Consider the following 55,337-nt stretch of genomic DNA (forward strand, 5'->3'; position numbering starts at 1 on the left):
TTGGGTGTCCTCGCTGACGGGCTTGGGCTGGTCACCTTTTGGCTTGGTCTCCTCAGTCACCGGCTTGGGCAGGTCACCTTTTGGCTTGGTCTCCTCAGTCACCGGCTTGGGCAGGTCACCTTTTGGCTTGGTCTCCTCAGTCACCGGCTTGGGCAGGTCACCTTTTGGCTTGGTCTCCTCAGTCACCGGTTTAGGCAGGTCACCTTTTGGCTTGGTCTCCTCAGTCACCGGCTTGGGCAGGTCACCTTTTGGCTTAATCTCCTCCCCCTTCGGCATAGGCAGACAATTAGCAGTCAGAACGTTGCCATCCACGCCCCCCATATTCAGGAAAAGCCTATTGCTGATTTTTGTTTCACCAGGCTGCAGCAAACCAGATGTGTTCGAATTCATATTCGATCCATATAGCCGTTGCAGGCTGGAGAGCCCACCTGCCGAGTGCGCAGAAAGACTCAGCAATCTGGACCCTTTCGAAAGCGATTGATCACTTCCTTGATGCGTGTTGTTGGAAGTACCCACTGGCTCATTATCGCCATACCCGCCCGACGGTGCCGTGGGTGACGCCTTAGGGGCCGTATCCATTGCAGGTACATAGGAGTTCAAACCAGGTAGATTTACATTAACCATACATCACACCTTCTTAGTTAGTTATACAAAACAACAACTCAACGCTCCGCAAGCGCAACACTTACGAACTATTAAATCGCCAACTATCGAGCGATCGAACGCCTTTCAGCCAGCAACTAAATCAAGACTGATTCAAATAAATCGACAATACTGCTTACACTCATTCAACTAACGAATGCACAAGAATAATAAACTGCCTATAGCCAATGGTGACCGGCACATTCCAGCGCGACATTCCAAAATGTACAGAACAGCAAACACCTGCCAGAGAGGACGCCTCATTTAGCTATATTCCGCTCTCTGTTACCCGTGAACTGACCCGCCCCATGCACGCGCTGTAAAAGCCCCTTGATCAGACGCGGACACCAATGTTCCTCGACGCTGATCAGCATCGGCCTTGAAGCCATATGCCGGCCTCATGGAAAACGTATTAGCTTGCGCCCCCAGTGCGCTGGTAGTGCCTATCAAGCATGAGGCTGGCGTCGGCGCACATGAAATAGGTTTCGGATCACACGAGACTGGGCGTGGCTCAGGCTTTGGCTTACATGAGTCTGGACGTGAATTGGGCTTTGGCTTTTCCGGTTCAGGCCGCGCATCCGGCTTCGGCTTTTCCGGCTCGGGCCGCGTATCCGGCTTCGGCTTTTCCGGTTCAGGCCGCGCATCCGGCTTCGGCTTTTCCGGCTCGGGCCGCGTATCCGGCTTCAGCTTTTCCGGTTCAGGATCTACCGAGGGGCTGACGCCGTGGTACACATCACCGGCATTCATCCGGCCAATACTCTTTATCAATACATCAGCTTTACCATTTCCGGTCAGGTCCAAAGCCAAACTACCTTCTCCACTGCCCTCGTCGTAGCTCAGCACGGCTTGGCCAGGTTGGCCGGTTAGCCGCTCACCGAATAACAGAGCCTTGATATTCGCAGTTTTCAAAAGCGCAGAGACATCCAGGCGGTCCACGCCGCTCTCGAAGTCCAAAATCACGTCAGGGTTATCCGGGGTTGAATCACTGGTGTGGTCATATACAAACGTGTCTGCCCCCCCGCCGCCTTGCAACCTGTCGGCTCCGCCTCCACCGGTCAAGCGATTGGCAACGTGGTTGCCTATCAAGGCATCGTTCCCAGCGCCCCCCACGGCGTTCTCCAGGGTAACGCCCCTGGCAATGGAGACATTGCCTTTCAATGCCCCCACATCAGAAAACGACTCGGCATTGAGGTTGATCTTCTGGTTCTGCGAATATCCGGAGAAATCCAGCGTGTCGTTACCGCCACCGTCCCACACACAAAAGACAGGATTGTCATTGGCCGTTTTCAAGCTCAGGGCGTCACGGTTCGTATTGGAGTTAAACCCATAGGTGGTGTCGGTACTACGGGTGTTGGTATTGGCTCCATAAAGCCGCTGGGCGGCAGCAATGTCATCCATCATCGGTGCAGAGGGATGCAACGAATTGAAATCATGACCAGGCTGATTCCTTTCCGAGAAATAGCTCATCACACTGCGGGCCCGGGTGTCCCCGGCGTATTCTGCGTGCGTTGCATAGGTGCCAGAACCATCGTATTTACCCGGATGCTCCAACCCGATTGCATGACCTGTTTCATGAATCAGTACTTGGCGAAAATAACCACCCTGCTTAGGGTGTGTGCCCCCATCTGCCGTGCCGATGTTAGCGAATGTATTTCTCAAGTACTTGTTAGGCAGTGATGCCACGCCGTTATTGGTTCCTGGCATATCACCAATATCAACGTGACCGTCGAGATTCTTGGCATTTTCGGTGAACGTTACGTTGGCGACATCCTGCCAGGATTTCAATGCTTGCCTGGCCAGTTCTGCCTGCTGCGTTGTAAACCCCTTGGAAATCCGGAATGACAGGTCAATTTTCTGGTCGCCATTACGGTCATGAAATCGGAAGTCACGGCGAGTGATATGTTTGCCTGCCTGCTCAGTCGTGAATACCGTTTTCTTATTATTAAGGGTGTAGGGCGGCCTCAACTGCTCAGAACTCATGCCCCCCCGAGCAGAAAACTCCTTTTCTTGCGAAATATTAGTAGTGGGTGGTCCTGATAATTTCATACAACCTAAGTCCTCATGCAATAAACCTGAGACATCGAACTCCCGCTCCACACGAGCAACAGCACTTGTCGGCACCTCCTTAAGTTCGCACAGAGACACGCTGCCCGCCAGACACTAATTAATGCACTCCGACACACTCTAAAATCTCAAAATACTTTGGTGACAAAGGCGCAACTTTCCGAAACAACACTTGCAGTCAATACGCCACCGCAATCACTCCAACTGACTGATTTATATGTGAAAAATAAGAACTCATACACTAGCAATCAAATTCGATTACAACCCATTACTCACAAACGGATAACACTCCAAAATGCAGCTTCGAGTCGGCACTCCAGCTCAAGCTCCCCTACCTACACCCCACTGCAACTAAACAAGAGAATACAGAGTAAGATCCGAACGAAAACAGCTACCTCCTCCAACTAATTAAATCCACGCCTTCGCAATACCGTAAATTAATACACTGCCACAACCGATCATTCTGACAAGGCCGACTCCGAGCATATAAACAACTGGCATAAAGACCTCATCACCAGGCTTGCACGGTTTTGATTCAGGAAATACAGACTTATATGAAACAGGCGTGCAACCGCCTGCCGTAACGCAGCAGGGCGGACAGGACAGTACTGGGTTTGGGTTGGAGTCACGCGGGAGATATGATCAAGCCATGGGGGCTCGATCAAGGTCGACGATAGAAGCGCATGCGCGATGCCGCCAAAGCAGCAGCGCACATCAGGTTGACAGGCTTGTACGCGGTACCAAGCGAGTAACCAGCCTGTCATCAAGGTGACGAGATAGCGATTTTATCGGCTTAGCAAGATATGTCGTGGCATTGCCTGAACCGAGCGTTTACTGGCATGAAGTTGACGCAAAGCGTCAACTCACGCTTTTCATCCAGCGGGCGCCCTATTCAACCCAGGCCCAGGACATCATCAGGGCTGATCGGTCGCGTACTTTTTATAAGAAAGTCACTTCTGCCGTTGCCCGACAGGTCGATCGCCAAAAAATAACGTCCGCTGTGCATGTTGTGTTTAATGACCGTATCACCGGGTTTTCCCGTAAAGTCGGGAACGAAGTTCAGACTGACCCCCGCAGCGTTAGCCATGGTACATAAATCAATCTTGTCCCAGCCGGTCTTGAAGTCAGTGAGCAGATCAGCTGTTGCGTAGGCAGAGTCCGCTACCGAATTGTATTTGAAGACGTTGCGCCCCCCTGCGCCTCTCAGCGTATCTGCACCTTCGCCCCCAACCAGTATGTTATCGGCCTCGTTGCCAGTCATACGGTCATTGCCGGAACCGCCGATAGCGTTTTCGATAATCGACGTTGGGCTGACGTAAACATTATTGTATTTTCCGCCGACACTTGAGTAAGTACCCGCCCCCAGGTTGATGACTTGGTTGTGCCTGAACCCGGAAAAATCGAATGTGTCATTACCTTGCCTGTCGTGAACTTCGAATTGCGGTATGTCATGGGAGGCTACAAAGGACGTACGGACATTTCCGGTGTTTGAATTAAAGCCGTAAACGGTGTCCATCGGTAAACATTGCGTTGGCTCGGGTTCGGGACATGGCTCAGGTATCGGACACGGTTCCGGACACGGCACTGGCCTTGGCTGCGGCTGAGGGCAGGGCTCAGGTATCGGGCACGGTTCCGGACACGGCGCTGGCCTTGGCTGCGGCTGCGGGCAGGGCGCAGGTATCGGGCACGGTTCCGGACACGGCGCTGGCCTTGGCTGTGGCTCTGGACGCGGCTGCGGCCTTGGCTGGGGCTGCGATTCTGGACGCGAATCGGGCCTTGGCCGGGGTTGCGGCTCTGGATGCGGCTCGGGCCTTGGCTCAGGATGCGGCTCAGGCCTCGGTTGCGGCGCCGGACGCGGCTCGGGCCTTGGCTCAGGATGCGGCTCAGGCCTCGGTTGCGGCGCCGGACGCGGCTCGGGCCTTGGCTCAGGATACGGCTCAGGCCTCGGTTGCGGCGCCGGACGCGGCTCGGGCCTTGGCTCAGGATGCGGCTCAGGCCTCGGTTGCGGCACCGGACGCGGCTCGGGCCTTGGCTCAGGATGCGGCTCGGGCCTCGGTTGCGGCGCCGGACGCGGCTCGGGTCTTGGCTCAGGATACGGCTCAGGCCTCGGTTGCGGCGCCGGACGCGGCGCCGGACGCGGCCCGGGCCTCGGCTCAGGATGCGGCTCAGGCCTCGGTTGCGGCGCCGGACGCGGCCCGGGCCTTGGCTCAGGATACGGCTCAGGCCTCGGTTGCGGCGCCGGACGCGGCTCGGGCCTTGGCTCAGGATACGGCTCGGGCCTCGGTTGCGGCGCCGGACGCGGCTCGGGCCTTGGCTCAGGATACGGCTCGGGCCTCGGTTGCGGCGCCGGACGCGGCTCGGGCCTTGGCTCAGGATACGGCTCAGGCCTTGGCCACGGCGCCGGACGCGGCTCGGGTCTTGGCTGTGGATACGGCTCAGGCCTTGGCTCAGGATACGGCTCAGGCCTCGGCCACGGCGGTGGACATGGAACGGGGCGCGGCTGCGGACAAGGTTCAGGCCTGGGCGGTGGGCACGGGTGAGGTCTGGGCTGTGGTTCCGGACACGGTTCAGGCCTCGGCCTCGGGGGTGGACACGGATTGGGGGTGATCCATCCCCCATAACGACTCATTACCTGCCTGGATCCGTTGAAACTTTCCGCCTGCCTGTTGAAGACGCTACTTCGCAATTGAAAGCCGTTGAAAACATTCTTATTCGTACTCCTAAAGGGCTGCCTACCTACACGATAGTCCTCACTCTCCAAAGGGCTGTAGTACGGATTGAATACAGGGGTATTACGAAGGACTGGAATATAGGCACTGTCACGGCCACTGTACATATTAGATTCATTCGTTTCACCCGGCCTGATCAGAGCAGTGAATTGTTTTGGAACACTGGAAAAGCCATCACTTCGAAACCCCACACTGGAAACGTTTACCTGCATCTTTTAACCCGCCTATTCAAGTTGAAATAATTAAAATCAATGTAGTCTGCCGAGGGCGAAATCGGCTGTGGAAATATACGAGCACGCGATCAAAGCGGCGTTAAACTCCCACAACCAAAAACACCAGACAACATCTCATCTATTTCAACTTAAAACGTCACTTCATGTACGTTAGGCCGTTTTCACAACACCACCAAAACACATTTACCCACAACTAATAAACCGCATAAAACGTGCACAACCCTTAAACTTTGCAACATATAACCCTGAAATTTCAGAATGACGCACACGGGTAAACACTCACACGACTCATTGCCCAACAAAAGTAAAATCGAACACGACTGACTTTTTACCGCACTCGGCGATTACCATTGAATACGGCGAGATCCGAGGTCACGACCCAGTACCGCAAGCACCTCATAGTGAGTGCCCGTGATCCAGGCAGCACAGCAGGCGGGCGACGGTATGTTCCAATGGGCCGGAGTTATCCAGTACAAACAAGCCCGCGCCATTACCAGCGATCAGCTCGGCAGTGAACCGCGCATTGCGCGCCAGGCGTTCTTCGATGTCCTCCAGGGATTCTCGCCCCCGTGCGATCAAGCGCTGGCGCAACACGGCCTGATCAACCGTCAGCAGCAGCACCAGCAACGTCGGATAACGCTCGCGGGTCTGCGCCAGATGGGCGCGGGAACCATTGACCAACACATCGCCGCCGGCTGTCAACCAGTCGTCGATCTCACGAGGAATTCCATAGGACAAGCCATTGGCCTGCCAGCTCAAGGCAAACGCGCCCTGGGCATCCATCGCTGCAAACTGCTCCGGACTTACCCCTTGCGCCGCTTCGCCCACTGCCTCCGCCGAGCGCGTGATCACCCGGCGTACCAGGCGGCAGCCGCGCTCGACCAAGCGCGGGCGCGCGGCATCCAGCAGGCTGTCCTTGCCCGAACCCGATGGCCCGATGAGATAGATCAACCTGCCTGCCATCAGCACACCCTCTTCGTTTGTCTCCAGATTTGTTGTACCACCGGCAAGCCTTCGCGGCTCCGCCCTGTTGATCAGCCAGTACAAATGCCGCCTGCAACAGGCTGGCCGGGTAGTCACCGGAAAGTATATCCAGCAATCGTGCAACGGCCAGGCTGGCGGCGGCCACCTTACCCGAGTGCGACTCACCGCGCACCACGTATGCGCCAGGTGCAATAAAGGACTTTACCTACGGCCAACCGTCAGGAATGCCGCCATTATGCCGAGCGAGCTGTACGCAGGAGGCCGTGCCCCAACCAGGTTTCCATCCCTGGTCGACCGCCTGCGCACAGTTCGCCCTGTTTGACTCACCCCATCAGTGAATGAACCCTGCAATCGGGGCTGGCAGACCGCTTTTTCAGCCCACGACGATGAAATCCCCTGCGCTTTCAGGATGGCCCCACCCAATCCCGACTTCGCCGCCCGGCTGCTTGATGGCGCACAGATCTACTGTGGGAGGGGGCTTGCTCCCGATCGCGGTAAAATATTCAGCTAAGCATTGACTGACCTAACGCTATCGGGAGCAAGCCCCCTCCCGCATTTGCCCGCGGTGTTTGGCAGAATGCATTTCAAGGCCATGAAAAAAGGCGACCCGAGGGTCGCCTTTTGTCATTGCGCGTACTGCTTGCTCAACCCCGGCGGCACGCCTTGTACGTTGGTTTCTTCCCAGGGCCCGTTGGGGCTGATGGAGCGGCTCCAGCCGTTGCTCCAGCGATAGTAGGTGCGCTGACGGTAGAAGGTGTCGGGCTGGTCGTCGAGCACGTAGACCTGCATCTTGCCGTCCCAGTGGCTGGCGGCGCCTGGGGGTGGGGCGAAGGTCGGCGATTTGGTTGGCAATGGCTTCGGCGGCGGGGTCACCGGGCCAGACGGCTTGGTGCTCGGCTGGGTCGACGGGCCCGACGGTGGGATGGTCGGGCCGGTGGGGGCCGGCGGCGGGCGGTGGACCGCACAAGCGCTCAAGCCGAGTACCAGGCTGAGCAAGGTGATGCGTGCAAATGCGGTCATGGCGTTTCCCTCGAGTTATTTATCCGGACTGTCGATGGTCAGCTGCTGCGGTGCAGTGCTGCTGCTGGCCAGGGGTTGGCTGCGGCCGATCCATTCGCCAGTGGTCGGAACACCTGCCCGGGATATGCGCGCAACCAGTTGGACTTCAGGGAAGTTGGACAGTTTCAACTGCGGCATCATGGCGTCGGCATCACCGAGTTCGACGGTAATGGGAAGGTCGGCGACGGTCACGCGTTTGGCCGCCAAGGGTGCCGGCGGGCCTGTTACGGCGCGGGCGAAGATGAACACGCTGTCGGTTGGCAGGGCTTTGGACTTGACCTCGGCGGACAGGTCCACACGCACTGTCATGACCGCCTTGTGCGCGACCGTACCACCGCTTTCCTTGAGCTTCTCGGCTGCGCGATCAATACCGCCTTGCAGCGCCACACGGGAATTGTCTTGCGGTGGCAATTGGGCCAGCAGGCGGTTCCAGTAGTCGATCGCCTCCTGGTAACGCTGGCCTTCAAAGGCGGCGATACCCAACAGGCCAAGGCTGGTGACTTCCTTGGGGTCGAGCTTCAACGCCTCGTCCGTCAGCGCCTGCACCTTGGGCGACCACTGTTTGTTGTCGGCAAAGTACTGCGCCTGGGCCCACTGGCCGAGCAGTTCCGGCTGGCGCCCGGCCAATGCCACGGTGCGCTCGAAGACTTTGGCGGCATCGGCGGAACGGTCCTGGGCCATGTAGGCGCGGCCCAGGAAGTACAGGCCCTCGGCCGAGTCCGGCTGGGCTGCCGCGGCACGCTCCAGGCGCTGGGTCATGTCGGCCATGGACACCGGCGGCTGGGAGAACTCCCGGGTCAGTTCGACCTTGTCGCTCGCCCCATAATGCAGGTACAGCACAACGCCGAGGACGGGCACCAGAAACGCCGCCAAAAACGGCAAGGGTTTACCCAAGCGCGATTCACGGGGCTTTTCCACGCCTTCGGTATCGGCCAGCAGCTCACGGGCGGCTTCGGCGCGGCCAGTGTCCAGTTGCGCGGCGTTCAATACACCTTCGTCCTGCTGCACTTGCAGCTCGGCGACGCGCTCCTGATACAGCGCCACGTTCAGCGCGGTACGATCCTCCTCACGCTGGGCGCGGCGGCCGCGCAGTACCGGGATGAGCAGGAAACTCAGGGCAATCAGAAGCAGCAAGCCGGCTGCGAGCCAGAAATCAATCATCAGTCTTGGTGTCCAGCAATTGGTCGAGACGTTTGCGCTCTTCAGGGGACAGCGCATCGGAACCATCGGTCGGCGCGGCGCGACGGCGACGCACGATCACCGCCATCACCACGACGCCGGTCAGCAGCAGGCCGGCAGGGCCGAACCAGAGCAGCGCGGTCTTGCCGGTGAGGGCCGGTTTGTAGCGCACGAAATCACCGTAGCGGTCGACCATGAAGTCGATGATCTGCTGGTCGTCCTTGCCCTCCCCCAGCATGCGGAAGATCTCTCTGCGCAGGTCGGTGGCAATGGGTGCGTTGGAGTCGGCGATGTCCTGGTTCTGGCACTTGGGGCAGCGCAGTTCCTTGGTCAGGTCGCGGAAACGCTCGCGCTCGGCGTCGTTGGCGAATTCGTAGGTGTCGATGGCAGCGTGGGCCACACCGGCCAGGCCCAAGGCCAAAACAGCGGCGGCTAACAGACGCTTCATGGCTTGGCCTCATCGACGAGGGCCTGGTACTTGGCGGCCAGTTGCTCGCGCCACACCACCTCGTCGATCACGCCGACGTACTTGTCGCGGATCACGCCCTTGGCGTCGATGAAGAAGGTTTCCGGCGCGCCGTACACGCCAAGATTCAAACCGAGGTTGCCGTCTTCATCGCGGATATCCAGCTGGTAGGGATTGTGAAATTCGGCCAACCATTTCAACGCAGCTGCGTTGTCGTCCTTGTAGTTGATGCCGTAGATCACCACGCCCTTCTCGGCCAGCTTGTTCAGCACCGGATGCTCGACGCGGCAGGAAATGCACCAGGTCGCCCACACGTTGACCAGCGCTGGTTTGCCCTGCAAGTCGGCCTGGGTCAGGGTCTTGTCGCCCTGCACCGTCGGCAGGTTGAATGCCGGGAACGGCTTGCCGATCATCGCCGAAGGCAGTTCGGCCGGGTCCAGGTACAAGCCGCGATACAGGAACACCGCCACCAGCAGGAACAACGCCAGTGGCACCACCATCAACCAACGCTTCATACCGCAGCTCCCATACCCAGTGCTTCACGCACCCGGCTCTTGACCTTGACCCGATAACGCCGGTCCAGCGCCGCGAGCAAACCGCCAAAACCGGTGAGCAAGCCGCCGAACCAGATCCAGCGCACGAAGGGTTTGACATGCACCCGCACCGCCCAGGCGCCGTCGCCCAAGGGCTCTCCGAGGGCCACATACAGGTCACGGGTGAAACCGGCGTCGATGCCCGCTTCGGTCATCATCGAACTCTGCACGGTGTACAAGCGTTTCTCCGGGTGCAGCACGGCGATTTCCTTGCCATTGCGCACGACACGCACCGTACCTTTGTCTGAGGTGAAGTTCGGTCCTTCGAAGTGCTTGGCGCCTTCGAAGACGAAGTGGTAACCGGCCAGGTCCATGGATTCGCCCGGCGCCAGGCGCAAGTCACGCTCGGCGCTGTTCTGGCTGGACAGCACCACACCGAGGGCACATACCGCGATGCCGATGTGGGCGATCTGCATGCCCCAGTAGCTGCGGGTCAGGGTCGGCAGACCTTTGAGCAAACCTTTGTGACGGGTCTTGTCGACGATGTCACGCACACCGGCCAGTAATACCCAGGCGGCGAGCAGGAAGGTGGCGAGCACTGCCCAGTTGAAGTCGCCGTAGGCAATACCGGCGACCACGGCCAGCGCAACGCTGCCGAGTAGCACCGGAGCGAGCATGCCCACCAGCCATTTCACCGGAGTGTCTTTCCAGCGCACCAGCACGCCGACCGCCATCACCACCATCAACAAGCCCATCAGCGGAATGAACAAGGCATTGAAGTACGGCGGGCCGACGGACAGCTTGGCGCCGCTGAGGGCATCCAGCACCAGCGGGTACAGGGTGCCGAGCAAGATCATCGACGCGGCCACCACCAGCACCAGGTTATTGCCCAGCAGCAGGGTTTCCCGCGACCACAGGTTGAAGCCGACCTGGCTCTTGACCACCGGTGCGCGCAGGGCGAACAGGGTCAGCGAACCGCCGACCACAAACAGCAGGAAGATCAGGATGAACACGCCCCGCTCGGGGTCCGAGGCAAACGCATGCACCGAGGTCAGCACGCCCGAGCGCACCAGGAAAGTGCCGAGCAGGCTGAGGGAGAACGCGGCGATGGCGAGCAGCACGGTCCAGCTCTTGAACACGCCGCGTTTTTCGGTGACCGCCAGGGAATGAATCAGCGCAGTGCCCACCAGCCAGGGCATGAACGAGGCGTTTTCCACCGGATCCCAGAACCACCAGCCGCCCCAGCCGAGTTCGTAATAGGCCCACCATGAGCCCAGGGTGATCCCGATACCGAGGAAGGCCCAGGCAACGATGGTCCATGGTCGCGACCAACGTGCCCACGCCGCATCCAGGCGCCCGCCGAGCAAGGCGGCGATGGCGAAGGCAAAGGCCACGGAGAAGCCGACGTAGCCCATGTAGAGCATGGGCGGATGCACGATCAGGCCGATGTCCTGCAACAGCGGGTTGAGGTCATGCCCGTCCGCCGGGATCTGCGGCAGCATGCGGCTGAACGGGTTGGAGGTCATGATCAGGAACAGCAAAAAGCCAATGCTGATCATGCCCATCACTGCCAGCACCCGCGCCAGCATGACTTGCGGCAGTTGGCGCGAAAACACCGATACGGCGAAGGTCCAGCCACCGAGGATCAACGCCCACAGCAGCAACGAACCTTCGTGGGCACCCCACACGGCGCTGAACTTGTAATACCAGGGCAAGGCGCTGTTGGAGTTGTTTGCGACATAAGCGACGGAAAAGTCGTCGGTCATGAAGGCGTAGGTCAGGCAACCGAAGGCGAACAACAGGAAGGCAAACTGGCCCCAGGCGGCCGGCTGCGCCAGGCTCATCCACAGGCGGTCACCGCGCCAGGCGCCGAGCAATGGCACCACGGCCTGGACCACGGCAAAGCACAGGGCGAGGATCATCGCCAACTGGCCCAACTCCGGAATAAACAGTGCGGACGTCATCACTTAGCCCTCCTTGGCAGGCTGCGGATTCGCGCCAGGCGCGGATTGGCCGCTGTCTTTCAAGGCCTTTGTGACCTCCGGCGGCATGTACTTTTCATCGTGCTTGGCCAGCACTTCGTCAGCCACTACCACGCCATCGGCATTGAGCTTGCCCAGGGCAACGATGCCCTGGCCTTCGCGGAACAAGTCGGGGAGGATGCCGCGGTAAGTGATGGTCACGGCCTTGTTGAAATCGGTGACCACGAAGGTCACGTCCAGGGAATCGCCGGAACGCTTCAACGAGCCCTGCTCCACCATGCCGCCGGCGCGGATGCGCGTGTCCAGCGGGGCTTCGCCATTGGCGATCTGGGTCGGGGTGTAGAACAGGTTGATGTTCTCCCGCAGGGCGCTCATCGCCAGGCCCACGGCAATACCCACACCGGCCAGGATGGCAAGGATGATCAACAGACGCTTTCTACGCAGCGGATTCACTTTTCGGTCTCCCGGCGCAAACGTCGCGCCTCTTGTTGCAGGTAACGCTTGCGGGCCAGGATCGGCGCGGCGACGTTGAGGGCCAGCACCGCCAGGCAAATGCCATAGGCGGCCCAGACATACAGGCCGTGGTGGCCCATGGCGAGAAAATCACTGAAAGAAGCAAAGCTCATCCACGCGCTCCCAGGCTGGTTTGCACTTCGGCTTTTACCCAACTGGTGCGGGCTTCACGCTTGAGCACTTCAAGGCGCATGCGCAGCAGCAGCACGGCGCCGAAGAAGCAATAGAACCCCAGCACCATCAATAGCAGCGGCGCCCACATTTCCACGGGCATCGCCGGTTTTTCGGTGAGGGTGAAGGTGGCGCCCTGGTGCAGGGTGTTCCACCACTCCACCGAGTATTTGATGATCGGGATATTGATCACGCCGACAATCGCCAGCACCGCGCAGGCCTTGGCGGCGCTGTCGCGGTTGCTGATGGCATTGCCCAGGGCAATCAGGCCGAAGTACAGGAACAGCAGGATCAGCATCGAGGTCAGGCGTGCGTCCCACACCCACCACGACCCCCAGGTCGGCTTGCCCCAGATTGCACCGGTGACCAGCGCCACGGCGGTCATCCACGCGCCAATCGGCGCGGCGCATTGCAGGGCCACGTCGGCCAGCTTCATCTTCCAGACCAGGCCGACGATGCCGCACACCGCCAGCAGCACGTAGCAGGACTGGGCCAGCATCGCGGCAGGAACATGGATATAGATGATGCGAAAGCTGTTGCCTTGCTGGTAGTCGGGCGGCGCGAAGGCCAGGCCCCAGACCAGGCCGATGCCGATCAGCAACACGGCGGCGACGCTCAACCACGGCAGCAGCTTGCCACTGATGCCATAAAACCATTTGGGCGAGCCGAGCTTGTGAAACCAGGTCCAGTTCATTGCAGTTTCCATCACGGGTGCTTTTCGTCGTGGCGAGAAGCTCAGGGTCTTTACTGACTCAACGTCATCAACGCCGGGTCAGACCTCATTATTCGCCGACGCTGATTTTCAGGCCGGCAGCTATAGCAAAAGGTGTCAGGGTTACCGCCAGGGCGGTCAGGCTACCGAGCCATAAGAGGTAACCGGTCGCCGGCATGCCCATCAACGCGGCCTGCAAAGCGCCGCTGCCGAGGATCAATACCGGGATGTACAAAGGCAGAATCAGCAGGGCCAGCAACAGACCACCGCGCTTCAAGCCAACGGTCAGCGCCGCCCCTACGGCTCCCAACAGGCTCAGGGCCGGCGTGCCAAGCAACAAGGATAGAAGCAACACCGGCAGGCACTCGCTGGGCAACCCTAGCATCATCGCCAGCAAGGGTGAGAGCAGCACCAGCGCCAGGCCGGAAAAAGCCCAGTGTGCCAGTACCTTGGCCAGTACCAGAAGTGGCAGGGGGTGCGACGAAAGGACCCACTGCTCCAGGGAACCATCTTCGAAATCACTGCGAAACAGCCCGTCCAGCGAGAGCAGGACCGATAAAAGCGCCGCTACCCACACCAGGCCAGGGGACAAGGTTTGCAACAGTTTAGTCTCCGGGCCGACCGCCAGCGGGAACAGCGCGATCACAATCGCAAAGAACACCAGCGGGTTGGCCAGCTCGGCCGGGCGACGGCACAACAGCCGCGCTTCACGCGCGACCAACAGGGCAAACACACTCATGCCGACCACCGTCCGAGGTCCAGCTCGCGAAAACCCGCGGGCAGGCGCGTCAGGGTGTGGTGGGTGGTCAGTACCACCAGGCCGCCTTTCTCGCAGTGCTGGGCCAGGTGCTCTTCGAGTTGGGCCACGCCCTGTTTGTCGAGGGCGGTGAAAGGTTCGTCGAGGATCCACAGCGGCGGACCGGGCAGGTACAAACGCGCCAGGGCCACGCGGCGCTGCTGGCCGGCGGAGAGAGTGTGGCAGGGCACGTCTTCGAAACCCTTGAGGCCCACTGAGGCCAGGGCCTGCCAGATGGCATCGCGGGAAGCGGGGTGATGCAGGGCGCTGAGCCAACTGAGGTTTTCTTCAGCGGTGAGCACGTCCTTGATACCGGCGGCGTGGCCGATCCAGATCAGGTTGCGCGCCAGTTCGGTACGTTGTTCGTGCAAGGGCTTGCCGTTGAGTCGGATATCACCTGCCGTGGGCTGCATCAAACCGGCCAGCAGGCGCAGCAGGCTGGTCTTGCCGCTGCCATTAGGCCCGCTGATTTGCACCATGTCGCCCCCCGCCAGCCGCAGCTCGAGTTGCTCGAACAACAGGCGCAGGTCGCGTTCACAGGCAAGCGCTACGGCTTCAAGAAGAGGGCTGGTCAAGAGATCGCGGGCCTTTACGGTTCAAGTCGGCGGTGCAGCGGCCGTTATAGAGAAATGCACAATAACGGCTTTGGCGACCGATTTTAGAGAGCTGGATCAAATAGTTGTGAGGTTTTACCGCTCTCTATTGCAGACGGGCGGCATTATACATGCGATGCCCTACTCTAAAGAGGGCAATTTCCCCAGAGACGACGTGCACGATGACCGGCGAGATCAACCTACCTCCACTGCCTCCAGCCCCAGCACCCAAGCCTGCCCCCCTGCCGGCGGCCGGCGAGCTGCTCAAGCTGCTGGAGCCACAGTCCGGCTTGATCGGCCCAGGGAAAACCGTGAACGCCGAGGTCATCGCGCTGAAGCAAGGCAGCGAAGCCTTTCAGTTGTTGCTCAAGTTGACCCTTGAAGGCGGCCGCCAGACTCTGGTCCAGGCCAGCAGCGCCCAGCCCCTGCCATTGGGCAGCAATGTCGCGGTGAGCCAGACGCCTGCGGGCAACCTGGCCATCACCTTGCAGCAAGCCATGAGCGCCAACGTCGCCGCCCTGACCCGCCTCGATACCTCGCAAATGCCGGTGGGCACGTTGCTGCAAGCCAAAGTGCTGACCACGCAGATGCTGCCTCAGGGCACGGCCCAGCCGGCGATCTATCGCTCGCTGGTGAGCGTGCTCAATAATGCCTTGGCCGGTGTCACCCTGACGCTGGAAAGCCCTCAACCCCTGCGGGTTGGCAGCTTGCTCAGCGCCGTGGTGCAGAACGCGCAAACCCTGAGCTTCGTGCCATTGAGCGGCTTGAAGGACCAACTGGCCGTGGCGCAACAGCTTGCCACCCAGCAGAGTCGCCAAGGCTCGCTGGATGCCGTGTTCAGCGCCTTGCAAAACCTGCCCCGAGGCGACAGCACCTCCGCCGACCTGCGGGCCGCTGCCGAGCGTTTATTGGCGGCGTTGCCCGACCTGGCGCAAGTCAGCAACCCCAAGGTACTGGCGCAGGTGATCCAGAACAGCGGTGCTTTCTTGGAAGCCAAGCTGCTCGCCGGGCAAAACCCGCAAATCCCCCCGCTGGATATGAAAGGCGCGCTGTTGCGCCTGGTCGCGGACCTGCTGCCCACCCTGCCCGCCAGCACCAACTTGAATGCCATCCTCGCCGCCAACACCCTGGCCCAGGTGCTGCCAAATTTTGTCCGCAGCCCGATGAACACCCTCGGCCAGGTCGGTGCCCGGCAGATACCTGCCAGTTTTCCGCTGCCCGAGCGGCTCATGGCCAAACTCGAAGGTGAAGGCGACCTGGAGAATCTGCTGCGCCTGGCCGCCGGCGCGATCTCCCGCTTGCAGAGCCATCAGCTGTCGAGCCTGGAACAGACCGGCACCACCGCCGACGGCCGCCTGCAAACCACCTGGCAGCTGGAAATTCCCATGCGTACCTTGCAAGACATCGTGCCGTTGCAGGTCAAGTTTCAGCGCGAGGAACCGGCGCCGGACAAGGACCAACCCGAGCGCAAGGACAAGAAGGACCCGAAACAGATGCTCTGGCGCGTCGAGCTGGCCTTCGACATGGAGCCGCTGGGGCCGCTGCAAGTCCAGGCGCAATTGACCCAGGGCAAACTGTCCAGCCAGTTGTGGGCCAGCCGCCCATTCACGGCCAGCCTGATCGAAAGCCACTTGGGCAGCCTGCGCGAACGCCTGGTGTCCTCGGGGCTTGACGTCGGCGACCTGGATTGCCACCTGGGCACCCCGCCACGCGGGCCCAAAACCGGACTGGAACAACGCTGGGTGGATGAAACCGCATGAAGAACGCCGCCCCGCCCCGCCAGGCCATTGCCCTCAAGTACGACGGCCAACAGGCGCCCACCCTGTCCGCCAAGGGCGATGACGCCCTGGCCGAAGCCATCCTCAAGCTGGCCCGGGAAAACGAAGTACCCATCTATGAAAACGCCGAGCTGGTGAAGCTGCTGGCGCGCATGGAACTGGGGGACAGCATTCCAGAAGAGCTCTATCGCACGATTGCCGAAATCATTGCGTTTGCGTGGACATTGAAGGGCAAGTTCCCGGCTGGTTACGACCCGGATGCGGGGCCGGTGGAGCGGGATGTCACTGAGCGTGGGGACGATTACTAAGATCCTTTGGGTGTCCGCAGACCAAATGTGGGAGGGCGCTTGCCCCCGATAGCAGTGAGTCAGTCACATTAGTTTTAACTGATACACCGCGATCGGGGGCAAGCCCCCTCCCACATTGGAGCCAGCTACATTTTAGGTCTGTGTTCAGTTCAAGACTTCGCTCAGGGGTATGAAATTGACCCGGTCGCCAACGGCTAATGTGGTCCCTTCCATCACCTCCACAAACCCCTGCGCCCACGCCGCGCTGCGCAGCACGCCGGAACTCTGGTTGTGGTAGATGACCGCCTTGCCCTGCTCGATACGCCCACGCAGGTATTCACGACGGTTACCCGGCTTGGGCCAGGCGAACCCTGCCGGCACTTCGAAACGCAGCGGTTCTACCTGCGCCACACCTTGCAGGCGTAGCAAATAGGGGCGCGCCAACAGCGCAAAGGTCACCAGGGTCGAGGCCGGATTGCCGGGCAGGCCGATTACCGGCACGCCACGGAAATGCCCGAAGGTCAGCGGCTTGCCTGGCTTGATCGCCAGCTTCCACAGTGCCAGCTCGCCATCTTCACGCAGGGCAATACCGAGGAAGTCCGCTTCGCCTACCGACACACCGCCGGTGGACAGGATCAGGTCGACGCCGCCCAGGCCCGCCAGGCGCGTGCGGGTCTGTTCCAAATCATCCGGCAGGATCCCCGCATCGATCACTTCACAGCCCATGCGTGTCAGCCAACTGCACAGGACGCGGCGGTTGCTGTTGTAGATCTGCCCCGGGCCCAGCGGCAACCCCGGCTCGATCAGCTCATCGCCTGTCGACAATACGGCCACGCGCACGCGGCGCACCACGTCGAGACGATCACGTCCAAGGGACGCGGCCAGGCCCAGCTCGATGGGGCCCAATCGGGTACCGGCGGTGAGCACGCATTCACCGACCGTGGTTTCCTGGCCCTGGGGGCGAATGTTGTCGCCCACTTGCAGCGGCTCGGTAAAACTGACGCGCTGGTCGGCATGCACCACGGCGTTTTCCTGCATTTGCACGCAGTCCGCGCCCTGGGGTACCGGCGCGCCGGTAAAGATGCGGGCGCAGGTGCCGGGCGCCAACGGCTCGGGCGCATTGCCGGCGAAAATGCGTTGGCTCACCACCAGCGGTTCGCCGGTCCAATCCGCCAGGCGCACGGCGTAGCCGTCCATGGCACTGTTGGGCCAGGGCGGCAGGTCAAGTGTTGAGATCAGGTCCTGGGCCAAGACCCGGCCGTCGCACTCAGCCAGGGGCAGCGCTTGCTGCTCGCGAATCGATGCGGCTTCGGCCATGGCCAGCAGACGCTGCACGGCGTCTTCCACCGGCATCAGTGCGCCGACCTTGCCCGGCTTACCCACGGGATTCACAGGGTTCAGCCTGTTTCAGATGCGGGACGAAGTTGCACGGGCGGTGACGGCTATCCAGTTGCTCGGCGAGGATGCCGTCCCAACCGGTGCGCACGGCGTTGGTGGAACCCGGCAGGCAGCACACCAGGGTGCCATTGGCCAGGCCGGCCAGCGCGCGCGATTGCACGGTGGAAGTGCCGATATCGGCCACGGATATCTGGCGGAACAGCTCGCCAAAGCCGTCGACCTGTTTGTCGAGCAGGCAGCTCACGGCTTCGGGGGTGCTGTCGCGGCCTGTGAAGCCGGTACCGCCGGTAATCAGCACCACTTGCACAACGTCTTCGGCGATCCAGTGGGCAACCTGGGCGCGGATCTTGTAGAGGTCGTCCTTGAGCAGTACGCGCTCGGCCAGGTGGTGGCCAGCAGCAGTCAGGCGGTCGACGAACACCTGGCCGGAGGTGTCGGTGTCCAGGGTGCGGGTGTCGCTGACGGTCAATACAGCAATATTCAGGGGTACGAAGGGCGCATCGGCCTTGGCTTTCATGGCACGGTCCGGTTGTCGAAGGAACAGCCCGATGTTATATCACAGGCCCCCATTTACGTGCCGCTGCGGAACCACCATGTCTCTTGAATCTTCACCCCTGCCCTGTTCGATCCTGCTGTTGGCCGGTGGTCGCGGCCAACGCATGGGCGGCCAGGACAAAGGGCTGCTGCAATGGCGGGGCGAACCCTTGATTGCCCACCTGCAACGGCTGGCCCGGCCGCTCACCGATGACCTGATCATCTCGTGCAATCGCAACCATGAACGCTATGCGCCTTATGCCGATCAATTGGTGAGCGATGACAACCTGGACTTTCCCGGACCGCTTGCCGGTATCCGTGCCGGACTGCTCGCGGCACGCCATGAGCATCTGCTGATCCTGCCGTGCGATGTACCGCAGATCGATGAGCGACTACTCGCCGACTTGCGTGAGACCGCCCAACGCAACCGGCAGCTGCCGGTGATGGTGCGCCAGGGCGAGTTCTGGGAACCCTTGCTGTGCATCATCCCGACCAGCCTGAAAAACCAAGTGGAACAGGCCTGGCAAGCGGGTGAGCGCAGCCCGCGCAAGATCTTGCTGGAACTGGGTGGCGTGGCCCTGCAATGCCCGGCCGATGACCCGCGCCTGGCCAACCTTAATACGCCCGAGCTGTTGCACCCACGGGCTGGCGTGTCAGAATGAGCCTTGCACAAGGAACTTTGCCGACGTCCCATACGTCACAAGGTCAGCAATTTAAAAGTATTCTCTCGGAGACAAACTCATGACTCAACGGACCATCGCCGCTCTCATGCTTGCACTGGGCCTCGCCACCCTCGCCGGTTGCGCTTCGCCAACAGTGATCACCCTGAATGACGGTCGCGAAATCCAGGCCGTCGACACCCCGAAATTTGACGAAGATTCGGGCTTCTACGAATTCCAACAGCTTGACGGCAAGCGCACCCGCATCAACAAAGATCAGGTTCGCACCGTTAAAGACCTGTAAGTCACAACGCTTGCACACAAGGCCCGCCTCGCGCGGGCCTTGTTGTTCCTGGGGTTTACCAGTCGAGGATGATCCGGCTGCGGAAACTGCGTTCTTCACCGCTCACCGGGTCGATAAAACGCACGCCCTGGGCCAGCAGCTTGAGGGGGTTGGCATAGTCATCCTCGGCATCCTTGATCACCTCGGGGTAGAACGGGTCATTGCAGATACTCGCACCGAGCGCGGTCATGTGCACGCGCAACTGGTGCTTCTTGCCGGTCACCGGGAACAGGCCGTAGCGCCATAAGTCGCCGTTTTTCTCTCGCACTTGCACAGCTGTTTCGGTGTTACTGGCGCCCTGCCCTTCCTGCATTCGAAAGAACGGCTCGCCATCCACCAGGCGGCTTTTGTGCACCAGGGGAAAGCTCAGGTCCGGCAGGGCCGGCGCTATAGCTTCGTAGAATTTATCGATGCGCCGCGTGGGAAACAGTTGCTGATAAGCCGAGCGGCTTTGCGGGTTGGCAGAGAACAGCACCAGCCCCGCCGTATGCCGGTCGATACGGTGCAGGGGCACCAGCGCGGGGTTGTCCAGGCGCCGGATCAGGCGACGCAGCAGCGTCTGCTCAACGTACTCGCCAGCAGGCGTAACCGGCAGGAAATGCGGCTTGTCCGCCACCACCAGGTGTTCATCGGCGTACAGGATGCTTTCCTGTACCGGGATCACTTTCTCGTTGGGCACTTCGCGAAAGTAATAGATGCACAGGCCTTCCTTGTAGGCCAGGTCCAGCCTGATCGGGCTGCCATTGATATCCAGTACCCTGCCCCGGGCAATCCGGTCCAGCCACTGTTCGCGGCCGATGGCCGGGAAGTGCTCGCACAGGCAATCGAGCACCGTCCCCCAGGGGCCTGGGGGCAGGTACAAGGTACTGGCTTGGTGCTGGGAGGGGGAGAAACCTGAAGTGGACATGCAGATGCTCAGAGCCTGGAAACAGGCGGGCATTATCGCGCATGGTGCAAGATTGCCTAGGGCCTATCTCAGGCCTTGGCCAATTGCGCCCGCAGGACCGGCGACGCGCTCGCGGCCTCGGTGAACTCCTTGAGCCAGCGCAATACGTCTACTGCTTCCCAACGGCCCGGATCATACAGCGCGTAAAGCAAGCCCTGGTAACCCACCACATCCAGCTGCTTGTGATAACCGGCCCGCTGGAACAGGGCCTCGATTTCCGCAAAACAGGTGTTGAAATGCACTTTGTTAAACGGCGTCTTGCCTTCCGTGACCAAGCCATCGAGGCGCAGCTCCTTTACCGCGTCACGCACGACATCGGCAGACATGCGATTGACGCTGCTTTTCAGTTGTTCAACATTCACCACGGGCGTTCCCTCTATTCAATCGCTGTACGAATATACAGTAACGTAATATTGGGAAACCCGCCATCGCATAAATTTCAGCGCAGGAAGGCGACGACCTGATCACTGTCGAATGGCCAGTCCAGTTCCGCCCCGGTGTCGACCCGCCGCAGTACCGGGATCCTTAGGCCGTAGGCTTCGGTCAAGTCTACTGGATCGGCGATATCCACCAACTCCACCAGCAGTCCGCGTTCGACGAGCGGCATGATCTCGGCTTCGGCAATCTCACAAAGATGGCAACCCAGGGTGCCGAACAGCTGGCATTCAGGAAGCATGACGAAAGCACTCGGTCAACAAACGGACCACCATTCTAAGTCATCCACAGCGCGTTCCCATAAAACACCTGACGCAGATCACGATGGCCTATAACTGATTCAGCGATTCTCGCGGCTTTTTTGCCCGTCCACCTGCAACGGAGATGCCCGTGTTTGCCAACCTGCTGATCATCCTGGCCTCATCTTTGGTGGTGATTGCGCTGTTTCGCCGGCTGCAACTGCCGCCGGTGCTGGGCTACCTGTGCGTGGGCCTGGCGGTGGGTCCGACTGCTTTGGACTGGGTGAACGATAACGAGGACCTGCCGGACCTGGCCGAGATGGGCGTGGTGTTCCTGCTGTTTTCCCTGGGCCTGGAGTTTTCCCTGTCGAAAATGTTTGCCCTGCGCCGCGTGGTGTTTGGCCTGGGCAGTTTACAGGTACTGGGCTGCGGGGCGCTGCTGGGTGGCCTATTGATGGGCTTTGGCCTGGCGCCGGGCATTGCGCTGTTGCTGGGTGCAGGGTTGGCGTTGTCGTCCACGGCCATCGTCAGCAAGGAATTGACCAGCCTCGGTGAGATCTTCAGCAGCCATGGCCAGAATGCGATTGGCGTGCTGCTGTTCCAGGACGTGGTGGCGGTACTGCTGCTGACGCTGGTGCCAGTGTTTGCCGGCAGCAGTGACCAAGCCTGGTACTGGGCGCTGCCGCTGACCCTGGGCAAGACTGTGGTGTTGTTCGCGGGCCTGTTATTCGCCAGCCGCTGGTTGCTGCCGCGGTTGTTTCGTGAAGTCGCGGCGTCCCATTCGGCGGAGTTGTTTGTATTGCTGGCGCTGGTGATTGTGCTGCTCACGGCCTGGCTCACCCATCTGCTCGGCCTGTCCCCTGCCCTTGGGGCGTTCCTGGCCGGCATGTTGCTGGGTGAAAGTCATTATCGTCACCAGATCGAAGCGGATATCCGACCGTTCCGAGACATTCTGCTGGGGCTGTTTTTTGTCAGCATCGGCATGTTGATCGACTTGCAGTTGTTCATCGGCCATAGCCTGTTGATCCTTGGCCTGACCCTCACGCTGATGCTGGTCAAAGGTTGCGTAGTCGCCACACTGGTCAAGCTGCGTGGCAGCGACACCGAAACCGCCTGGCGCAGCGGCCTGGCCCTGGCCCAGGGTGGCGAGTTCTGTTTTGCGTTGATGGCGCAGATGCAACAGAGCCGGCTGATTCCGGATCAATTCAACGGCCTGCTACTGGCCGCCACGTTCTGTTCGATGCTGTTGACGCCGTTGCTGTTGCGCGCAGCGCCGGCCATTGCCCTGCGCCTGCACCGCAAGCCCAACCAGCAGGTGCAACTGGAGCAGATCACCGCGCTCAATGCGCAACTGCATGGGCACGTGGTGATTTGTGGTTATGGGCGGGTGGGCCAATCCATCGGGCGTTTTTTGCGCCGCGAACACCAGGCGTTTATCGCCCTGGATGACGACCCCGAACGCGTACACGAAGCCGCCACCGAGGACAGCAGCGTGCATTATGGCGACTGCCGCCGTGGCGCCTTGCTCAGTGCCGTCGGCCTGGAGCGGGCGCGGTTGGTGGTGATCGCCGTGGACAACAGCGATGTCGCCCTGCTGGTGCTCAAGGAAGCGCGGCGGATCAACCCTGAGGTGCCGATCCTGGTGCGCACTCGCGATGACAGCCAGTTGGCTGAGCTCAAGGCCGCCGGTGCCAGTGAGGTGGTGCCTGAGCTGCTGGAGTCAAGCCTGATGCTCGCCTCCCACGCGCTGATCCTGCTGGGCCTGCCGGACCAACAGGTACAGGCGCGGGTCGATGAAGTGCGGCATAACCACTATCGCCTGTTGCACGGATTCGATCCGCAGCCCCGCGCTGATGAAGAGGCGCCGATCAATCCTGACTGACCGCGCCAATCTTGTGGATCGACAGGTCGGCACCGTAATACTCTTCTTCCTGGCTCAGGCGCAGGCCGTGCATGCGCTTGATCGCGCCGTACACCAGCAAGCCGCCGCCAAAGGCCACCACCACGCCAAGGCCGGTGCCGATCAACTGGCTGATCAGGCTCACGCCGCCCAGCCCACCCAGGGCGGTCTGCCCGAAGATGCCGCAGGCGATACCGCCCCACACCCCACACAAGCCATGCAAGGGCCATACACCCAGCACGTCATCGATCTTCCAACGATCCTGGGCGGCGATAAAACACCACACAAACAGCCCTCCGGCAATGGCCCCCGTGACCAGCGCGCCCACCGGGTGCATCAGGTCGGAACCGGCGCAGATCGCCACCAGCCCGGCCAATGGGCCGTTGTGCAGGAAGCCCGGGTCGTTACGCCCAATCACCAGCGCGGCAACCGTGCCGCCGACCATGGCCATCAACGAATTGACCGCCACCAGGCCACTGACCCCATCCAGGGTTTGCGCACTCATCACGTTAAAGCCAAACCAACCCACGATCAGGATCCACGACCCCAGCGCCAGGAAGGGAATGCTCGACGGCGCAAACGCCACCAGACGTCCTTCGCGATAACGCCCGTTGCGAGGGCCCAGCAGCAACACGGCTGCCAGCGCCAGCCAACCGCCCATGGCGTGTACCACCACGGAACCGGCAAAGTCGTGGAAGCCGGCACCAAAGGTTACGAGCAGCCAAGCTTGCAGGCCGAAGTTGCCGTTCCACACCATGCCTTCGAAAAAGGGGTAGATAAACGCCACGATCAGCGCGGTGGCGCACAGCTGCGGAGCAAACTTTGCTCGCTCGGCAATGCCGCCGGAAATGATGGCCGGGATGGCCGCAGCGAAGGTCAGCAGGAAGAAAAACTTCACCAGGCCGTAGCCCTGATCGGCACTGATCACGGCTGCTGGTTGCATGAAGTTCACGCCATAGGAGATCCAATAGCCTATAAAGAAATAGGCCAGAGTGGAGATCGCGAAGTCGCTGAGAATTTTCGACAAGGCGTTGACTTGGTTCTTCTGGCGCACCGTGCCGACTTCCAGGAAGGCAAAACCGGCGTGCATGGCCAGGACCATGACCGCACCAATCAGGATGAACAGGGTGTTGGAGCTATGGACAAGAGTGTCCACCGCACTTTGCAAATTTTCCATGGAGGTTGGCAGGCCTGCATCAAGGCAAAAAGCACCAAAGCGGTTCAAGCCAGGGTTTTGCGCACTAAATTGGCACCGACGACCCCGCCCTTGTTAAGAGGGCGTGAACCGCTTTAGCGCAGCGATCAACACACAGGCCGTTGCCGACAGGGTTTTTCCGCGGGTTTGAGTGATTTAGGGTAAGGTTTTTCAAGGCTTGCGCCACGACCGCCCGGATTCAGCGCAAGCCCCAGGGCCTGCGCACCAAGGCAAAGCAAAAGCTGTACCACACAATTGCACTGAACCTTCGGCGAACCCCGCGACTCGAAACCACACGTACAGATCAGCCACACACGGAGACAACTATGGCCGGTAAAACAGCAAAGACTGCTCAAGAGATACTGATGGCGGATTTTCAAACCCTGGTCAGTGATACCGAAAGGTTGCTGGACGACACTGCTGTGCTGGCCGGTGACCAGGCCGATGAGCTGCGCACCAAGATCCATGAGAGCCTGCTCAAGGCCCGCGAGACCCTGCAGTTGACCGAAGATTCGCTGCGTGAGCGCGGTCAGGCGGCGATCACTGCCACCGAAGACTACGTACAAGCCAACCCATGGCAGTCCGTCGGTATCGCTGCCGGCGTGGGCTTTTTGATCGGTCTGCTGGCTACAAGGCGCTAAATATCATGTCTATCGGCGAATCCAGCTCGTCAACGAGCGCACATTCTTCAGGAACCAGTTCCACCTCCCGACGCCTGGGCGCTGCTGTGCTGGGCTTGCTGCACAGCCATGTGGAGTTGTTCGGCATCGAACTGCAGGAGCAAAAGGCCCGCACCGTCAGCCTGTTGCTGTTTGCCGGGCTGGCGTTGGTGTTTGCCCTGCTCTTGCTGGTGGGGTTGTCGACGCTGGTGATGATCCTGGTATGGGACACCGGCTACCGACTGACCGGGATCATTTGTCTTTGCGTGTTCTACAGCCTGGCCGCCGCATTCTGCGGGGTGCGCTTGAAAGCGGCGGTGTTCGATGAGTCCACGCCGTTCCACGCCACGCTTGAAGAGCTGGCCAATGACCGGGAGCGCCTGCTGCCATGAGCACGACTGAGATCCCGCAAAACACCTCCCGCCGGGAAATGCGCAAGGCGCTGATCCGCCTGCGCATGGAAATGCACCGCCAGGAAATCCGCCATGAGTCCCAGCAACTGATGGCGCCCCTGCAAAAAATGCGCAATATGCGCCACAACTGGCAGGACAGCCTGGGCATCAAGCACGCACCACTGTGGGGCGTAGCGGCGGTGACGCTGATGGGCTTCTTTACCGGCAAGGGCGCCAAAGGTGGCAGTATCAGCAGCGTGACGCGCCTGATACGGCTAGGTGCCGGATTGATCCCGCTGATCAAACTGGCCATGCAAGGCGCTTCGCGCAAAAGCTGACCTGGCGTGAGTCAAAAACCGTAATGACCCGATATGTTCTGGTCATTGCGGTATTTTGCGCTGCCTGTTAATTGATATCGACACTGGCGACCGTTGGATTCGCTTGCCCCACCGAGGCCGAACCGGGAAGCTGGACCTGTCATTCACCGTACGGAGAGTACCCGCCTTGGATTGGCCCACCCTGCTGACCCGCGAACGCCTTGGAAAACCCCTGCACAGCCCGGAAGAACTGGGACGCAGCCCCTTTCACAAAGACCACGATCGCATTATCTTCTCCGGTGCATTCCGGCGCCTGGGGCGCAAGACACAGGTGCACCCGGTGTCGAGCAACGACCATATCCACACACGCCTGACTCACTCGCTGGAAGTCAGTTGCGTCGGGCGCTCCCTCGGCATGCGCGTGGGCGAAACCCTGCGCAGCGCCCTGCCCGACTGGTGCGACCCGAGCGACCTGGGCATGGTGGTGCAATCGGCCTGCCTGGCCCATGACATCGGCAACCCGCCGTTCGGACACTCCGGCGAAGACGCCATTCGCCACTGGTTCCAACAGGCCGCCGGGCGCGGCTGGCTGGATGACATGACCAGCGCCGAACGCAATGACTTCCTCAACTTCGAAGGCAATGCCCAGGGCTTTCGGGTGCTGACCCAGCTTGAATACCATCAGTTCGACGGCGGCACGCGGCTGACCTATGCCACCTTGGGGACGTATCTCAAATACCCCTGGACTGCCCGCCACGCCGACTCACTGGGCTACAAGAAACACAAGTTCGGCTGTTACCAGAGCGAGCTGCCGATTCTTGAACAGATCGCCCACAAGCTCGGCCTGCCCCAACTGGAGGAGCAACGCTGGGCCCGTCACCCCCTCGTTTACCTGATGGAGGCCGCCGACGACATCTGCTACGCGCTGATCGACCTGGAAGACGGCCTGGAAATGGAGCTGCTGCAGTACGCCGAGGTCGAGTCGCTATTGCTGGACCTGGTCGGCGATGACCTGCCACAAACCTATCGGCAGTTGGGCCCGCTTGACTCGCGGCGCCGCAAACTGGCGATCCTGCGTGGCAAGGCCATCGAACACCTGACCAACGCGGCAGCAAGGGCGTTTGTCGAACAGCAGGACGCCCTGCTCGCTGGCACACTGCCTGGCGACCTGGTCGAGCACATGCACGGCCCGGCAAAACGCTGCGTACTGGATGCCAAGGACATGGCGCGCAAGAAAATCTTCCAGGATAAACGCAAGACGCTGCATGAAATCGGCGCCTACACTACCCTGGAAATCCTGCTGAACGCATTCTGCGGTGCGGCCCTGGAACAACATGGCGGGCGTACCCCATCGTTCAAGAACAGGCGCATTCTCGACTTACTGGGCAATAGCGCGCCGGACCCGGCCTGGCCATTACATGCCTCGTTCCTGCGGATGATCGATTTCATCGCCGGCATGACCGACAGCTACGCCACAGAAATGGCGCGGGAAATGACCGGGCGTTCCAGCCCTCAGTAACAATTCGACCACGCATCCTGTTCCCTGAAGAGAATCGCCCTACGACGGGAACAGAGTGGCCTGATCGAATTCGTACATACACCCGAAGAATAATCACGCACGCTCTTAACGGACCAGCCGAGCAATTCCTCCCCCCATCGACGCTTGACTCACTGTGTGTTCTCTATGCCCAGATACCCTCTTCGTATTCTTTTGGTGGAGGATCACCCCTTTCAGCTCCTGGCCACCCAATGCCTGCTCAGAAGCTTCGGTTTCGAGCAACTGACGCCCGTGGAAAATGCCGAACAGGCCATACGTTTGATGAGCCAGTCCGAACACCCTTTCGATCTGATGCTATGTGACCAGTGCCTGCCTGACTTGCCCGGGCTTGAACTGGTAGAAATCGCCAGCCGCCAGCGCTTTATAACCAGTGCGATTCTGTTGAGCGGGTTACCCCCGGCGGAACTGATTAATCTGAAGAAGCAAGCCTTGCAACGAAATCTCCCGCTCCTTGGCTACTTATCAAAACCATTGAACAAAGATCAACTTGAACAGTTGATTGCCTCGACTTTCACTTAACGAATGTAGGAAATTAAACATTTCCGCTAGAGAAAACCGACGTGAGGCTCGTCGCAAATACCAAGGCGCCATTACATGACGCAGTCATGTCCAAAATACTTACATACACCTCCATCACACCTAGCAACTTGTAGGTGCCTGCCTTTTCTAGTGTAGGAACTTTCCTGTTTTGCTTCTACCGCCCTAAGGCTTCATGCTGCACCCTCACCTTCTGAGCTAATGTGCCCGCTTTATTTGCACCTGCATGGAATGTGATTATGAACTCTGTCTTTATTATCGATGACCACCCGGTTATACGACTCGCCATTCGAATGTTGCTGGAACACGAGGGCTACAAAGTCGTTGGTGAAACAGATAACGGGTGCGATGCCATACAGATGGTGCGTGAATGCCTTCCGGACCTGGTGATTCTCGACATCAGCATTCCCAAGCTTGATGGCCTTGAAGTCCTCTGCCGCTTCAACGCGATGAACACATCGATGAAGACGCTGGTGCTGACGGCCCAGTGCCCTACGCTCTTTGCGACGCGATGCATGCGTTCGGGCGCCGAGGGGTATGTGTGCAAGGAGGGGGACCTGAGCGAGTTGCTCAGCGCCATTCGTGCAGTGCTGTCGGGCTATAACTACTTCCCCAGCCAGGCGCTGAATAGTCCCGGCGCCGAAGGCGTGGACGCCCAGGAGCTGGAACTGTTCAAAACAGTCAACGACCGCGAACTGATGGTGCTGCAACTGTTTGCACAAGGCCGTACCAACAAGGAAATAGCCAAGGGTATGTTTCTGAGCAATAAAACTGTCAGCACTTATAAAAAGAGGCTAATGCAGAAACTCAAGGCCAAATCCTTGGTAGAACTCATCGAGATGGCAAAACGAAACGCGCTAGTGTGAGAAAGCGGATGCCCAGGCGTATAAAGGACTATCTGATTATATTGAGTGCCGGTTTGTGCTTCAGCACCACTGTGCTTGCGGAGCACCAAACCAGCCCGGAACACTTCACCCTCCTGAGTCGTGCCGGAGCCATTCAACTAGACACTCATTTTGACAAGGCTCAGCGCCAGTGGCTGCAGAACAAACGTGAACTGGTGCTGGGTACCTCCGCACCTGACTACCCGCCCTTCGACCTCACGTCCAGCGGTCATGATTATGAAGGCCTCACCGCTGATTACGCTGGATTGCTGGCCAAGGCGCTCTCCTTGCCCATCAAGGTCATGCGGTATCCGTCCCGCAAGGATGCCATTCGAGCCCTGGAGGCCGGGGAAATAGATTTGTTGGGCTCCTCCAACGGCTTTGAGGCCGCGACCCCCAATCTCATCCTGTCTGAACCCTACGCCGTGGACCAGCCTGTACTGGTCACCCGTGAGGGAGAAACCCGCAGTCTGAACGAAGGCCTGGAAGGGCTACGCTTGAGCCTTGTCTACCACTACCTGCCCCTCAACGAAGTAGAGAAGCTGTACCCCAATGCGATCATCCGCGCCTATCCGTCTTATCAGAATGCCTTGAATGCGGTGGCGTTCGACCAGGCGGATGTGTTTCTCGGCGACACCATTTCCACCCATTACATGATCAACAAGGGCTATCTCAAAAATATCCGCATGGCCAACTTCGGCAAGCATGAAGCGTATGGTTTCAGCTTTGCTACGCGCCAAGACAATCGGATCCTCCTGAGCATTGTCGACTCAGTCCTGGCAGCCGTGCCCGTCAACGAACGGGATAGCATCGCCAAACGCTGGAGCGCCGGCAGCGATATCCTGCTGACCGATAAGAAACTGCAACTGACCCAGCGTGAAGAGCGCTGGCTCAAAGAGCATCCTGTGGTGAAGGTGATCGTGAACGAAACCTTCGCGCCACTCACCTTCTTTGACGCAGACGGCAATTTTCGCGGGATTACCGCCGACCTCCTGGAGCTGATACGCCTGCGAACCGGCCTGCGTTTCTCGATCGAGCGCGGACGTGACGTCAATGCGATGATCGAGCAAGTCACCAGCCAGAAAGTCGATATGATCGGCGCTATCGTCCCGAGTAACGAAAGAGACTCGCAGCTCAATTTCAGCCGCCCTTACCTGGAAAACTCCTACGTATTGCTGACGCGCAAAGAGCCCGGGGCGCCCTCGAATATGGAGCAAATGGCCGGCAAGCGCCTGGCGATAACCCAAGGCAATCCCTTGGCCGCGAGCTTGAGCACAGACTTCCCGCAGATCCACCTGGTGGAAACCAGCGATACGTTCCGTGCGTCGGAATTGCTCGCCCAGGGGCAAGTGGACGGTGCTGTGAACACTCTGGTCATCGCCAACTACTTCCTGTCTTCCCAGGTTTTCCAGGACAGGCTGCAAATCAGCGCCAGCATCGGCACGACCCCCGCCACATTCACCCTGGCCACATCGCGCCAAGCCACGGAATTGAGTTCAATCCTCGACAAGGCGCTGCTCAGCATCGCCCCGGATGAAATGGGCGTGATCAACAGCCGCTGGCGTGGCTACACCGCCGCGTCCGACAGCTACTGGCGCAATTACCACCAACTGATCGCGCGGATCATCATCGGCACCGGGCTTCTGCTATTGATTTCCTTGACCTGGAACGCCTACATGCGCCGCCAGATCAAGCACCGCAAAATGGCCGAGCGCGCCCTCAATGATCAGTTCGAATTCATGCGCGCACTGGTCAATGAGACGCCACACCCGATCTACGTACGCGACCGCAATGGCCTGCTGCAGACCTGCAACGACAGCTACCTGCAGGTGTTCGATGTCAAGCGCGAAGACGTGATCGGCAAAAGCGTGACCCAGATGAGCATGGCCCTGGAGTCGGAGGCGGCGCAATACCATGCGGACTATCAGCGCGTGGTGGCCGAGGGGAACCCGCTGATCCTGGACCGCAGCCTGCATATCCATCAGAAGAAACTGACCATCTACCACTGGATCCTGCCCTACCGGGACTCCACCGGCGAGGTCCAGGGCATCATCGGCGGCTGGATCGATATCAGTGACCGTCGCCAGTTATTCGATGAGCTACGCGCCGCCAAGGAACGCGCCGACGAGGCCAATCGCGCCAAAAGTACGTTCCTTGCCACCATGAGCCACGAGATCCGCACGCCGATGAATGCGGTGATCGGCATGCTCGAACTGACACTCAAGCGTGCCGACCAAGGGCATCTTGATCGCCCGGCGATTGAAGTGGCCTACAACTCGGCCAAGGACCTGCTGGAATTGATCGGCGATATCCTCGATATCGCGCGTATTGAGTCCGGCCGTCTCAGCCTGGCCCCGGAACGCGTCAACCTGCGGGAGGTGATCGAGTCGGTCGTGCGCGTCTTCGACGGCCTTGCACGTCAGAAAACCCTGAGCCTGTTGCTGGAGTTCAAGCCCGACCTCAATGACATCGAGGTGCTGATAGACCCCCTGCGCTTCAAGCAAGTGCTCTCGAACCTCGTCAGCAACGCGATCAAGTTCACCGAACACGGGCAGGTGAAAATCAAAGTAGAGATACAGCCTACCCAGGCGCCGGAGCAGATCGAGTTGAAACTCGTCGTGGAAGACACCGGCATCGGCATCAACAGGGAAGACCAGTTGCGCCTGTTCGAACCCTTTGCCCAAGCCGACAACTCTGGGCACCTGGCCAGGAGCGGTGCGGGGTTGGGATTGGTCATCTGCCGCAGCCTGTGCGAAATGATGGGCGGTCAATTAAGCCTCAGTAGCGTGCCCCTGGTAGGCACCCAGGTGCACGTCAACCTCAGGATGCCGCGCCTGAGCCCGGTCCAGGCGCTGGGAGAGCACACGTCTGAAACGCCGGCCCGCACACCCGTGCTGAACGTGCTGGTGGTCGACGACCATCCGGCGAACCGCCTGCTGATGTGCCAGCAACTGGGCTACCTGGGCCATCAATTCACCGCCGCCGAGCACGGCGCAGCCGGGTTCCAGGCCTGGCGCCAGGAACGTTTCGACCTGGTGATCGCCGACTGCAACATGCCCATCATGAATGGCTACGAGCTGAGCCGTTCAATCCGCGAATACGAGCAACGGGAACAATTACCTGCCTGTGTGGTGCTGGGCTTTACTGCCAATGCCCAGCCGGAGGAAAGGCTACGGTGCGTGCAGGCCGGCATGGATGACTGCCTGTTCAAACCCATCAGCCTGACCGTGCTGGAGCGGCAGTTGGCGCAGATCGCCCCTCAACCGGCAAGCACACGACTGGACCTGGGGTGCCTGGAGGCCCTGACCGGCGGCGACCCGCAATTGAGTCGACGCTTGCTGGAAGAGCTGTTGAGCAGTAGCCGTCAAGACCGCCAGGCACTCATGGACCTGCTGAGCGGTAAAGCCTCGCTCGCGGACATCATTGAGCAGGCCCACAAAATCAAGGGAGCTGCTCGTATCGTTCAAGCCACTTCGCTGGCCGGGCAATGCGAAGCACTGGAACAAGCCTGCTCGCGCAATGAGCATTGGGCCGCGATCGAAACCGGTATCAAGGCCCTGGAAAAACTCATGCTGGAACTGGAGAGGGTCCTGCAAATTCAACTGGATGACCTGGACAGTCTGTAAGCGCCTGAACGCTGTAGGAGCGAGCAAACTCTCGCTCCTACAGCAGACGACATCAGCCCGCTTGTCTCAGCAATCGGTCAACCGCAGGAAGATGGCTGCAAGCTGTTCAATCCCCACCTGGTCCTGAGGTGTAAAACGGCCCAGCGACGGGCTGTCGAGGTCGAGGACGCCGACCAGTTGACCATCCTTGACCAACGGCACCACCAATTCGCTGTTGGAAGCGCTGTCACAGGCGATATGCCCCGGGAAAGCATGCACATCCTCGACTCGTTGGGTTTGCCGTGACGCCGCCGCCGCGCCACACACACCGCGGCCGAAGGGAATGCGCACACAGGCGATCTGCCCCTGGAATGGTCCAAGCACCAGTTCGTCATTGCGATTGAGGTAGAAGCCTGCCCAATTCAAGTCATCCAACTGATTGAACAGAAACGCGGAAAACTGCGCACTGTTGGCAATAAAGTCGCGCTCATCGGCGAGCAACGACTCAAGTTGCGCGCACAGCATGGCATAACCATCAAGGCCGGTACCGGCCTGTTGTAAATCGATCATGGTTGACGTTCCAGCAATTTAAGACCCACCCAGTAACGGGCGAACTGATAGGCACAGCGGCCATTGCGGTTGCCGCGGCCGGTAGCCCAGCGCACCGCCAGCACATCGAGTTGTTCGTCGCGCTGCCACTGCAAGCCAGCCTTGGCGGCCAACTCGCCAATCCAATGTTCCACCACATCCAGGAAGTGCTCCTGGGTGAAGGGGTAGAACGATAGCCACAAACCAAAACGGTCCGACAAGGCAATTTTGTCTTCTACCGCCTCACTCGGGTGCAGCTCGCCATCCACGCGTTTCCAATTGTCATTGTCGCTCTGGTTTTCCGGCACCAGGTGGCGACGGTTGGACGTAGCGTACAGCAGCACGTTTTCCGGCGCCTGCTCGAGGGAACCGTCCAACACGCTCTTGAGCACACGATAGTCGCCTTCACCGGCTTCGAACGACAGGTCATCGCAAAACAGAATGAAGCGCTGTGGTAGTTTGACCAGTTGCTCGACCACCCGTGGCAGGTCGGCCAGGTGGTCGCGCTCGATTTCGATCAAACGCAAGCCCGCCTTGGCATGCTGGGCGAGCAAGGCGCGTACCATGGAGGATTTTCCGGTGCCGCGCGACCCCCACAGCAGCGCATGATTGGCAGGCAATCCATCGAGAAACTGCTGGGTATTACGCGCCAGTTGTTCACGTTGCTTATCGACGCCGATCAGGTCCGACAGGCGCATGTCCAGGCTCACTTGCAGCGGCAACAGAAAGCCACTGCGCCCTTCGCGCTGCCAACGGGCGGCCAGGCACTGGTCCCAGTCGATGGCCTCGCGCAGGGCGGGCAACAAGGGTTCCAGGCGTGCGAGTACCGCATCGGCCCGCTCAAGGAAGGCATTCAATCGAGAATCCATGACTATTCCTCTGGCAAGTTCTTGTAAAAGATGGCGTATTAGCAACCCTGCGACACACCGCATGAGGCTGCATCAAAACAACGATTCATGCCGGGCGAGCCAGAGCTTGTGGATGTTCAGCTATGCTTGCCGGGCGAAGGGAAACGTGAAGTGGTTCAACACTCGATGGATATCAAGTTCGCCCACCGCTTGTCTTATAAACAAGCCAGATTGACTGTGCTGGTCGGTTTCGTCTTGGGAACCTTGCTCAGCCTGATCCAAATCGGCATTGATTATGCCAGTGAAGACGCATCCATCAACCGTGAAATACGCTCACTGATCGAAATCAGTCATAACCCCGCCTCCCGCATCGCCTATAACATCGATGCCGAACTCGCCCAGGAACTGGCCCTGGGTCTGCTGCACTCGCCTGCCATCACCCGGGCGCAGTTGATCGACAATAATGGCGTGGTCCTGGCCGACGTCGATCGTCCGCGCAAGGAAAGCAACTACCGGCCCATCAGTGATTTTTTGTTCAGCGCCAACCGTCAATTCGAGGACCGACTGTACCTCGGCCATATGCCGGACGAATCACTTGGCGTGCTGCGCCTTGACGTCGACACCTACGCCTTCGGCAGCCGTTTCCTGCACCGTGCCGAGATTACCCTGCTTAACGGATTTGTCCGCAGCCTGCTCCTGACCGGGATTCTGCTGGGCTTGTTCTACGTGATGCTGACCCAGCCGCTGGTGCGCATCATCCGAGAGCTGAGTACACGCAAACAGGCGCGCCTGGATTGCCCACCGGGGCACGAGCATGACGAGATCGGTGTGCTGGTCAATGTCGCCAACCTGCAATTCGAAAACATGGAGACCGAAATCCAGCAACGGCGCCACGCCGAGGACCGCCTGACGGAATACCTGAGCCAGCTGGAAAATATTGTTTCTGCGCGCACCCTTGAACTCAAGGCCAGCAACCAACGCTTGAGCCGATCCAACGATGAACTGGAAGCGGCGAAGACAACTGCACTGGCCATGGCCCAGGCAAGGGCGGCCTTCCTGGCCAATATGAGCCATGAAATCCGCACACCGCTCAATGGACTGCTGGGGATGATTGCGTTGTCACTGGACAGCCCGCTGAACGCCGAACAACGCCAGCAACTGTCCATCGCCCATGATTCAGGCAAAGTACTGGTCGAATTACTCAACGATATCCTCGACCTGTCCAAATTCGACGCCGGCCAGCTGGAACTGGAACATATCCCGTTCGACCTGGGCTCGCTGGTGGAAGACACCGCCAACCTGCTGTCGCAAAACGCGGCGCCGAGCGTGGAACTGACTTGCCTGATCGATCCACAGTTTCCCGCCCAGGTCATCGGCGACCCGACTCGTGTGCGGCAAATCGTCAGTAACCTGCTGTCCAATGCCCTGAAGTTCACCCGCTTCGGACGCGTCGATGTACGCCTGCGCGCCGCGCAGGGCCGGGTCAACATAGAAGTGTGTGACACCGGCATCGGCATCGCCCAGGATGCCCAGGCGAAGATCTTCCAGCCATTCACCCAGGCCGGTGCCGGCATCACCCGCCAGTTTGGCGGTACAGGGTTGGGGCTGGCGCTGACCCGTAACCTGTGCGAAGCCATGCAAGGACGTTTGAGCATCAGCTCGGAGGTGGGCTTTGGCAGCCAGTTCTGCGCCGATCTGCCGCTGCCCACGCATTTGCCTGCTACCCGCTACACCCCACTCACAGGTGACGTGATTGCCATCACCCACGCCGGCGGCGGCTTGACGGAGTTGCTCACCACCCTGCTGCCTTCCTGGGGGCTGACGCCACGCTGTTATTCCCAGGACGATGACTTGAGCGCACTGGCCCCCGACCTGTTGATCACTGATTGTCCGGAGTGCCTGTTTCGCTTGCGCCCAGGGATCCGCGCCCCGATTTTGCTGGTCACTGCCTACGGCAACTTCATGCCTGGCGAAGAGGTAGCGGCCCTGGCACCGCTGCAGCAACAAGCACGCCCATTGAGCCGCAACGCGCTTTACCAGATCCTGCAACGCAACCTGCGCAGCGACGTAGAACTGATCCTCGACCCGATCCAGATGGAGTCCGCACCGCTCGCTCACCGGGCACGTATCCTGTTGGTGGAGGACAACCCGGTCAATCAACTGGTGGCCAAGGGTATGCTCAGCAAGCTGGGATGTGAGGTCATCGTGGCCGCCCATGGGGGCGAAGCCCTGACGATGCTTGAGGACCAGCGCTTCGACATGGTGCTGATGGACTGCAACATGCCGGTGATGGATGGCTACGAGGCCAGCCGGCAGATTCGCCGCAGCGGGCGCTGGCCAGACCTGCCCATCGTCGCCTTGACCGCCAACGCCCTGTCCGAAGAGCGCGAGCGCTGCCGGGCGGCGGGCATGAACGACTACTTGGCCAAGCCGTTTCGCCGCGAAGAACTCCATGCCCTGCTGGAACTATGGGTACCGACGATCACAAGTCTCTAATCTGCCCCGCACTGCATCTCACTTGAGCAGGGCTTCGATCGCCTGGCTCAAGTCCTGGGGCTTGGTCGTCGGCGCAAAACGCTTGACCAGCTTGCCATCACGGCCGATAAGGAACTTGGTGAAGTTCCACTTGATGTTCTTGGAACCCAGCAGCCCCGGGGCCTGTTTTTTCAACTGCACGAACAGAGGGTGGGCATCGCTGCCATTGACATCGATCTTCTTGAACAGCGGAAAACTGACGCCGAAGTTCAGCTCACAGAACTCGGATATTGCGTCTTCGTTGCCCGGTTCCTGCTTGCCAAACTGATTGCAAGGAAAGCCGAGCACCACCAAGCCCTGATCCTTATAGCGCTGCCAGAGTTGCTCCAGGCCCTTGTACTGTGGCGTGAAACCGCACTTGCTGGCGGTGTTGACCACCAGAATGGCCTTGCCGGCGAAGTCGGCCAAGGTCTTTTGCTCGCCCTTGATGGTGGTGCAAGGGATGCTCAGCAGGGATTCGCTCATGGCAGAGCCTCAAGTCAGGGGAAGAAGTTTTAGGAGCGATCCGTGTAGGCCTGTTTACAGCTTCAAGCCTGGCGCGGCACCAGGTCCAGGCACACCGAGTTGATGCAATAGCGCAGCCCGGTCGGCGGCGGGCCGTCCGGGAACACATGCCCCAGGTGCGCGTCGCACTTGGCGCAGGTGACCTCGGTACGGATCATGCCGTGGCTGACGTCGCGAATCTCGATCATCGCGCTGTCGGCAATCGGCTCGTAGAAGCTGGGCCAGCCGCAGCCGGAGTCAAACTTGGCCCTGGAATCGAACAGCGGCTCGTTGCAGCAGATGCAGTGATAAACGCCATCGGTCTTGGTGGCGTTGTACTTGCCGCTGAACGGTCGTTCGGTGCCCTTGAGGCGGCACACGTTGTACTGTTCGGGATCAAGCATGGCTTTCCATTCATCAACGGTTTTCTGCAACTTTTCCATTGGTACACCTCGGCAACTGAAAAACCCTGATCTGTGTCTTTTCCATGGATCAGGCGGCACGTATGATTGCGCCTCTTCAAAACGCCAGTCTGGCACCCGCGCCTCCGGCATTCAAACGTATTTATGGGTGCGAACCGCGCAGAATTCACCCCAGGGTAGTGCCTGCGCCGGCTGGATCGTTCATTTTCAGGATCACATCGCCATGCAGGTCAGCAAATCGAACAAGCTCGCCAACGTCTGCTACGACATTCGCGGCCCGGTGCTCAAGCACGCCAAGCGCCTGGAAGAGGAAGGTCATCGCATCCTCAAGCTGAACATTGGCAACCCGGCGCCGTTTGGTTTCGAAGCGCCGGACGAAATCCTCCAGGATGTGATTCGCAACCTGCCGACCGCCCAGGGCTACAGTGATTCCAAGGGCTTGTTCAGTGCGCGCAAGGCAGTGATGCAGTACTACCAGCAAAAGCAGGTTGAAGGTGTCGGTATCGAGGACATCTACCTGGGCAATGGCGTGTCCGAGCTGATCGTGATGTCGATGCAGGCGCTGCTCAACAATGGCGACGAAGTCCTGGTGCCGGCACCGGATTACCCACTGTGGACCGCCGCCGTGACCCTGGCTGGCGGCCACCCGGTGCACTATCTGTGTGACGAGGGTGCCGACTGGTTTCCGGACCTGGCCGACATCAAGGCCAAGATCACCCCGAACACCAAGGCCCTGGTGATCATCAACCCGAACAACCCAACCGGCGCGGTGTACTCCAGGGAAGTGCTGCTGGGCATGCTCGAACTCGCACGCCAGCACAACCTGGTGGTGTTCTCCGATGAGATCTACGACAAGATCCTCTACGATGACGCGGTGCATATATGCACCGCGTCCCTGGCCCCGGACCTGTTGTGCCTGACCTTCAATGGCCTGTCCAAGTCCTACCGCGTGGCGGGTTTCCGCTCCGGCTGGATCGCCATATCCGGCCCCAAGCACAACGCCCAGAGCTATATCGAAGGCATCGACATGCTGGCCAACATGCGCCTGTGCGCCAACGTACCGAGCCAGCACGCGATCCAGACCGCCCTCGGTGGCTACCAGAGCATCAACGACCTGATCCTGCCCCAGGGGCGCCTGCTGGAGCAGCGCAATCGCACCTGGGAGCTGCTCAACGCAATCCCGGGCGTCAGCTGCGTGAAGCCCATGGGCGCGTTGTATGCGTTTCCACGGATCGACCCGAAAGTGTGCCCAATCCTCAACGACGAAAAGTTCGTGCTCGACCTGCTGCTGTCGGAAAAGCTGCTGGTGGTCCAGGGCACCGCGTTCAACTGGCCGTGGCCGGATCACTTCCGCGTGGTGACGTTGCCTCGGGTGGATGACCTGGAGATGGCGATTGGTCGCATCGGCAACTTCCTTAAGTCCTATCGCCAGTAAGGGAATTGACGCTGTGCGGCCCGCTTCGGGTCGTACAGCGATTATCTGCAACACTTCTTTGTCGCTTACGTGTTGTGGTATTTCACTTGCCCCCCGCCCAAGGCGTACCCCCTATAATCACGGGGCGGTAAGGCAAACCAGTGTCGGCCATGGCTGACAATACAGGTCGGAAAATCCCTTCAAGCCTCTACATTCAAGCTGTAGGACACAGTTTGAAATAGTCGCTCGGTTGAATCACCCCATGCCGCACCTTATATACCCCGCAGTACGCGACATATTAAGCATGAGGAGAACCCTACAACCATGATGCGCATCCTGCTGTTCTTGGCCACTAACCTGGCGGTCGTGCTGATTGCCAGCATCACCCTGAGCCTTTTCGGCTTCAACGGGTTCATGGCGGCCAATGGGGTTGACCTGAACCTCAATCAGCTGCTGGTCTTCTGTGCGGTCTTTGGTTTCGCCGGCTCACTGTTTTCGCTGTTCATCTCCAAATGGATGGCGAAAATGAGTACCAGCACCCAGGTCATCACCCAGCCACGCACCCGGCATGAGCAATGGTTGCTGCAGACCGTCGAGCAACTGTCCCGCGAAGCGGGTATCAAGATGCCCGAGGTCGGGATCTTCCCGGCCTATGAAGCCAATGCCTTTGCCACTGGCTGGAACAAGAACGACGCGCTCGTTGCCGTCAGCCAGGGCATGCTCGAACGCTTCTCGTATGACGAGGTGAAAGCCGTACTGGCCCACGAGATCGGCCACGTGGCCAACGGCGACATGGTGACACTGGCGCTGGTTCAAGGCGTGGTGAACACCTTCGTGATGTTCTTCGCGCGCATCATCGGCAACTTTGTCGACAAGGTAATTTTCAAGAACGAAGAAGGCCGTGGCATCGCCTACTTCGTGGCGACTATCTTCGCTGAACTGGTACTGGGCTTCCTGGCCAGCGCAATCACCATGTGGTTCTCGCGCAAACGCGAGTTCCGCGCAGACGAAGCCGGTGCCCGCCTGGCCGGCACCGGGGCGATGATCGCAGCGCTGCAACACTTGCGCTCCGAACAGGGGCTACCGGTGCACATGCCGGACAGCCTGACCGCCTTTGGCATCAACGGTGGCATCAAGCAGGGCATGGCTCGCCTGTTCATGAGCCACCCGCCGCTGGAAGAGCGGATCGACGCACTGCGTCGTCGGGGCTGATAACCCGGTAATACGAAAGGGGCGATTGATCGCCCCTTTTTCGTGCCCGCGATTTACCTCTTGGTCAGCCGATAAACGCGCTCCTCAAGACGGGTGACGCCGTCCGCCATGAATTTGCGACTCTCACCCAATATGTCCCGCTCTTGCAACGTGACCACGCTCCAGTGCGAGCCCAGCAGCGAGCGCACTTCCTCATCGGGGACAGAAAAAGGCGGACCAGCCCTTTGTGCCTGGTCGTAGTCGACAGCGATCAGCAGGCCCTCACAGCCACGGGCCAGCAGGGTGTTGAGATGCTCGGTGTATTGCGGCCGCATCTGCTGTGGCAAGGCAATCAGTGCCGCACGATCATACAGCGCCTTGCAGTCGGCCACGGCCCCTGCGTCGAGGGCAAAGTAATCACCGCACCACACTTCGATCAGGCCCGCCTGATACACCTTGAACGCGCCTCTTTGATCGATCTGCGGCGTGAGTGCCTGTTCGCTGAAAAACGCCTCAACCGCCTGCTCCGACACCTCTACACCCATCACACGATGCCCACGCCCCGCCAGCCACATCATGTCCAGGCTTTTGCCGCACAATGGCACGAAGACCTTCGACCCCCCGGCCAAGGCCAACGTTGACCAATGCTGCTGCAAGTAGAGATTAACCTCGACCTGGTGAAAACCGATTTGATTGGTGGCCCAGCGTTCCTGCCAAAATTTTGCGTCCATGCACCCTCCTGATAAATCGATCAAAAGACACTAAAACTTATATTAGATCTAGATAAACATTCTGATTAAAGATAGCTCGATATTAACCTTCAGGACGCTTCCTATGCTCCCCAGCCTGTTCATCTCCCACGGCTCACCCATGCTGGCACTGCAACCCGGTGCCAGCGGCCCGGCATTGCAGCGCCTGGCGGCCGAACTGCCACGACCGCAGGCGATCGTGGTGGTATCGGCGCACTGGGAAAGCCAGGAACTGCTGGTCAGTGGCGGCGCCGCGCCCGAAACCTGGCATGACTTTGGCGGCTTTCCTCGCGAACTGTTTGCCGTGCAATACCCTGCGCCAGGTGACCCACGATTGGCGAGCGAGATTGTCGAGCTGCTGCAAGCAGACGGCCTGGACGCACACATCGATAACCAACGGCCCTTCGACCATGGCACCTGGGTGCCTCTGTCGCTGATGTATCCAGCGGCAGACATTCCCGTAGTGCAAGTCTCCCTGCCCAGCCGCATGGGCCCTGCCCTGCAAACCCGGGTCGGGCATGCCCTTCGCAGCCTGCGCGAGCAAGGGGTGCTGTTGATCGGTTCCGGCAGCATCACCCATAACCTCGGTGAGCTGGACTGGCGTGCCGGGCCGGAGACGATCACACCGTGGGCGCGAGAGTTTCGTGACTGGGTGGTGGACAAACTCGCGGCCGAAGACGAAGCCGCCCTGCATGACTATCGCCGCCAGGCGCCCCATGCCGTGCGCAGCCATCCCAGCGATGAGCATTTATTGCCGCTGTACTTTGCCCGCGCGGCAGGCGGGCAGTTTGGTTTGGCGCATCAGGGGTTTACGATGGGGGCATTGGGCATGGACATCTATCGCTTCGGCTGACTGAGACCAGTAATTCAAGGCAAAAAAAATCCCCGAACCAGTCGGGGATTTTTTATTTGCGATCAATCAGCCAAAGGGCGGATCAATCTTCGCGGTAGCGACGCAGCTTGAGCTGCTTACCGGCAACGCGAGTGTCTTTCAACTTGGTCAGCAGTTTTTCCAGGCCGTCTTCCGGCAGCTCCACCAGGGAGAAGCTGTCACGCACCTGGATGCGACCGATGGCTTCACGCGCCAGGCCACCCTCATTGAGGATAGCGCCCAGCAGGTTCTTGGCAGCGATACCATCACGCGCACCCAGCGCGGTACGGCAACGTGCACGGCCTTCAGCCAATGGCACCGGAGCACGACGCTCACGATCACCACGGTCCGGACGGTCGCCGGAACGCTCTGGACGATCACCGCGTGGCGCGCTGTTCGGCACCAGGGGGCGCTCTTTCTCGATGGCGGCCAGGGTCAGGGCCTGACCGTTGGTGGCTTTGCGCAGCAGGGCTGCAGCCAGGGCACGTGGGGTGCAACCGATATCGGCGGTCAGGCGGTCCAGCAGTTCGCCGTGGGTCGATTCAGCGTCAGCCACCAGGGGTGCCAGGCTGTTGGTCAGTTTCTTGATGCGGGCATCGAGAACGGCCTGGGCATCCGGCAGGCGGACCTCGGCAACTTTCTGACCGGTTACGCGCTCGATCACTTGCAGCATGCGGCGCTCACGTGGAGTCACCAGCAACAGAGCACGACCTTCGCGACCCGCACGGCCGGTACGGCCGATACGGTGAACGTAGGACTCTGGATCGTACGGCATGTCAACGTTGAACACGTGGGTGATACGTGGAACGTCAAGGCCACGGGCAGCAACGTCGGTCGCCACAACGATGTCCAGGCGGCCATCCTTGAGGGAGTCGATCACACGCTCACGCTGGTTCTGGGCAATGTCACCGTTCAGCGCAGCGGCCTTGTAGCCTTTGGCTTCCAGGGCACTGGCCAGGTCCAGGGTCGCTTGCTTGGTGCGCACGAACATGATCAGGGCGTCGAAGTCTTCGACTTCCAGCAGGCTCAATACAGCCGAGGTCTTCTGGTCAGCGTGAACCAACAGGTGAGCCTGTTCGATCGCGGTAACGGTCTGGGTCTTGGTCTGGATTTTCACGTGTTGCGGATCGCGCAGATGGCGCTCGGCAATGGCACGGATCGACTGCGGCAGGGTGGCCGAGAACAGTACGGTCTGACGGGTTGGAGGCAGCGCCTTGAAGATGACTTCCAGGTCATCCATAAAGCCCAGCTTCAACATTTCGTCGGCTTCGTCCAGAACCAGGTGATTCACGGTCGACAGCACTTTCTCGTCACGACGCAGGTGGTCGCACAGGCGGCCAGGGGTGGCGACAACGATCTGTGCGCCATTGCGGATGGCTTTCAGTTGTGGGCCCATAGGCGCGCCGCCGTAAACGGCCACAACGGTAACGCCCGGCATTTGCTTGGCGTAGGTTTCGAAAGCGGTTGCTACTTGCAGCGCCAACTCACGGGTTGGCGCCAGGATCAGGGCTTGCGGCTCGCGCTTGGCAGGATCGATGCAGTGCAGGATAGGCAGGGCGAACGCGGCGGTTTTACCGGTACCGGTTTGCGCCTGGCCAATCATGTCTTGGCCGGCCATGATGATCGGGATCGATTGCTGCTGAATAGCCGAAGGTTCTTCGTAGCCAGTCGCGATGACGGCAGCAAGAATGTTCGGGTTAAGATTAAAAGCGGCGAAGCCGCCGGTTTCCTGGGTCATGGGTCTGCCTCTAAGTGCATCCGCAAAGACCCATGCTCCAAAGCTGCGCATGCCGTGTTGAGACTCAAGAGTCGCCCTGGCTGCTTTGTCGGCGGGGATTTGCGAAAACGAATGAATGAAAAAGATTCGTCAAGGAAGAGTCCGCTGTGCGGACGTGCAGCCGAAGCTGACTTCGGGGAATTGCGCTACCTAAACGCGGCCCGGTTAAAGGCCGGCGCGCACTATACCGGAAATACCTGAAAAAGGGAGCTTTTTTTATCGCCAGGCACCGATAAACCGCGCTGCGTCACGTTTTTTGCAGATATCGGCGCCAGGGTCTATTTTTCAAAAGCCCGGCCCTGTTGGTGATGACGCTTAAACGGTTCACCTTCCATTGGTCTGAAACCTTTCCCCGCCCGAGGGCAAACCCGATGAATCAAGCCAGCAGCAGCCGTGTCAGCCGTGAACTGCAGGGCCACGTCCTGCTTTTAGGCCTGGATCGAGTCGCCAAGCGCAACGCCTTTGACCTGGACTTGCTCAATGAACTGAGCCTGGCTTATGGCGAATTTGATCGACATAACGAAGCACGGGTCGCCGTAGTATTTGCCCACGGCGACCATTTCACCGCCGGCCTGGATCTGGCCAACGTCAGCGGGGTGATGGCTGGAGGCTGGCAACCGCCGCTGGGAGGTTGCGATCCGTGGGGCGTTTTTGCAGGCCCCAGGGTCAGTAAACCAGTGATCGTCGCCGCCCAGGGCTACTGCCTGACCATCGGTATCGAGTTGATGCTCGCTGCGGATATCAATCTGTGCGCGAGTAATACCCGCTTTGGGCAGATGGAAGTGCAACGTGGGATTTTTCCATTTGGCGGCGCGACATTGCGCTTTCATCAGATCGCCGGCTGGGGCAATGCAATGCGCTGGCTGCTCACTGGCGACGAGTTCGACGCCCATGAAGCCTTGCGCCTGGGTTTGGTGCAGGAAGTGATGGCCAGCGAAGACCTGCTGCCTCGCGCCATCGAGCTGGCCAACCGAATCGCCCGCCAGGCGCCGCTCGGCGTGCAAGCGACGTTGATGTCGGCCCGCCAGGCACGCATGGAAGGCGAAGCCATCGCCGCCGCCGCGTTGCCGCCCATGGTGAATAAACTGCTTAACAGCGAAGACGCCAGGGAAGGTGTGCGGGCGATGGTGGAGAAGCGGCCGGGGGTGTTCAAGGGTATTTGAGTTGGCAGCACCGACGCCATCGGGGGCAAGTCGAATCGTCGCACCGCCCCTCCCACACTTGGAATGCGGTCAAATGTGGGAGGGGGCTTGCCCCCGATGGCGCCAGAGCAGACAACTAGGTTGCCGGTCGAATGGCCTTGATCAATGGCTGCAACGAATAACCCAACCGCGGCGCCAAGGCTTCGGCGCGAGCCGAAAGTGAGTTGAGGTCCAACCCCTGATCCAACTCCGAAGGCACCAGCAGGATCACATTGCCCTCCTTCACCGGCAGCTCCCAGTAATGTCGGTGGTACAACCCGCGCAGCAACGCCGCGCCCAACGGCTTGCCATCATCGGTGGCCCACTGGTTGATCACCAGCCAGCCGCCGGGGTTGAGTTTCTTCTGGCAGTTTTCCAGGAAGGTCCAGGCCAAGTGGCCCACACCCGGACCGACATCGGTATACAAGTCGACGAAAATCAGGTCGGCCGGCTCGGCGGTGTCGAGCAACTGCAGCGCGTCACCAATGCGAATATACAGGCGCGGGTCGTCGTCCAGCCCCAGATATTCAATTGCCAGGCGCGGTACGTCAGGACGCAGCTCAATGGCCTCGACGTCCTCCAACGGCAGGAACTTGAGGCACGCCTGGGTCAGCGTGCCGGCCCCCAGGCCAAGGAACAACGCGCTCTCAGGTTGCTCATGGCACAACGCACCGATCAACATGGCGCGGGTGTAGTCGTACTCCAGCCAGCTCGGGTCGGCAGTAAACACGCAGCTTTGCTCGATGGCGTCGCCAAATTCGAGAAAGCGGTAATCGGCCACTTCAAGCACACGAATCATGCCGAAATCATCATGGACTTCGGCCAGCAGGCGCTCGACACGCTCCTCGGTCATCACTACTCCTAAAGGGTTTACCGCACGACAAAGGCGCGATTGTCGGCCAGCGGCCGCAGCAGGTCACGCACTAATTGCTGCTAACATTGGCGCCCGAACATCCACCCACCACACGAGTTCACGATGAGCCAACCCTGGAGCCCCGACAGCTGGCGTGCCTTGCCGATCCAGCAACAACCCCAGTACCCGGACGCTGCGCACTTGCTGCAAGTGGAGCAGAGCCTGGCCAGCTATCCGCCGCTGGTATTCGCCGGGGAGGCCCGTGAGCTGCGGCGTCAGTTTGCCGAGGTGACCCAGGGGCGCGCATTCCTGCTGCAAGGCGGCGATTGCGCCGAGAGCTTTGCCGAGTTTTCCGCCGCGAAAATCCGCGACACCTTCAAGGTGCTGCTGCAGATGGCCATTGTCATGACCTTCGCCGCCGGCTGCCCGGTGGTGAAAGTCGGACGCATGGCCGGCCAATTCGCCAAGCCACGCTCGGCCAATGATGAAACCATTGACGGCATCACCCTGCCCGCCTACCGCGGTGACATCGTCAACGGCATCGGTTTCGACGAAAAAAGCCGCGTGCCGGATCCGGACCGCCTGCTGCAGTCCTACCACCAGTCCACCGCCACCCTCAATCTGCTGCGCGCGTTTGCCCAGGGCGGTTTCGCCGACCTGCACCAAGTGCACAAGTGGAACCTGGACTTTATCGCCAACTCCGCCCTGGCCGAGAAGTACAGCCAACTGGCCGACCGCATCGACGAGACCCTGGCCTTCATGCGCGCCTGCGGCATGGACAGCTCGCCGCAATTGCGCGAAACCAGCTTCTTCACTGCCCACGAAGCATTGCTGCTCAACTTTGAACAAGCCTTCGTGCGCCGCGACAGCCTGACCAACGACTACTACGATTGCTCGGCCCATATGCTCTGGATCGGCGACCGCACTCGCCAACTGGACGGCGCCCATGTCGAGTTCCTGCGTGGCGTGAACAACCCGATCGGCGTGAAGGTCGGGCCGAGCATGAACCCGGATGACCTGATCCGCCTGATCGACATCCTGAACCCGGACAACGACCCTGGCCGCCTCAACCTGATCGCCCGCATGGGCGCAGGCAAGGTCGGCGACCACTTGCCAAACCTGATCCGCGCCGTGCAGCGCGAGGGCAAGCAGGTGCTGTGGAGCTGCGACCCGATGCATGGCAACACCATCAAGGCCAGCAGCGGCTACAAGACTCGCGACTTTGCGCAGATCCTCGGCGAGGTGAAAGAGTTCTTCCAGGTGCACCAGGCCGAAGGCAGCTATGCCGGCGGGATTCATATCGAGATGACCGGACAGAACGTCACCGAATGCATCGGCGGCGCACGGCCGATCACCGAAGACGGCCTGTCGGACCGTTATCACACCCATTGCGACCCACGGATGAACGCCGATCAGTCGCTGGAGCTGGCGTTCCTGATTGCCGAGACCTTGAAGCAGGTAAAGCGCTGACATTTTTATCGACCGGGATGACGCCATCGCGGGCAAGCCCGGCTCCCACATTTGAACGCGTTTCTCTGTGGGAGCCGGGCTTGCCCGCGATGGGCATGGGTATCTACACAACTGCGATACGAAGCTGAACCCGTGGCGAGGGAGCTTGCTCCCGTGACGGCCTGACAGTCGGCGCCTATCTCCCTAACGTGCCGCGATCCAAATGTGGGAGCTGGCTTGCCTGCGAAGGCGGCCTGGCAGCGAACTGGGATGTTGGATCAGACCGCGTACATATCCGTTATTTAAGTAACGGCCACTTAGGGTTCCGCCCTGACGGCGGGTCACTTTGGAAAAGAGCCCCAAAGTAACCAAAGGGCTCTTGCCCCACCACTCGGCACCTCGCCTTGGCTCGGTGTGCCCGAACGCAGGCTTGAATCCGTGGGCCGCCGCCACGCGCCATCCATGGCGCGGGGCGGCTAACCCGGCGTCCTGCCGGGTTACCCACGAATTCAAGCCTGCGTTCGGCCAGCGTGGTTTAACGGGGCGCCTGAGATCAAAAGCAGATCAAGATCAAGAGCGACTTGCTTCGCATCGTGGTTACCGTCGGCTGATACAACCTACAAAGTTATGTAGATACCTATGCCGCGATGGGGCCTTAAAGGTTGGCATCCTGGTTCAGCATCGCCGCCCTTAACCGGGCGGCACTGGGCCGCTGGCAATTGAGCTGGATCTGCTCCAGCCCCAGCCAGTTGGCCATCTGGCGCAGGTTCAAGGCCAGCGCCGACATGCCGTCGTCATCCAGGCCCGGCTCTTCCTCGTGCACCGCATGCACCGCCAGGCGCCCATGGGCACGCTCGGCCCGCAGATCGACGCGGGCGGCGATCCGCTCATTGTGCAAAAACGGCAGTACGTAGTAACCGTACACCCGCTTGTCTTGCGGGGTGTAGATCTCCAGTCGATAGCGAAACTCAAACAAACGCTCCGTACGACTGCGCTCCCAGATCAACGAATCGAACGGCGACAGCAAGGCGCTGGCCACGACTTTGCGTGGCACCTTCGGCAGCGGCAGGCAGTACGCCGGTTGTTTCCAGCCCTGCACCTGGCACGCCAGCAGCCGCCCATCCTCGACCAACTCGGCGACGCGCTTGCGGCTGTCGGTGGGGTCGAGGCGGAAGTAATCGCGCAGGTCCTTCTCGGTGGCGACGCCCAACGCCGTTGCGCTATGCAACAGTAAGCCACGCTGAGCGTCGGCCTCGGTGATGACGGTTTGAAGAATCTCGCCAGGGATAACACGCTCCGGCAAATCATACAGTCGCTCAAACCCCCGCCGCCCTGCGACGGTGACCAAACCGGCGGCAAACAACCATTCCAGCGCGTGCTTTTCATCACTCCAATCCCACCAGGGCCCGGCACGCTCCTCGCGGGTCGATAAACTGCCCGCGCCCAGGGCGCCCTGCTGCTCGACAGTGTGCAGCACGCGCTGGATAGTCGCCTGCTGTTCACGGCCGAAACGCGCCATCTGCGCATAGATCCCCTGCCCCTGCCTGGCCCGCTCCATGCGCCAACGCATCAGCGGGTACAACGTCATGGGCAGCAGCGAGGCCTCATGCCCCCAATACTCGAACAGCGAACGCCGCCTGCCCTGACTCCAGGCCGCTTGCTCAAGGATCAACGGGGAATAATGACCCAGGCGGGAAAACAACGGCAGGTAATGGGAACGTACCAGTGCGTTGACTGAGTCGATCTGCACAACACCCAGGCGGTCGATGAGCCGATTAAGGTGCGCGGCTTTTATCTGGGCAGGCGCCTGGCGTCCGGAAAAACCCTGGGCGGCCAGCGCCATGCGTCGAGCTTGCTTGAGTGAAAAAGACAGGTCGGCAGGCATGGGGCTCTCCATGGAAACTCGCCCTCTACCCTACTGCATCCTGGCTTATTTGCGCAGCGGGTCTTCCCAGAAATGCCGATGGGTTTCCTGCGCTACGTCGGCACGGTTGAGCCCAATGTCCTTGAGCGCGTCATCGCTCAAGGTCGCCAGCAACTGGCGCTCCTGATGCAACAGCTGCCAACGTGCGACCGCATGAAACAGGCCGGCAAACGGCCATTTTTGCAACAACACAAAACCTCTTTGACCTTTCATCTTCTTGCCCTCCAGTGGGGATGACGAAAGTGTGGACCTGGCGCTATGATCAATCCAACGAATGTTTCTTATGCAATACATCTCGGAGATTGATCAATTGGCTGGCTACCCGAGCATCGACACAGACGTGCTGCGCACCTTCGTGGCCATCGCCGACCAAGGTGGTTTTACCCGCGCCGGCGAGCTGGTCAACCGCACCCAATCGGCGGTGAGCATGCAGATGAAGCGCCTGGAGGAAGATGTACTGCAGCGCAAGCTGTTCGAGCGCGATGGAAGGCAGGTACGGCTAACGCCCGAGGGCCAGGTGCTGCTGGGGTATGCGCGGCGCATCCTGAAACTGCACAGCGAAGTGTTCAATACCCTGCGCGAGCCCCATATGGTGGGGCTCGTACGCATCGGTACGCCAGATGACTATGTGATGCGTTTCCTGCCGGGGATCCTGAAGCAGTTTTCCAAGGCCTACCCACTGATTCAGATTGAAATGCACTGTGAAGCGTCATCCGTGCTGATGCAGCGGCGAGACCTGGCGCTGACCGTGATCAGCCGCGAGCCTGGCAATGATATTGGCGAGTTACTGCGCACTGAACGCATGGTCTGGGCATCATCACCCTGCTTCTGCGTGGATGAGCATGACGCGCTGCCCCTGGCGATTTCCGGCGATGACTGCCTGTACACCCATTGGGCGCGTGCCGCGCTGGACGCAGCTGGACGCGATTACCGCCTGGCCTACCACAGCTCCAACGGAGCGGCGATCCAGGCGGTGGTCAGTGCAGGCCTGGCGGCGATGGTCAGCATGGAAAGCCTGGTCACCGACGACCTGCGGGTGCTCGGCAGCGACGAAGGCTTTCCACCGTTGCCGTCAATGAACCTGCGCTTGCTGCGCAATCCACAGATGACGTCACCGATCACCGAATGCCTGGCCGAGTACATCGTCGAAGGCTTCAAACTTTAAACGTCAGCATCACTGCACACACCACCAGGAAGCCACAAAACAGCCCGCGCAACAGCCGCTCCGGCAATGCATGGGCCACTTTCACACCCCAACTGATACTGAGCAGGCCCCCCACCGCCAGCGGCAGGCCGATCATCCAGTCCACCTCGTGGTGCCAGGCGTAGGTGACCAGGGTCACGCCGGTGCTGGGCAGTGCCAAGGCCAGCGACAAACCCTGGGCCACCACTTGAGTGGTGCCGAACACGCTGGTGAGCACTGGCGTGGCGACTACCGCGCCCCCTACCCCAAATAATCCACCCATGGAGCCGGACGCTGCGCCCAACACACCCAGCCAGGGCCAGGAGTACCGCATCTGCGCCGTTGGCGGCGCGTTGCGGGTAAACATGCGCAGCAGGTTGTAGGCCGACAACGCCACCAAAAAAACGATAAAGCCGATGCGCATTGCCCCGGCATCCAGCCCCACCGCCCAGATCGACCCCAGCCACGCAAAGCAAAAGCCCATCACACCCAGCGGCAAGGCGTGGCGCAGCTCGATGCGATTACGCTGGTGATAACGCCACAGGGCGAGCATCACATTGGGTACCACCATGACCAACGCGGTGCCCTGGGCTATTTGCTGGTCCAGGCCAAACAACACGCCGAGCACCGGAATGGCTATCAGCCCGCCACCAATGCCAAACAGCCCACCCACAGTGCCCAACGCCGCGCCCAATACCAGGTACATCATTAAATCCAACACCGCTCGCCACTCCGCAATCCCAAGGCTGACATGCTACGCAGTCGGCTCTGGCGCGGAAATGCACAGCAACGCACAATGGCTATGCCGATCCCGCACAAGCGCTCGTCTATGAACCCTAATACGCTGACCGATCAACTGAGCCTGTTTCTCGATGTGATGGAAACCGGTAGCTTTTCCGCTGCCGCACGGCGTCATCCACTGACGCCCTCCGCAGTCGCCCGTCGAATCGACAGCCTGGAAAGCTCGGTGGGTAGCCGCCTGTTCCAGCGCAGCACCCACGCGGTGGTGCCTACACCTGCCGGCCTGGCCTTTGCCGAACGCGCGCGGCGGATTGTCAGTGAACTGCAATTGGCACGGGCCGAAGCGGTGTCCCTGAGCCATGCGCCGGAAGGGTTGATCCGGCTGGATGCACCGGCGGCGTTTGGTCGCCGCCACCTGGCGCCGGTGATCGCGGACTTTTTGAACGTGTATCCAGGGCTGGATGTGCACCTGCACTTGATCGACAGCTTTGTCGATATGCAGGGCGCACACCTGGGCAAGGTCGACCTGGTGCTGCGCGCCGGGCATATCGTCGACACTCGCCGGATCGCTACACCCCTGGCGAGCATCGTGCGCATTGCCTGCGCCAGCCCGGCCTACCTGAAAAACCACGGCACACCCACCCATCCTCGGGAACTGAGCGAGCATGACGGCCTCGATTGGGATGGCCTGGCGCCGATGTTCGCCTGGCGTTTTGAACTGGACGGACGCCGCACCACCTATCGCCCCCGGCGCATCCGCATGAGCGCCAATAACGCCGAGGCGCTGCTTTCGGGCGCACTGGCCGGGCTGGGCATCGCGCACCTGCCGACCTGGTTGGCCAGTGAATACCTGGTGCGGGGCGAACTGTTGCCGCTGTTTTGTGAAAACGGCTTGCCCAGCCCGGAAACCGCCGGCATTTACGCGCTGCGCCTCGAACAACAGCCCAACGCCCGTAGCCGGTTATTGCTCGAATACCTCAAATCCCGTTTCAGCCCGGTGCCGCCCTGGGATCTCGCATTGCAAAGCGGGCTAGTCTGACCATCCCGGCAGAATTATCTGGCGCATTAAAGATTCGCCCGCTAGATTCAAGTGCAGACATGCTTTTTCGAGGCACCACCATGAGCAAAAACCCAGCCCCCTGCGAATCCCTGCTGCTGGATAACCAGCTGTGCTTCGCCCTGCACTCCACTTCGCTATTGATGACCAAGGTCTACAAGCCACTGCTCCAAGCCCTCGGGCTGACCTACCCGCAATACCTGGCCATGATGGTGCTGTGGGAAGAGGACGGATTGACTGTCGGCGAAATCAGCAGCCGCCTGCTGACGGATCCTGGCTCACTGACGCCGCTGCTCAAGCGCCTGGAAGCCGAAGGCCTGCTCAGCCGCACCCGCAGCCGCGAAGATGAGCGGGTGGTAGTGGTAGAGCTGACTGACGCCGGCCGCGCCTTGCAGGGCAAGGCCAAGGATGTGCCCCAATGCATCCTGGGCGCGAGCGGCTCTACGCTGGAGCAATTGCGCAAGTTGCAGGCCGACTTGATCGCGCTGCGCGGCAACCTGCAGAGCGCTATCTAGAAAACAGCAAATCACTTAAATGTGGGAGGGGGCTTGCTCCCGATAGCAGTGTGCCAGCCATCAGATCCATAGGCTGATTCACCGCTATCGGGAACAGCCCTCACATTAAATTTCAGAAAGTCAAAAAAATTATCTTGCGCGCAAAATATTAGCGATATACATTGACTTCGCCAACTACTTAGCGTGCAAACATTTAGCGCTATAAACCAAGAGGAACGCCCCATGCAAACGCTCTATACCGCAGTAGCCACCGCCACTGGCGGCCGTGATGGTCGCGCTGTTTCCAGCGACAACATCCTCGACGTCAAACTCTCTACCCCCAAGGAATTGGGTGGTGCCGGTGGCCAGGCCACCAACCCGGAGCAACTGTTCGCGGCCGGCTACTCCGCCTGCTTTATCGGCGCATTGAAATTTGTTGCCAGCCAGACAAAACGTAAGATCCCCGACGATGCCTCGATCACCGCTCATGTCGGCATCGGCCAGATCCCCGGCGGTTTTGGCCTGGATATCGACCTGCACGTCAGCCTGCCGGGCCTGGCCCAGGATGACGCACAGAGCCTGGTCGATGCCGCCCACCAAGTCTGCCCGTATTCCAACGCCACCCGTGGCAATGTGGATGTGCGCCTGCATGTAACAGTCTGATAAACCGGCGGCCACAAAAAAGCCCGACTCAAAGTCGGGCTTTTTTTCGTATCGGTGGGGCCAGGATTACTTCTTGGCGCGACCTTTGTACGAACCACCTTCGCGGGTGTCGATCTCGATCAGGTCGTCGATTTCGATGAAATCGGCTACTTGCAGTTCGGTACCGTTGCTCAGCTTGGCAGGCTTCATCACCTTGCCCGAAGTGTCACCGCGAGCGGAACCTTCAGTGTAGGCAACCTTACGCACGATAGTGGTCGGCAGCTCTACGGAAACCAGGCGCTCTTCGAAGAAAATAGCTTCGCAGACGTCTTCCATGCCTTCTTCGATGAACGGCAGAACGGCTTCGATATCTTCAGCGTTCAGCTCGTACATGGTGTAGTCAGTGGTGTCCATGAACGTGTAGGTGTCGCCGCTGATGAAGGACAGGGTCGCTTCCTTGCGGTCGAGGATCACGTCGTCCAGTTTGTCATCGGCGCTGTAGACGATCTCGGTCTTGTAACCGGTCAGCAGGTTCTTCAGCTTGGTCTTCATGATTGCGCTGTTACGACCAGACTTGGTGAACTCAGCTTTCTGAACCAGCCAAGGGTCGTTTTCGAGACGGATCACTGTACCGGGTTTCAGTTCTTTACCAGTTTTCATTGCATATATCCGAAATTTGGATGGGATTTACAAAAATCAAGGTGGCGTATCATATCCAACTTTCATAAAACTGTACCAGCGCCGTCGCAAGATCGGCCTGCAAGCCTTGTTCCAGACACCAGTTCTCGGCGTGCTCATTCACCTCGGGCCAATGTTCCAGGAGCATTTTCCAGGCCTGCGCCATATCGCCCTCGGTGTTCCAGGCTTGCCAAAGCGCGATGACAGCCGCTTTGGCGGCCGGCGACAGTGCGGCGGTGTACAGCTCCAGGAAGGCATCGAGCTTGTCGAGGTGGATGTCTTCGTCCTGGCGATAGATATGCCATAGCAACGGCCTCCCCGCCCACTGAGCGCGCACGAAGGAGTCCTCGCCGCGCACCGCGTTGAACGCGCAACACCAGAGCAACCGGTCGTATTGCTCCTGGCGTACGAAGGCAATGACCTGCACCGTCAGCGCGCCACGCACCTGGATGTCGCCTGCGGCCAAGCTGCTGACTCCCAGCCAGCGTTGCACATCCCCCAGGATGCGCCCTTCCGGCACCAGCAAGTGAGTCGCGCACCTGTCTGCCGCCAGCACGTCCAACCAGCTGGCCAACCCGGGGTTCTCGTAAGCGAACAGCGACATCAGGCGTGCATCGGCCGCCGGAGCTATCCCTAGGGTTTGCAGGAATTGTCGCTGCGCGACGTCATCTAGCTGAAAAGCCTGGCGCCGCTCCAATAACCCGGCTTCACGCAACAGGCCACCGGTGCCCGGGCGAAAGCCGGGAAAGAAAAAGTACTTCTGCACACCCTTGAACTTCACCGACGGTAGACGGTGACAGCCCACTACCCAGTCTTCAGCGCTGAGATAGTCCAGGTTCATCCACAACGGCGATTGCTCACGCTCGGCCATGCGCTCCATGTACTCCGGCGGCAGCTGGCAGGCGAACGCGGCAATCACCACATCGGCTGATTGCGCACCTGGCCATTGCGCCGGCCAGTGGCGCACTTCGACACCTTCCTGCCACTGCTGGCTCACCTGCGCATCAATCTGCGGACACATGCGCTCGAAAGCCCGCAGATCATCGACCCACAAGCGCACTTCACAGCCATGTTCCACTACCAACTGCCGGGCCAGGCGCCAGGTCACGCCGATGTCGCCGTAGTTGTCGACGACGCTGCAAAAAATATCCCAGCGGGCTTTCATTCCGGGCTCCATCGATCAAAGACTCGATTGTCCGCATAAATGCACCGATGCAGAAGGCTTGTTTCGCGATTTTCTGCATGGCGGCTGTGCGACAATCGCCGTCACGCCGTTCCCCCCGCCAGGAGGCCATCATGTCTGCCCGTCCGTTTTCGCTGCTCAAGCTCTGCCTCGCCATTGCAGCAGGCCTGTGGCTGGGGTTTATCGCCATTGCGCTGACCACTTGGCTGGCGTCTCGCTACCTGTTCCCCCAAAGCCTGGCACCCGTGGCCCAGGCGGTCGAGCAGCTGGGCAAGCCGGCCGCTGCTGTGCCGGAGCCGCCGAACCGCATGTTCGAGCAATACCAGCAGAACCTGCAAAAGCAGGAACAGCAGCAAGCCCTGGACCAGGCCCGGAATAATGCGCGCAACCTGTCCAACCCCAAATGCCAGTTCTGGCTGCAACAGGACCAGAACGCCCCCAATGAAAAGTCTCGGGCCAATGTCCTGCAATTCTGCGATTGAAGACCATGAATAAACACGCCGTCCTCCAGTTGATCCTGGAAAAACTCGCCGTCGACCTCGATATCGCCCAACGTGCCGCGCAGACTGCCTACGAAACCGCGACTCACGAAGAAAACATCGCCGAAAACAAATACGACACCCTGGGCCTGGAGGCGTCTTACCTGGCGGCCGGGCAGGCCAAGCGGGTCGAGGAAATCAAGCAGTCGCTGGCGCTGTGCCAGAACCTGCAGCTACGTGCTTTCGATGATCAGCGAGGTATAGAGATTGGCA

At 60.0% G+C, this 55,337-nt stretch carries 56 protein-coding genes and 2 pseudogenes (1 of these 58 running past the window's edge); 25 read left to right on the forward strand and 33 right to left on the reverse strand.

Annotation, left to right across the window (positions count from 1 at the left end; genetic code table 11):
- The 3 genes and pseudogenes from TU73_RS25860 to TU73_RS29065 all read right to left on the reverse strand — a co-directional run.
- A pseudogene (locus TU73_RS25860) lies at positions 1–390 on the reverse strand (hypothetical protein); the annotation flags it as partial.
- 537 nt (positions 391–927) lie between these two features.
- Positions 928–2,688, reverse strand: coding sequence for a M10 family metallopeptidase C-terminal domain-containing protein (locus tag TU73_RS25865; protein WP_082642670.1), 1,761 nt, complete (start codon positions 2,686–2,688; stop codon positions 928–930).
- Between the two features lie 910 nt (positions 2,689–3,598).
- The gene (locus TU73_RS29065; RefSeq protein ID WP_057014546.1) at positions 3,599–4,222 is read right to left on the reverse strand and encodes a M10 family metallopeptidase C-terminal domain-containing protein; all 624 of its coding nucleotides are present in this window, start codon (positions 4,220–4,222) and stop codon (positions 3,599–3,601) included.
- A gap of 32 nt (positions 4,223–4,254) precedes the next feature.
- Between TU73_RS29065 and TU73_RS29070 the strand changes: the two genes are divergently transcribed.
- Complete coding sequence (locus tag TU73_RS29070; protein WP_057014547.1) at positions 4,255–5,313, forward strand: hypothetical protein; 1,059 nt, start codon at positions 4,255–4,257, stop codon at positions 5,311–5,313.
- Between the two features lie 751 nt (positions 5,314–6,064).
- Here TU73_RS29070 and phnN read toward each other — a convergent pair.
- The 12 genes and pseudogenes from phnN to ccmA form a co-directional block, all read right to left on the reverse strand.
- A complete protein-coding gene (phnN, locus tag TU73_RS25880; RefSeq protein WP_057014548.1) occupies positions 6,065–6,631 on the reverse strand; it encodes a phosphonate metabolism protein/1,5-bisphosphokinase (PRPP-forming) PhnN in 567 nt (188 codons plus the stop codon).
- A pseudogene (locus tag TU73_RS29440) lies at positions 6,631–6,827 on the reverse strand (alpha-D-ribose 1-methylphosphonate 5-triphosphate diphosphatase); the annotation flags it as partial. The gene phnN and the pseudogene TU73_RS29440, both read right to left, overlap by 1 nt.
- Positions 6,828–7,276: 449 nt before the next feature.
- Positions 7,277–7,672, reverse strand: coding sequence for a hypothetical protein (locus tag TU73_RS25885; RefSeq protein WP_057014549.1), 396 nt, complete (start codon positions 7,670–7,672; stop codon positions 7,277–7,279).
- A gap of 15 nt (positions 7,673–7,687) precedes the next feature.
- Positions 7,688–8,872, reverse strand: coding sequence for a c-type cytochrome biogenesis protein CcmI (ccmI, locus tag TU73_RS25890; RefSeq protein WP_057014550.1), 1,185 nt, complete (start codon positions 8,870–8,872; stop codon positions 7,688–7,690).
- Positions 8,865–9,338 (reverse strand): cytochrome c-type biogenesis protein, encoded by a 474-nt coding sequence (locus tag TU73_RS25895; RefSeq protein ID WP_057014551.1) that lies wholly within the window; start codon positions 9,336–9,338, stop codon positions 8,865–8,867. Before TU73_RS25895 ends, ccmI begins: the two co-directional genes overlap by 8 nt.
- Positions 9,335–9,871, reverse strand: a complete 537-nt coding sequence (locus TU73_RS25900) for a DsbE family thiol:disulfide interchange protein (protein ID WP_057014552.1) — start codon at positions 9,869–9,871, stop codon at positions 9,335–9,337. Before TU73_RS25900 ends, TU73_RS25895 begins: the two co-directional genes overlap by 4 nt.
- A complete protein-coding gene (locus TU73_RS25905; RefSeq protein ID WP_057014553.1) occupies positions 9,868–11,853 on the reverse strand; it encodes a heme lyase CcmF/NrfE family subunit in 1,986 nt (661 codons plus the stop codon). The genes TU73_RS25900 and TU73_RS25905 overlap by 4 nt, the downstream gene beginning before the upstream one ends.
- A 3-nt stretch (positions 11,854–11,856) precedes the next feature.
- The gene (gene ccmE / locus TU73_RS25910) at positions 11,857–12,324 is read right to left on the reverse strand and encodes a cytochrome c maturation protein CcmE (protein WP_043050431.1); all 468 of its coding nucleotides are present in this window, start codon (positions 12,322–12,324) and stop codon (positions 11,857–11,859) included.
- Positions 12,321–12,497: a heme exporter protein CcmD gene (gene ccmD, locus TU73_RS25915; protein WP_057014554.1), complete on the reverse strand. Its 177-nt coding sequence runs from the start codon at positions 12,495–12,497 to the stop codon at positions 12,321–12,323. Before ccmD ends, ccmE begins: the two co-directional genes overlap by 4 nt.
- Positions 12,494–13,249: a heme ABC transporter permease gene (locus tag TU73_RS25920; protein ID WP_057014555.1), complete on the reverse strand. Its 756-nt coding sequence runs from the start codon at positions 13,247–13,249 to the stop codon at positions 12,494–12,496. The genes ccmD and TU73_RS25920 overlap by 4 nt, the downstream gene beginning before the upstream one ends.
- Positions 13,250–13,337: 88 nt before the next feature.
- Positions 13,338–14,006 (reverse strand): heme exporter protein CcmB, encoded by a 669-nt coding sequence (ccmB, locus tag TU73_RS25925; RefSeq protein ID WP_057014556.1) that lies wholly within the window; start codon positions 14,004–14,006, stop codon positions 13,338–13,340.
- Entirely contained in the window at positions 14,003–14,638 is a 636-nt protein-coding gene (gene ccmA, locus TU73_RS25930; RefSeq protein WP_057014557.1) for a cytochrome c biogenesis heme-transporting ATPase CcmA, read from the reverse strand. Before ccmA ends, ccmB begins: the two co-directional genes overlap by 4 nt.
- Positions 14,639–14,838: 200 nt before the next feature.
- Here ccmA and fliK point away from each other — a divergent pair, with 200 nt between their 5' ends.
- On the forward strand, positions 14,839–16,416 hold the full coding sequence (gene fliK / locus TU73_RS25935) for a flagellar hook-length control protein FliK (RefSeq protein ID WP_057014558.1): 1,578 nt from the start codon (positions 14,839–14,841) through the stop codon (positions 16,414–16,416).
- On the forward strand, positions 16,413–16,742 hold the full coding sequence (locus TU73_RS25940; RefSeq protein WP_057014559.1) for an EscU/YscU/HrcU family type III secretion system export apparatus switch protein: 330 nt from the start codon (positions 16,413–16,415) through the stop codon (positions 16,740–16,742). Before fliK ends, TU73_RS25940 begins: the two co-directional genes overlap by 4 nt.
- Positions 16,743–16,886: 144 nt before the next feature.
- Here the strand turns inward: TU73_RS25940 and TU73_RS25945 are convergent, their stop codons facing one another.
- Both TU73_RS25945 and moaB read right to left on the reverse strand, forming a co-directional pair.
- Complete coding sequence (locus TU73_RS25945; protein WP_057014560.1) at positions 16,887–18,113, reverse strand: molybdopterin molybdotransferase MoeA; 1,227 nt, start codon at positions 18,111–18,113, stop codon at positions 16,887–16,889.
- Complete coding sequence (gene moaB, locus TU73_RS25950; protein ID WP_043050439.1) at positions 18,097–18,636, reverse strand: molybdenum cofactor biosynthesis protein B; 540 nt, start codon at positions 18,634–18,636, stop codon at positions 18,097–18,099. Before moaB ends, TU73_RS25945 begins: the two co-directional genes overlap by 17 nt.
- 76 nt (positions 18,637–18,712) lie before the next feature.
- Here moaB and mobA point away from each other — a divergent pair, with 76 nt between their 5' ends.
- Positions 18,713–19,315 carry a molybdenum cofactor guanylyltransferase MobA gene (gene mobA, locus TU73_RS25955; RefSeq protein ID WP_057014561.1) on the forward strand — a complete coding sequence of 201 codons (603 nt, stop codon included), beginning with the start codon at positions 18,713–18,715 and terminating at the stop codon, positions 19,313–19,315.
- Positions 19,316–19,394: 79 nt separating this feature from the next.
- Positions 19,395–19,616: a YgdI/YgdR family lipoprotein gene (locus TU73_RS25960; protein WP_005786486.1), complete on the forward strand. Its 222-nt coding sequence runs from the start codon at positions 19,395–19,397 to the stop codon at positions 19,614–19,616.
- Between the two features lie 55 nt (positions 19,617–19,671).
- Here TU73_RS25960 and TU73_RS25965 read toward each other — a convergent pair whose 3' ends face one another.
- The 3 genes from TU73_RS25965 to TU73_RS25975 form a co-directional block, all read right to left on the reverse strand.
- Entirely contained in the window at positions 19,672–20,562 is an 891-nt protein-coding gene (locus TU73_RS25965; protein ID WP_057014602.1) for a pseudouridine synthase, read from the reverse strand.
- Positions 20,563–20,630: 68 nt separating this feature from the next.
- Entirely contained in the window at positions 20,631–20,966 is a 336-nt protein-coding gene (locus TU73_RS25970; RefSeq protein WP_057014562.1) for a hypothetical protein, read from the reverse strand.
- 74 nt (positions 20,967–21,040) lie between these two features.
- Complete coding sequence (locus tag TU73_RS25975; protein ID WP_057014563.1) at positions 21,041–21,277, reverse strand: glutaredoxin family protein; 237 nt, start codon at positions 21,275–21,277, stop codon at positions 21,041–21,043.
- Positions 21,278–21,420: 143 nt separating this feature from the next.
- Here TU73_RS25975 and TU73_RS25980 point away from each other — a divergent pair, with 143 nt between their 5' ends.
- On the forward strand, positions 21,421–23,157 hold the full coding sequence (locus TU73_RS25980; RefSeq protein ID WP_057014564.1) for a cation:proton antiporter: 1,737 nt from the start codon (positions 21,421–21,423) through the stop codon (positions 23,155–23,157).
- On the opposite strand, the gene TU73_RS25985 is transcribed toward TU73_RS25980, so the two are convergent.
- Positions 23,144–24,352: an ammonium transporter gene (locus tag TU73_RS25985; protein WP_057014565.1), complete on the reverse strand. Its 1,209-nt coding sequence runs from the start codon at positions 24,350–24,352 to the stop codon at positions 23,144–23,146. The genes TU73_RS25980 and TU73_RS25985 overlap by 14 nt on opposite strands.
- A gap of 344 nt (positions 24,353–24,696) precedes the next feature.
- Here TU73_RS25985 and TU73_RS25990 point away from each other — a divergent pair, with 344 nt between their 5' ends.
- The 7 genes from TU73_RS25990 to TU73_RS26020 all read left to right on the forward strand — a co-directional run bounded on the left by TU73_RS25990 (position 24,697) and on the right by TU73_RS26020 (position 32,343).
- A complete protein-coding gene (locus TU73_RS25990; RefSeq protein WP_005786475.1) occupies positions 24,697–25,011 on the forward strand; it encodes an ElaB/YgaM/YqjD family protein in 315 nt (104 codons plus the stop codon).
- A gap of 5 nt (positions 25,012–25,016) precedes the next feature.
- Positions 25,017–25,421 carry a phage holin family protein gene (locus TU73_RS25995; RefSeq protein WP_043050447.1) on the forward strand — a complete coding sequence of 135 codons (405 nt, stop codon included), beginning with the start codon at positions 25,017–25,019 and terminating at the stop codon, positions 25,419–25,421.
- Positions 25,418–25,759 (forward strand): hypothetical protein, encoded by a 342-nt coding sequence (locus TU73_RS26000; RefSeq protein WP_057014566.1) that lies wholly within the window; start codon positions 25,418–25,420, stop codon positions 25,757–25,759. Before TU73_RS25995 ends, TU73_RS26000 begins: the two co-directional genes overlap by 4 nt.
- A gap of 166 nt (positions 25,760–25,925) precedes the next feature.
- Positions 25,926–27,257, forward strand: a complete 1,332-nt coding sequence (locus TU73_RS26005; RefSeq protein ID WP_046071610.1) for a deoxyguanosinetriphosphate triphosphohydrolase — start codon at positions 25,926–25,928, stop codon at positions 27,255–27,257.
- A gap of 165 nt (positions 27,258–27,422) precedes the next feature.
- Positions 27,423–27,815 (forward strand): response regulator, encoded by a 393-nt coding sequence (locus tag TU73_RS26010; protein WP_057014567.1) that lies wholly within the window; start codon positions 27,423–27,425, stop codon positions 27,813–27,815.
- Positions 27,816–28,072: 257 nt separating this feature from the next.
- Complete coding sequence (locus TU73_RS26015) at positions 28,073–28,699, forward strand: response regulator transcription factor (RefSeq protein ID WP_057014568.1); 627 nt, start codon at positions 28,073–28,075, stop codon at positions 28,697–28,699.
- 8 nt (positions 28,700–28,707) lie between these two features.
- Entirely contained in the window at positions 28,708–32,343 is a 3,636-nt protein-coding gene (locus tag TU73_RS26020; RefSeq protein ID WP_057014569.1) for a transporter substrate-binding domain-containing protein, read from the forward strand.
- Positions 32,344–32,409: 66 nt separating this feature from the next.
- Here the strand turns inward: TU73_RS26020 and TU73_RS26025 are convergent, their stop codons facing one another.
- Together TU73_RS26025 and TU73_RS26030 are read right to left on the reverse strand one after the other, a co-directional pair.
- Positions 32,410–32,892, reverse strand: a complete 483-nt coding sequence (locus tag TU73_RS26025; protein WP_057014570.1) for a GAF domain-containing protein — start codon at positions 32,890–32,892, stop codon at positions 32,410–32,412.
- A complete protein-coding gene (locus TU73_RS26030; protein WP_057014571.1) occupies positions 32,889–33,779 on the reverse strand; it encodes an ATP-binding protein in 891 nt (296 codons plus the stop codon). The genes TU73_RS26025 and TU73_RS26030 overlap by 4 nt, the downstream gene beginning before the upstream one ends.
- A gap of 165 nt (positions 33,780–33,944) precedes the next feature.
- Between TU73_RS26030 and TU73_RS26035 the strand changes: the two genes are divergently transcribed.
- Positions 33,945–36,254 (forward strand): hybrid sensor histidine kinase/response regulator, encoded by a 2,310-nt coding sequence (locus tag TU73_RS26035; RefSeq protein ID WP_057014603.1) that lies wholly within the window; start codon positions 33,945–33,947, stop codon positions 36,252–36,254.
- An 18-nt stretch (positions 36,255–36,272) separates the two neighbouring features.
- On the opposite strand, the gene TU73_RS26040 is transcribed toward TU73_RS26035, so the two are convergent.
- Together TU73_RS26040 and msrB are read right to left on the reverse strand one after the other, a co-directional pair.
- Positions 36,273–36,758 (reverse strand): glutathione peroxidase, encoded by a 486-nt coding sequence (locus TU73_RS26040; protein WP_057014572.1) that lies wholly within the window; start codon positions 36,756–36,758, stop codon positions 36,273–36,275.
- Between the two features lie 62 nt (positions 36,759–36,820).
- Positions 36,821–37,219, reverse strand: a complete 399-nt coding sequence (gene msrB, locus TU73_RS26045; protein ID WP_043050456.1) for a peptide-methionine (R)-S-oxide reductase MsrB — start codon at positions 37,217–37,219, stop codon at positions 36,821–36,823.
- 202 nt (positions 37,220–37,421) lie between these two features.
- Between msrB and TU73_RS26050 the strand changes: the two genes are divergently transcribed.
- A complete protein-coding gene (locus TU73_RS26050; RefSeq protein ID WP_044273990.1) occupies positions 37,422–38,633 on the forward strand; it encodes a pyridoxal phosphate-dependent aminotransferase in 1,212 nt (403 codons plus the stop codon).
- A 303-nt stretch (positions 38,634–38,936) separates the two neighbouring features.
- On the forward strand, positions 38,937–39,824 hold the full coding sequence (htpX, locus tag TU73_RS26055; RefSeq protein ID WP_043050458.1) for a protease HtpX: 888 nt from the start codon (positions 38,937–38,939) through the stop codon (positions 39,822–39,824).
- A 53-nt stretch (positions 39,825–39,877) separates the two neighbouring features.
- Here htpX and TU73_RS26060 read toward each other — a convergent pair whose 3' ends face one another.
- Positions 39,878–40,534, reverse strand: coding sequence for a thiopurine S-methyltransferase (locus tag TU73_RS26060; protein WP_057014573.1), 657 nt, complete (start codon positions 40,532–40,534; stop codon positions 39,878–39,880).
- Between the two features lie 103 nt (positions 40,535–40,637).
- Between TU73_RS26060 and TU73_RS26065 the strand changes: the two genes are divergently transcribed.
- On the forward strand, positions 40,638–41,405 hold the full coding sequence (locus TU73_RS26065; RefSeq protein ID WP_057014574.1) for a DODA-type extradiol aromatic ring-opening family dioxygenase: 768 nt from the start codon (positions 40,638–40,640) through the stop codon (positions 41,403–41,405).
- A gap of 82 nt (positions 41,406–41,487) precedes the next feature.
- Here the strand turns inward: TU73_RS26065 and TU73_RS26070 are convergent, their stop codons facing one another.
- Positions 41,488–43,161, reverse strand: coding sequence for a DEAD/DEAH box helicase (locus TU73_RS26070; RefSeq protein WP_057014575.1), 1,674 nt, complete (start codon positions 43,159–43,161; stop codon positions 41,488–41,490).
- Positions 43,162–43,571: 410 nt separating this feature from the next.
- On the opposite strand from TU73_RS26070, the gene TU73_RS26075 reads away from it, so the two are divergent.
- Positions 43,572–44,363 (forward strand): crotonase/enoyl-CoA hydratase family protein, encoded by a 792-nt coding sequence (locus TU73_RS26075; RefSeq protein WP_057014576.1) that lies wholly within the window; start codon positions 43,572–43,574, stop codon positions 44,361–44,363.
- A 115-nt stretch (positions 44,364–44,478) separates the two neighbouring features.
- Here the strand turns inward: TU73_RS26075 and TU73_RS26080 are convergent, their stop codons facing one another.
- Positions 44,479–45,234 carry a spermidine synthase gene (locus TU73_RS26080; protein ID WP_057014577.1) on the reverse strand — a complete coding sequence of 252 codons (756 nt, stop codon included), beginning with the start codon at positions 45,232–45,234 and terminating at the stop codon, positions 44,479–44,481.
- 123 nt (positions 45,235–45,357) lie between these two features.
- On the opposite strand from TU73_RS26080, the gene TU73_RS26085 reads away from it, so the two are divergent.
- Positions 45,358–46,704, forward strand: a complete 1,347-nt coding sequence (locus TU73_RS26085; RefSeq protein WP_057014578.1) for a class II 3-deoxy-7-phosphoheptulonate synthase — start codon at positions 45,358–45,360, stop codon at positions 46,702–46,704.
- 634 nt (positions 46,705–47,338) lie between these two features.
- On the opposite strand, the gene TU73_RS26090 is transcribed toward TU73_RS26085, so the two are convergent.
- Both TU73_RS26090 and TU73_RS26095 read right to left on the reverse strand, forming a co-directional pair.
- Positions 47,339–48,568, reverse strand: a complete 1,230-nt coding sequence (locus TU73_RS26090; RefSeq protein WP_057014579.1) for a winged helix-turn-helix domain-containing protein — start codon at positions 48,566–48,568, stop codon at positions 47,339–47,341.
- 45 nt (positions 48,569–48,613) lie between these two features.
- Positions 48,614–48,820, reverse strand: a complete 207-nt coding sequence (locus TU73_RS26095) for a DUF1127 domain-containing protein (protein WP_057014580.1) — start codon at positions 48,818–48,820, stop codon at positions 48,614–48,616.
- Positions 48,821–48,890: 70 nt separating this feature from the next.
- On the opposite strand from TU73_RS26095, the gene TU73_RS26100 reads away from it, so the two are divergent.
- Positions 48,891–49,772, forward strand: coding sequence for a LysR family transcriptional regulator (locus TU73_RS26100; protein WP_057014581.1), 882 nt, complete (start codon positions 48,891–48,893; stop codon positions 49,770–49,772).
- Here the strand turns inward: TU73_RS26100 and TU73_RS26105 are convergent.
- A complete protein-coding gene (locus TU73_RS26105) occupies positions 49,762–50,511 on the reverse strand; it encodes a sulfite exporter TauE/SafE family protein (RefSeq protein WP_057014582.1) in 750 nt (249 codons plus the stop codon). The two genes, TU73_RS26100 and TU73_RS26105, sit on opposite strands and share 11 nt — an antisense overlap.
- Before the next feature lie 108 nt (positions 50,512–50,619).
- Between TU73_RS26105 and TU73_RS26110 the strand changes: the two genes are divergently transcribed.
- The 3 genes from TU73_RS26110 to TU73_RS26120 all read left to right on the forward strand — a co-directional run bounded on the left by TU73_RS26110 (position 50,620) and on the right by TU73_RS26120 (position 52,745).
- On the forward strand, positions 50,620–51,570 hold the full coding sequence (locus tag TU73_RS26110; protein ID WP_057014583.1) for a LysR family transcriptional regulator: 951 nt from the start codon (positions 50,620–50,622) through the stop codon (positions 51,568–51,570).
- An 80-nt stretch (positions 51,571–51,650) separates the two neighbouring features.
- A complete protein-coding gene (locus TU73_RS26115; protein WP_057014584.1) occupies positions 51,651–52,103 on the forward strand; it encodes a MarR family winged helix-turn-helix transcriptional regulator in 453 nt (150 codons plus the stop codon).
- Positions 52,104–52,325: 222 nt separating this feature from the next.
- Positions 52,326–52,745 (forward strand): organic hydroperoxide resistance protein, encoded by a 420-nt coding sequence (locus TU73_RS26120; protein ID WP_034126737.1) that lies wholly within the window; start codon positions 52,326–52,328, stop codon positions 52,743–52,745.
- Positions 52,746–52,811: 66 nt separating this feature from the next.
- Here TU73_RS26120 and TU73_RS26125 read toward each other — a convergent pair whose 3' ends face one another.
- Both TU73_RS26125 and earP read right to left on the reverse strand, forming a co-directional pair.
- The gene (locus tag TU73_RS26125) at positions 52,812–53,384 is read right to left on the reverse strand and encodes an elongation factor P (RefSeq protein ID WP_003172723.1); all 573 of its coding nucleotides are present in this window, start codon (positions 53,382–53,384) and stop codon (positions 52,812–52,814) included.
- A gap of 49 nt (positions 53,385–53,433) precedes the next feature.
- Positions 53,434–54,567: an elongation factor P maturation arginine rhamnosyltransferase EarP gene (gene earP / locus TU73_RS26130; RefSeq protein WP_057014585.1), complete on the reverse strand. Its 1,134-nt coding sequence runs from the start codon at positions 54,565–54,567 to the stop codon at positions 53,434–53,436.
- Between the two features lie 131 nt (positions 54,568–54,698).
- Between earP and TU73_RS26135 the strand changes: the two genes are divergently transcribed.
- Together TU73_RS26135 and TU73_RS26140 are read left to right on the forward strand one after the other, a co-directional pair.
- Positions 54,699–55,067 carry a hypothetical protein gene (locus TU73_RS26135; RefSeq protein WP_057014586.1) on the forward strand — a complete coding sequence of 123 codons (369 nt, stop codon included), beginning with the start codon at positions 54,699–54,701 and terminating at the stop codon, positions 55,065–55,067.
- 5 nt (positions 55,068–55,072) lie between these two features.
- Positions 55,073–55,337 carry the 5' portion of a GreA/GreB family elongation factor gene (locus tag TU73_RS26140; RefSeq protein ID WP_057014587.1) on the forward strand. It continues 218 nt past the right edge of the window, so 265 of the gene's 483 nt are visible here — the first part of the coding sequence; its start codon is at positions 55,073–55,075; the stop codon falls past the right edge of the window.

It is taken from the genome of Pseudomonas libanensis (assembly GCF_001439685.1).
GTDB classification, from domain to species: Bacteria; Pseudomonadota; Gammaproteobacteria; order Pseudomonadales; family Pseudomonadaceae; genus Aquipseudomonas; species Aquipseudomonas libanensis.

Excerpts from the sequence above, each read along its gene's own strand:
- TU73_RS26015 (WP_057014568.1), top strand. The coding sequence starts at position 28,073 with ATGAACTCTGTCTTTATTATCGATGACCACCCGGTTATACGACTCGCC.
- TU73_RS26120 (WP_034126737.1), top strand. The coding sequence starts at position 52,326 with ATGCAAACGCTCTATACCGCAGTAGCCACCGCCACTGGCGGCCGTGAT.
- TU73_RS25920 (WP_057014555.1), bottom strand. The coding sequence starts at position 13,249 with ATGAACTGGACCTGGTTTCACAAGCTCGGCTCGCCCAAATGGTTTTAT.
- ccmB (WP_057014556.1), bottom strand. The coding sequence starts at position 14,006 with ATGAGTGTGTTTGCCCTGTTGGTCGCGCGTGAAGCGCGGCTGTTGTGC.
- TU73_RS26090 (WP_057014579.1), bottom strand. The coding sequence starts at position 48,568 with ATGCCTGCCGACCTGTCTTTTTCACTCAAGCAAGCTCGACGCATGGCG.
- TU73_RS26060 (WP_057014573.1), bottom strand. The coding sequence starts at position 40,534 with ATGGACGCAAAATTTTGGCAGGAACGCTGGGCCACCAATCAAATCGGT.
- TU73_RS29070 (WP_057014547.1), top strand. The coding sequence starts at position 4,255 with ATGGCTCAGGTATCGGACACGGTTCCGGACACGGCACTGGCCTTGGCT.
- TU73_RS26080 (WP_057014577.1), bottom strand. The coding sequence starts at position 45,234 with ATGACCGAGGAGCGTGTCGAGCGCCTGCTGGCCGAAGTCCATGATGAT.
- earP (WP_057014585.1), bottom strand. The coding sequence starts at position 54,567 with ATGAAAGCCCGCTGGGATATTTTTTGCAGCGTCGTCGACAACTACGGC.
- TU73_RS26070 (WP_057014575.1), bottom strand. The coding sequence starts at position 43,161 with ATGACCCAGGAAACCGGCGGCTTCGCCGCTTTTAATCTTAACCCGAAC.
- TU73_RS26025 (WP_057014570.1), bottom strand. The coding sequence starts at position 32,892 with ATGATCGATTTACAACAGGCCGGTACCGGCCTTGATGGTTATGCCATG.
- fliK (WP_057014558.1), top strand. The coding sequence starts at position 14,839 with ATGACCGGCGAGATCAACCTACCTCCACTGCCTCCAGCCCCAGCACCC.
- TU73_RS25995 (WP_043050447.1), top strand. The coding sequence starts at position 25,017 with ATGTCTATCGGCGAATCCAGCTCGTCAACGAGCGCACATTCTTCAGGA.
- TU73_RS25895 (WP_057014551.1), bottom strand. The coding sequence starts at position 9,338 with ATGAAGCGTCTGTTAGCCGCCGCTGTTTTGGCCTTGGGCCTGGCCGGT.
- TU73_RS29065 (WP_057014546.1), bottom strand. The coding sequence starts at position 4,222 with ATGGACACCGTTTACGGCTTTAATTCAAACACCGGAAATGTCCGTACG.
- TU73_RS26095 (WP_057014580.1), bottom strand. The coding sequence starts at position 48,820 with ATGAAAGGTCAAAGAGGTTTTGTGTTGTTGCAAAAATGGCCGTTTGCC.
- htpX (WP_043050458.1), top strand. The coding sequence starts at position 38,937 with ATGATGCGCATCCTGCTGTTCTTGGCCACTAACCTGGCGGTCGTGCTG.
- TU73_RS25985 (WP_057014565.1), bottom strand. The coding sequence starts at position 24,352 with ATGGAAAATTTGCAAAGTGCGGTGGACACTCTTGTCCATAGCTCCAAC.
- TU73_RS26135 (WP_057014586.1), top strand. The coding sequence starts at position 54,699 with ATGTCTGCCCGTCCGTTTTCGCTGCTCAAGCTCTGCCTCGCCATTGCA.
- TU73_RS26010 (WP_057014567.1), top strand. The coding sequence starts at position 27,423 with ATGCCCAGATACCCTCTTCGTATTCTTTTGGTGGAGGATCACCCCTTT.
- TU73_RS25990 (WP_005786475.1), top strand. The coding sequence starts at position 24,697 with ATGGCCGGTAAAACAGCAAAGACTGCTCAAGAGATACTGATGGCGGAT.
- TU73_RS25900 (WP_057014552.1), bottom strand. The coding sequence starts at position 9,871 with ATGAAGCGTTGGTTGATGGTGGTGCCACTGGCGTTGTTCCTGCTGGTG.
- ccmD (WP_057014554.1), bottom strand. The coding sequence starts at position 12,497 with ATGAGCTTTGCTTCTTTCAGTGATTTTCTCGCCATGGGCCACCACGGC.
- TU73_RS26035 (WP_057014603.1), top strand. The coding sequence starts at position 33,945 with ATGGATATCAAGTTCGCCCACCGCTTGTCTTATAAACAAGCCAGATTG.
- TU73_RS25975 (WP_057014563.1), bottom strand. The coding sequence starts at position 21,277 with ATGCTTCCTGAATGCCAGCTGTTCGGCACCCTGGGTTGCCATCTTTGT.
- TU73_RS25960 (WP_005786486.1), top strand. The coding sequence starts at position 19,395 with ATGACTCAACGGACCATCGCCGCTCTCATGCTTGCACTGGGCCTCGCC.
- TU73_RS26125 (WP_003172723.1), bottom strand. The coding sequence starts at position 53,384 with ATGAAAACTGGTAAAGAACTGAAACCCGGTACAGTGATCCGTCTCGAA.
- TU73_RS26000 (WP_057014566.1), top strand. The coding sequence starts at position 25,418 with ATGAGCACGACTGAGATCCCGCAAAACACCTCCCGCCGGGAAATGCGC.
- TU73_RS25905 (WP_057014553.1), bottom strand. The coding sequence starts at position 11,853 with ATGACGTCCGCACTGTTTATTCCGGAGTTGGGCCAGTTGGCGATGATC.
- TU73_RS26100 (WP_057014581.1), top strand. The coding sequence starts at position 48,891 with ATGCAATACATCTCGGAGATTGATCAATTGGCTGGCTACCCGAGCATC.
- TU73_RS26030 (WP_057014571.1), bottom strand. The coding sequence starts at position 33,779 with ATGGATTCTCGATTGAATGCCTTCCTTGAGCGGGCCGATGCGGTACTC.
- TU73_RS25980 (WP_057014564.1), top strand. The coding sequence starts at position 21,421 with ATGCCCGTGTTTGCCAACCTGCTGATCATCCTGGCCTCATCTTTGGTG.
- mobA (WP_057014561.1), top strand. The coding sequence starts at position 18,713 with ATGTCTCTTGAATCTTCACCCCTGCCCTGTTCGATCCTGCTGTTGGCC.
- TU73_RS25865 (WP_082642670.1), bottom strand. The coding sequence starts at position 2,688 with ATGAAATTATCAGGACCACCCACTACTAATATTTCGCAAGAAAAGGAG.
- TU73_RS26110 (WP_057014583.1), top strand. The coding sequence starts at position 50,620 with ATGAACCCTAATACGCTGACCGATCAACTGAGCCTGTTTCTCGATGTG.
- TU73_RS26040 (WP_057014572.1), bottom strand. The coding sequence starts at position 36,758 with ATGAGCGAATCCCTGCTGAGCATCCCTTGCACCACCATCAAGGGCGAG.
- TU73_RS26085 (WP_057014578.1), top strand. The coding sequence starts at position 45,358 with ATGAGCCAACCCTGGAGCCCCGACAGCTGGCGTGCCTTGCCGATCCAG.
- TU73_RS25885 (WP_057014549.1), bottom strand. The coding sequence starts at position 7,672 with ATGACCGCATTTGCACGCATCACCTTGCTCAGCCTGGTACTCGGCTTG.
- moaB (WP_043050439.1), bottom strand. The coding sequence starts at position 18,636 with ATGAAAGCCAAGGCCGATGCGCCCTTCGTACCCCTGAATATTGCTGTA.
- TU73_RS25965 (WP_057014602.1), bottom strand. The coding sequence starts at position 20,562 with ATGTCCACTTCAGGTTTCTCCCCCTCCCAGCACCAAGCCAGTACCTTG.
- TU73_RS25940 (WP_057014559.1), top strand. The coding sequence starts at position 16,413 with ATGAAGAACGCCGCCCCGCCCCGCCAGGCCATTGCCCTCAAGTACGAC.
- ccmI (WP_057014550.1), bottom strand. The coding sequence starts at position 8,872 with ATGATTGATTTCTGGCTCGCAGCCGGCTTGCTGCTTCTGATTGCCCTG.
- TU73_RS26065 (WP_057014574.1), top strand. The coding sequence starts at position 40,638 with ATGCTCCCCAGCCTGTTCATCTCCCACGGCTCACCCATGCTGGCACTG.
- TU73_RS26020 (WP_057014569.1), top strand. The coding sequence starts at position 28,708 with ATGCCCAGGCGTATAAAGGACTATCTGATTATATTGAGTGCCGGTTTG.
- msrB (WP_043050456.1), bottom strand. The coding sequence starts at position 37,219 with ATGGAAAAGTTGCAGAAAACCGTTGATGAATGGAAAGCCATGCTTGAT.
- TU73_RS26050 (WP_044273990.1), top strand. The coding sequence starts at position 37,422 with ATGCAGGTCAGCAAATCGAACAAGCTCGCCAACGTCTGCTACGACATT.
- TU73_RS26075 (WP_057014576.1), top strand. The coding sequence starts at position 43,572 with ATGAATCAAGCCAGCAGCAGCCGTGTCAGCCGTGAACTGCAGGGCCAC.
- phnN (WP_057014548.1), bottom strand. The coding sequence starts at position 6,631 with ATGGCAGGCAGGTTGATCTATCTCATCGGGCCATCGGGTTCGGGCAAG.
- TU73_RS26115 (WP_057014584.1), top strand. The coding sequence starts at position 51,651 with ATGAGCAAAAACCCAGCCCCCTGCGAATCCCTGCTGCTGGATAACCAG.